Annotated in this window: 53 protein-coding genes, 3 tRNA genes and 2 pseudogenes (2 of these 58 only partly in view); 34 read left to right on the forward strand and 24 right to left on the reverse strand. The window is 39.3% G+C overall.

Features of this window, described 5'->3' with window-relative positions; all coding sequences use genetic code 11:
• On the reverse strand, positions 1-42 hold the 5' portion of the coding sequence (locus J5F42_RS06270; protein ID WP_115018773.1) for a hypothetical protein. Its footprint begins 483 nt before the window's first position; 42 of the gene's 525 nt are visible here — the first part of the coding sequence; it begins with the start codon at positions 40-42; its stop codon lies beyond the left edge, outside the window.
• 172 nt (positions 43-214) lie between these two features.
• Here J5F42_RS06270 and J5F42_RS06275 point away from each other — a divergent pair, with 172 nt between their 5' ends.
• The 3 genes from J5F42_RS06275 (at position 215) to gdhA (ending at position 3678) form a co-directional block, all read left to right on the forward strand.
• The gene (locus J5F42_RS06275; RefSeq protein WP_283491248.1) at positions 215-1438 is read left to right on the forward strand and encodes a M48 family metallopeptidase; all 1224 of its coding nucleotides are present in this window, start codon (positions 215-217) and stop codon (positions 1436-1438) included.
• Positions 1435-2259 carry a peptide chain release factor N(5)-glutamine methyltransferase gene (locus tag J5F42_RS06280; RefSeq protein ID WP_097699397.1) on the forward strand — a complete coding sequence of 275 codons (825 nt, stop codon included), beginning with the start codon at positions 1435-1437 and terminating at the stop codon, positions 2257-2259. The genes J5F42_RS06275 and J5F42_RS06280 overlap by 4 nt, the downstream gene beginning before the upstream one ends.
• 72 nt (positions 2260-2331) lie before the next feature.
• A complete protein-coding gene (gene gdhA / locus J5F42_RS06285) occupies positions 2332-3678 on the forward strand; it encodes an NADP-specific glutamate dehydrogenase (protein ID WP_097699396.1) in 1347 nt (448 codons plus the stop codon).
• Positions 3679-3690: 12 nt separating this feature from the next.
• On the opposite strand, the gene J5F42_RS06290 is transcribed toward gdhA, so the two are convergent.
• From J5F42_RS06290 to hemH, 4 genes are all read right to left on the reverse strand, one after another.
• Positions 3691-4896, reverse strand: coding sequence for a glycosyltransferase family 10 domain-containing protein (locus tag J5F42_RS06290; protein WP_283491249.1), 1206 nt, complete (start codon positions 4894-4896; stop codon positions 3691-3693).
• 97 nt (positions 4897-4993) lie between these two features.
• The gene (ccsA, locus tag J5F42_RS06295; protein WP_283491250.1) at positions 4994-7804 is read right to left on the reverse strand and encodes a cytochrome c biogenesis protein CcsA; all 2811 of its coding nucleotides are present in this window, start codon (positions 7802-7804) and stop codon (positions 4994-4996) included.
• 9 nt (positions 7805-7813) lie between these two features.
• Entirely contained in the window at positions 7814-8485 is a 672-nt protein-coding gene (locus J5F42_RS06300; RefSeq protein ID WP_283491251.1) for a SoxW family protein, read from the reverse strand.
• A 72-nt stretch (positions 8486-8557) separates the two neighbouring features.
• The gene (gene hemH, locus J5F42_RS06305) at positions 8558-9565 is read right to left on the reverse strand and encodes a ferrochelatase (protein WP_097699609.1); all 1008 of its coding nucleotides are present in this window, start codon (positions 9563-9565) and stop codon (positions 8558-8560) included.
• Positions 9566-9620: 55 nt separating this feature from the next.
• Here hemH and J5F42_RS06310 point away from each other — a divergent pair, with 55 nt between their 5' ends.
• Both J5F42_RS06310 and J5F42_RS06315 read left to right on the forward strand, forming a co-directional pair.
• Complete coding sequence (locus tag J5F42_RS06310) at positions 9621-10052, forward strand: hypothetical protein (protein ID WP_000892138.1); 432 nt, start codon at positions 9621-9623, stop codon at positions 10050-10052.
• Positions 10053-10733, forward strand: a complete 681-nt coding sequence (locus J5F42_RS06315) for a 16S rRNA (uracil(1498)-N(3))-methyltransferase (RefSeq protein WP_001213097.1) — start codon at positions 10053-10055, stop codon at positions 10731-10733.
• A gap of 23 nt (positions 10734-10756) precedes the next feature.
• Here the strand turns inward: J5F42_RS06315 and J5F42_RS06320 are convergent.
• Both J5F42_RS06320 and dcd read right to left on the reverse strand, forming a co-directional pair.
• Positions 10757-12909, reverse strand: a pseudogene (locus J5F42_RS06320) (porin family protein).
• Positions 12910-13076: 167 nt separating this feature from the next.
• Complete coding sequence (dcd, locus tag J5F42_RS06325) at positions 13077-13643, reverse strand: dCTP deaminase (protein WP_000523105.1); 567 nt, start codon at positions 13641-13643, stop codon at positions 13077-13079.
• A 129-nt stretch (positions 13644-13772) separates the two neighbouring features.
• On the opposite strand from dcd, the gene accB reads away from it, so the two are divergent.
• The 9 genes and pseudogenes from accB (at position 13773) to pseC (ending at position 20155) form a co-directional block, all read left to right on the forward strand.
• The gene (accB, locus tag J5F42_RS06330) at positions 13773-14255 is read left to right on the forward strand and encodes an acetyl-CoA carboxylase biotin carboxyl carrier protein (protein WP_097699610.1); all 483 of its coding nucleotides are present in this window, start codon (positions 13773-13775) and stop codon (positions 14253-14255) included.
• A 14-nt stretch (positions 14256-14269) separates the two neighbouring features.
• On the forward strand, positions 14270-15637 hold the full coding sequence (locus tag J5F42_RS06335; protein WP_283491618.1) for an acetyl-CoA carboxylase biotin carboxylase subunit: 1368 nt from the start codon (positions 14270-14272) through the stop codon (positions 15635-15637).
• Between the two features lie 22 nt (positions 15638-15659).
• Positions 15660-16142 (forward strand): hypothetical protein, encoded by a 483-nt coding sequence (locus J5F42_RS06340; RefSeq protein WP_079306982.1) that lies wholly within the window; start codon positions 15660-15662, stop codon positions 16140-16142.
• On the forward strand, positions 16109-16642 hold the full coding sequence (locus tag J5F42_RS06345; protein WP_097699070.1) for an FkbM family methyltransferase: 534 nt from the start codon (positions 16109-16111) through the stop codon (positions 16640-16642). Before J5F42_RS06340 ends, J5F42_RS06345 begins: the two co-directional genes overlap by 34 nt.
• A gap of 174 nt (positions 16643-16816) precedes the next feature.
• Positions 16817-17781: pseudogene (locus J5F42_RS06350) on the forward strand (SAM-dependent methyltransferase).
• Positions 17781-18089, forward strand: coding sequence for a hypothetical protein (locus tag J5F42_RS07915; RefSeq protein WP_000362738.1), 309 nt, complete (start codon positions 17781-17783; stop codon positions 18087-18089). Before J5F42_RS06350 ends, J5F42_RS07915 begins: the two are co-directional and overlap by 1 nt.
• 34 nt (positions 18090-18123) lie before the next feature.
• The gene (locus J5F42_RS07920; protein ID WP_000966917.1) at positions 18124-18330 is read left to right on the forward strand and encodes a hypothetical protein; all 207 of its coding nucleotides are present in this window, start codon (positions 18124-18126) and stop codon (positions 18328-18330) included.
• Between the two features lie 92 nt (positions 18331-18422).
• Entirely contained in the window at positions 18423-19022 is a 600-nt protein-coding gene (locus J5F42_RS06360; protein ID WP_097699068.1) for a Laminin subunit alpha-2 precursor, read from the forward strand.
• Positions 19019-20155, forward strand: coding sequence for a UDP-4-amino-4,6-dideoxy-N-acetyl-beta-L-altrosamine transaminase (gene pseC / locus J5F42_RS06365; protein WP_097699067.1), 1137 nt, complete (start codon positions 19019-19021; stop codon positions 20153-20155). Before J5F42_RS06360 ends, pseC begins: the two co-directional genes overlap by 4 nt.
• 25 nt (positions 20156-20180) lie before the next feature.
• Here the strand turns inward: pseC and J5F42_RS06370 are convergent.
• Positions 20181-20265: transfer RNA gene (locus J5F42_RS06370), tRNA-Leu, on the reverse strand.
• Positions 20266-20465: 200 nt separating this feature from the next.
• Here J5F42_RS06370 and J5F42_RS06375 point away from each other — a divergent pair.
• From J5F42_RS06375 to truA, 4 genes are read left to right on the forward strand one after another with little or no spacing between them, the layout of a single operon-like run.
• Complete coding sequence (locus tag J5F42_RS06375) at positions 20466-21491, forward strand: ribonucleotide-diphosphate reductase subunit beta (RefSeq protein WP_000453982.1); 1026 nt, start codon at positions 20466-20468, stop codon at positions 21489-21491.
• A gap of 8 nt (positions 21492-21499) precedes the next feature.
• Complete coding sequence (gene pcm / locus J5F42_RS06380; protein WP_097699066.1) at positions 21500-22129, forward strand: protein-L-isoaspartate O-methyltransferase; 630 nt, start codon at positions 21500-21502, stop codon at positions 22127-22129.
• A gap of 21 nt (positions 22130-22150) precedes the next feature.
• Positions 22151-23188 carry an LptF/LptG family permease gene (locus J5F42_RS06385; protein ID WP_283491252.1) on the forward strand — a complete coding sequence of 346 codons (1038 nt, stop codon included), beginning with the start codon at positions 22151-22153 and terminating at the stop codon, positions 23186-23188.
• Positions 23189-23917, forward strand: a complete 729-nt coding sequence (truA, locus tag J5F42_RS06390; RefSeq protein WP_001203334.1) for a tRNA pseudouridine(38-40) synthase TruA — start codon at positions 23189-23191, stop codon at positions 23915-23917. It begins immediately after the preceding gene.
• Here the strand turns inward: truA and galE are convergent.
• A complete protein-coding gene (gene galE, locus J5F42_RS06395) occupies positions 23911-24945 on the reverse strand; it encodes a UDP-glucose 4-epimerase GalE (RefSeq protein WP_097699064.1) in 1035 nt (344 codons plus the stop codon). The genes truA and galE overlap by 7 nt on opposite strands.
• Positions 24946-25059: 114 nt before the next feature.
• Here galE and J5F42_RS06400 point away from each other — a divergent pair.
• The 4 genes from J5F42_RS06400 to J5F42_RS06415 all read left to right on the forward strand — a co-directional run bounded on the left by J5F42_RS06400 (position 25060) and on the right by J5F42_RS06415 (position 27964).
• Positions 25060-25136: transfer RNA gene (locus J5F42_RS06400), tRNA-Ile, on the forward strand.
• A gap of 16 nt (positions 25137-25152) precedes the next feature.
• A tRNA-Ala gene (locus J5F42_RS06405) sits at positions 25153-25228 on the forward strand.
• 429 nt (positions 25229-25657) lie between these two features.
• A complete protein-coding gene (locus J5F42_RS06410) occupies positions 25658-27193 on the forward strand; it encodes a hypothetical protein (RefSeq protein ID WP_097699063.1) in 1536 nt (511 codons plus the stop codon).
• Between the two features lie 18 nt (positions 27194-27211).
• Positions 27212-27964: an SDR family oxidoreductase gene (locus tag J5F42_RS06415; RefSeq protein WP_097699062.1), complete on the forward strand. Its 753-nt coding sequence runs from the start codon at positions 27212-27214 to the stop codon at positions 27962-27964.
• Between the two features lie 235 nt (positions 27965-28199).
• On the opposite strand, the gene hcpC is transcribed toward J5F42_RS06415, so the two are convergent.
• From hcpC to edd, 3 genes are all read right to left on the reverse strand, one after another.
• Positions 28200-29072 (reverse strand): Sel1-like repeat protein HcpC, encoded by an 873-nt coding sequence (gene hcpC, locus J5F42_RS06420; RefSeq protein WP_000892731.1) that lies wholly within the window; start codon positions 29070-29072, stop codon positions 28200-28202.
• A gap of 69 nt (positions 29073-29141) precedes the next feature.
• Positions 29142-29768, reverse strand: a complete 627-nt coding sequence (locus J5F42_RS06425; RefSeq protein WP_001152744.1) for a bifunctional 4-hydroxy-2-oxoglutarate aldolase/2-dehydro-3-deoxy-phosphogluconate aldolase — start codon at positions 29766-29768, stop codon at positions 29142-29144.
• An 18-nt stretch (positions 29769-29786) separates the two neighbouring features.
• The gene (edd, locus tag J5F42_RS06430) at positions 29787-31613 is read right to left on the reverse strand and encodes a phosphogluconate dehydratase (protein ID WP_097699061.1); all 1827 of its coding nucleotides are present in this window, start codon (positions 31611-31613) and stop codon (positions 29787-29789) included.
• Between the two features lie 65 nt (positions 31614-31678).
• Here edd and J5F42_RS06435 point away from each other — a divergent pair, with 65 nt between their 5' ends.
• The 4 genes from J5F42_RS06435 to J5F42_RS06450 all read left to right on the forward strand — a co-directional run bounded on the left by J5F42_RS06435 (position 31679) and on the right by J5F42_RS06450 (position 35869).
• Positions 31679-32956, forward strand: a complete 1278-nt coding sequence (locus tag J5F42_RS06435; protein ID WP_097699060.1) for a glucose-6-phosphate dehydrogenase — start codon at positions 31679-31681, stop codon at positions 32954-32956.
• A gap of 10 nt (positions 32957-32966) precedes the next feature.
• On the forward strand, positions 32967-33650 hold the full coding sequence (gene pgl, locus J5F42_RS06440; protein WP_097699059.1) for a 6-phosphogluconolactonase: 684 nt from the start codon (positions 32967-32969) through the stop codon (positions 33648-33650).
• Positions 33637-34647, forward strand: coding sequence for a glucokinase (locus J5F42_RS06445; protein WP_097699058.1), 1011 nt, complete (start codon positions 33637-33639; stop codon positions 34645-34647). The genes pgl and J5F42_RS06445 overlap by 14 nt, the downstream gene beginning before the upstream one ends.
• Positions 34648-34816: 169 nt before the next feature.
• Positions 34817-35869, forward strand: coding sequence for an NAD(P)-dependent alcohol dehydrogenase (locus J5F42_RS06450; protein WP_097699057.1), 1053 nt, complete (start codon positions 34817-34819; stop codon positions 35867-35869).
• Positions 35870-35881: 12 nt separating this feature from the next.
• On the opposite strand, the gene J5F42_RS06455 is transcribed toward J5F42_RS06450, so the two are convergent.
• Positions 35882-37192 carry a glycosyltransferase gene (locus J5F42_RS06455; protein ID WP_283491253.1) on the reverse strand — a complete coding sequence of 437 codons (1311 nt, stop codon included), beginning with the start codon at positions 37190-37192 and terminating at the stop codon, positions 35882-35884.
• 187 nt (positions 37193-37379) lie between these two features.
• Between J5F42_RS06455 and J5F42_RS06460 the strand changes: the two genes are divergently transcribed.
• On the forward strand, positions 37380-38687 hold the full coding sequence (locus tag J5F42_RS06460) for a hypothetical protein (RefSeq protein ID WP_097699055.1): 1308 nt from the start codon (positions 37380-37382) through the stop codon (positions 38685-38687).
• A 6-nt stretch (positions 38688-38693) separates the two neighbouring features.
• Here the strand turns inward: J5F42_RS06460 and J5F42_RS06465 are convergent, their stop codons facing one another.
• Positions 38694-39356, reverse strand: a complete 663-nt coding sequence (locus J5F42_RS06465) for an outer membrane protein (protein WP_097558794.1) — start codon at positions 39354-39356, stop codon at positions 38694-38696.
• Positions 39357-39646: 290 nt separating this feature from the next.
• On the opposite strand from J5F42_RS06465, the gene J5F42_RS06470 reads away from it, so the two are divergent.
• The 6 genes from J5F42_RS06470 to J5F42_RS06495 all read left to right on the forward strand — a co-directional run bounded on the left by J5F42_RS06470 (position 39647) and on the right by J5F42_RS06495 (position 45136).
• Positions 39647-40207 (forward strand): pyruvate flavodoxin oxidoreductase subunit gamma, encoded by a 561-nt coding sequence (locus J5F42_RS06470; protein ID WP_000486469.1) that lies wholly within the window; start codon positions 39647-39649, stop codon positions 40205-40207.
• A gap of 15 nt (positions 40208-40222) precedes the next feature.
• The gene (locus tag J5F42_RS06475; protein WP_000656174.1) at positions 40223-40615 is read left to right on the forward strand and encodes a 4Fe-4S dicluster-binding protein; all 393 of its coding nucleotides are present in this window, start codon (positions 40223-40225) and stop codon (positions 40613-40615) included.
• A 9-nt stretch (positions 40616-40624) separates the two neighbouring features.
• Positions 40625-41848, forward strand: coding sequence for a 2-oxoacid:ferredoxin oxidoreductase subunit alpha (locus J5F42_RS06480; RefSeq protein ID WP_097687961.1), 1224 nt, complete (start codon positions 40625-40627; stop codon positions 41846-41848).
• Positions 41849-41860: 12 nt separating this feature from the next.
• The gene (locus tag J5F42_RS06485) at positions 41861-42805 is read left to right on the forward strand and encodes a thiamine pyrophosphate-dependent enzyme (protein WP_000238147.1); all 945 of its coding nucleotides are present in this window, start codon (positions 41861-41863) and stop codon (positions 42803-42805) included.
• Between the two features lie 110 nt (positions 42806-42915).
• Positions 42916-44238: an adenylosuccinate lyase gene (gene purB, locus J5F42_RS06490; protein WP_097699054.1), complete on the forward strand. Its 1323-nt coding sequence runs from the start codon at positions 42916-42918 to the stop codon at positions 44236-44238.
• Positions 44239-44302: 64 nt separating this feature from the next.
• A complete protein-coding gene (locus J5F42_RS06495) occupies positions 44303-45136 on the forward strand; it encodes an outer membrane protein (protein WP_097699053.1) in 834 nt (277 codons plus the stop codon).
• Here J5F42_RS06495 and uvrB read toward each other — a convergent pair.
• The 4 genes from uvrB to J5F42_RS07975 all read right to left on the reverse strand — a co-directional run bounded on the left by uvrB (position 45133) and on the right by J5F42_RS07975 (position 50676).
• On the reverse strand, positions 45133-47109 hold the full coding sequence (gene uvrB / locus J5F42_RS06500) for an excinuclease ABC subunit UvrB (RefSeq protein WP_283491254.1): 1977 nt from the start codon (positions 47107-47109) through the stop codon (positions 45133-45135). The genes J5F42_RS06495 and uvrB overlap by 4 nt on opposite strands.
• Positions 47110-47157: 48 nt before the next feature.
• Positions 47158-47796: an ATP synthase subunit B family protein gene (locus J5F42_RS06505; protein WP_097699051.1), complete on the reverse strand. Its 639-nt coding sequence runs from the start codon at positions 47794-47796 to the stop codon at positions 47158-47160.
• A 112-nt stretch (positions 47797-47908) separates the two neighbouring features.
• Positions 47909-49525: a putative barnase/colicin E5 family endoribonuclease gene (locus tag J5F42_RS07970; RefSeq protein WP_430407956.1), complete on the reverse strand. Its 1617-nt coding sequence runs from the start codon at positions 49523-49525 to the stop codon at positions 47909-47911.
• A 203-nt stretch (positions 49526-49728) separates the two neighbouring features.
• Entirely contained in the window at positions 49729-50676 is a 948-nt protein-coding gene (locus tag J5F42_RS07975) for a DUF3519 domain-containing protein (RefSeq protein WP_430407959.1), read from the reverse strand.
• On the opposite strand from J5F42_RS07975, the gene J5F42_RS06515 reads away from it, so the two are divergent.
• Positions 50645-50845: a hypothetical protein gene (locus tag J5F42_RS06515; RefSeq protein ID WP_097699050.1), complete on the forward strand. Its 201-nt coding sequence runs from the start codon at positions 50645-50647 to the stop codon at positions 50843-50845. The two genes, J5F42_RS07975 and J5F42_RS06515, sit on opposite strands and share 32 nt — an antisense overlap.
• Before the next feature lie 240 nt (positions 50846-51085).
• Here the strand turns inward: J5F42_RS06515 and J5F42_RS06520 are convergent, their stop codons facing one another.
• The 6 genes from J5F42_RS06520 to J5F42_RS06545 form a co-directional block, all read right to left on the reverse strand.
• A complete protein-coding gene (locus J5F42_RS06520) occupies positions 51086-51856 on the reverse strand; it encodes an HP1117 family Sel1-like repeat protein (protein WP_097699049.1) in 771 nt (256 codons plus the stop codon).
• A 240-nt stretch (positions 51857-52096) separates the two neighbouring features.
• The gene (ggt, locus tag J5F42_RS06525) at positions 52097-53800 is read right to left on the reverse strand and encodes a gamma-glutamyltransferase (RefSeq protein WP_097681668.1); all 1704 of its coding nucleotides are present in this window, start codon (positions 53798-53800) and stop codon (positions 52097-52099) included.
• A 187-nt stretch (positions 53801-53987) separates the two neighbouring features.
• A complete protein-coding gene (gene flgK, locus J5F42_RS06530) occupies positions 53988-55808 on the reverse strand; it encodes a flagellar hook-associated protein FlgK (RefSeq protein ID WP_283491255.1) in 1821 nt (606 codons plus the stop codon).
• A gap of 1 nt (position 55809) precedes the next feature.
• Complete coding sequence (locus J5F42_RS06535) at positions 55810-56244, reverse strand: hypothetical protein (RefSeq protein ID WP_000260926.1); 435 nt, start codon at positions 56242-56244, stop codon at positions 55810-55812.
• Between the two features lie 131 nt (positions 56245-56375).
• Positions 56376-57314, reverse strand: coding sequence for a DNA cytosine methyltransferase (locus J5F42_RS06540; protein WP_097699046.1), 939 nt, complete (start codon positions 57312-57314; stop codon positions 56376-56378).
• 161 nt (positions 57315-57475) lie between these two features.
• Positions 57476-57671: the 3' portion of a flagellar biosynthesis anti-sigma factor FlgM gene (locus J5F42_RS06545; protein WP_021172305.1), read on the reverse strand. 8 nt of this gene lie beyond the right edge of the window; only the last 196 of its 204 coding nucleotides appear in the window; the start codon falls outside the window, past its right edge; its stop codon occupies positions 57476-57478.

Consider the following 57671-nt stretch of genomic DNA (forward strand, 5'->3'; position numbering starts at 1 on the left):
AGTATAAACGATTAAAAAACGCTTTTTAAAAGAATAGGGCATGACAAACCTTTTTGTTGGTAGCGGGTTGGATAACACAGCTTTTTATAATTGGATTAAAAACGCTAGCCTCCTTTTTCTACCATACTTATTTAATTTTATGGTAAATTTTTGAAAAATTGTTATAATTCCTACACTTTTATTGGTAAATTTAATGGAGAAAGGAGTTTGGAATATGCTTGACATATGGATAGATATGATAATTTGTATTTTTTATTTGCTCTTTTTTACGACTCCTTACATTGTAGGCGATATTTTGCAATTGAAATTTATCCGTCAAAAGCTCTGCGAGAAGCCTGTTTTACTCCCACAAAAGGATTATGAAGAAGCGGGAAATTATGCCATTAGGAAAATGCAATTATCCATTATTTCTCAAATTTTAGACGGGATAATCTTTGCTGGTTGGGTCTTTTTTGGTTTGACGCATTTAGAAGATTTGATGCATGATTTAAACCTTTCTGAAACGCTAGGTTACTTGGTGTTTGCCTTGTTGTTTTTAGCGATTCAAAGCGTTTTATCCTTACCCATTAGCTACTACACCACCATGCATTTGGATAAGGAATTTGGCTTTTCTAAAGTGAGCTTGTCGTTGTTTTTTAAGGATTTTTTCAAAGGGTTATCGCTCACTTTAAGCGTGGGGTTGTTGTTGATTTACACCCTTATTATGATTATTGAGCATGTGGAACATTGGGAGATTAGCTCGTTTTTTGTCGTGTTTGTTTTTATGATACTGGCTAATCTTTTTTACCCTAAAATCGCCCAGCTTTTCAACCAATTCACCCCCTTGAATAACCGGGATTTGGAAAGTCAAATTGAGAGCATGATGGATAAGGTGGGTTTTAAATCCGAAGGTATCTTTGTGATGGACGCTAGCAAGAGGGATGGGCGTTTGAACGCGTATTTTGGGGGATTGGGTAAAAACAAGCGGGTGGTGTTGTTTGACACTTTGATCTCTAAAGTTGGGACAGAAGGGCTTTTAGCCATTTTAGGGCATGAATTAGGGCATTTTAAAAATAAGGATTTGTTGAAAAGTTTAGGGATTATGGGAGGCTTGCTCGCTCTTGTTTTTGCTTTGATCGCTCATTTGCCACCGTTGGTTTTTGAAGGCTTTAACGTTTCACAAACGCCAGCGAGTTTGATTGCGATTTTACTCTTGTTTTTGCCGGTATTTTCTTTTTACGCTATGCCTTTGATCGGGTTTTTTAGCCGAAAGAATGAATACAATGCGGACAAATTTGGGGCGAGTTTAAGCTCTAAAGAGGTTTTAGCCAAAGCGTTAGTGTCTATTGTGAGCGAAAATAAAGCGTTCCCCCATTCGCACCCTTTTTATGTTTTCTTGCATTTCACGCACCCACCCCTATTAGAGCGCTTGAAAGCTTTGGATTATGAAATTGAATGACTCTTTCACAAGCCCTAAACAAAGCCAAAAAAGAATTATCGCAAAAAGGTTTTAGGGGGGGATTAGAGTCTGAAATTTTATTAGGCTTTGTCTTGCAAAAAGAAAGGGTTTTTTTGCACACGCATGCTTATTTAGAATTAAACCACGAAGAAGAGGCACGCTTTTTTGAACTGGTAGAAAAGCGTTTGAATGACTGCCCCATAGAATATTTATTGGAAAGCTGTGATTTTTATGGGCGCTCTTTTTTCGTGAATGAGCATGTTTTAATCCCACGGCCTGAAACGGAGATTTTAGTCAAAAAAGCCCTTGATATTATTTCTCAATACCATTTAAAAGAAATAGGCGAAATAGGCATAGGGAGTGCTTGCGTGTCTGTTAGTTTGGCTTTAGAAAACCCAAAAATTTCCATTCATGCGAGCGATATTTCATTAAAAGCTTTAGAAGTGGCGTCCAAAAATATTGAACGCTTTAATTTAAAAGAGCGTGTTTTCTTAAAAAAAACGCGCCTTTGGGATCGCATGCCAACGATACAAATGCTTGTCTCTAACCCGCCCTATATCGCTAAAAGTTATCCTTTGGAAAAATCCGTCCTCAAAGAACCGCACGAAGCCCTTTTTGGGGGGGTTAAAGGCGATGAAATCTTAAAAGAAATCGTTTTTTTAGCCGCTGGATTAAAAATCCCTTTTTTGGTTTGTGAAATGGGGTATGACCAGTTAAAAAGCTTGAAAGAATGCTTGGAATTTTGCGGTTATGATGCAGAGTTTTACAAGGATTTGAGCGGCTTTGATAGAGGGTTTGTGGGCGTTTTAAAAAGTTTTTAAGATAAGGTTAAAACTTAATTACCCTTTTAGTGTTACAATAAAAACACTTAAAACAATAAAGGAATGCCGCCCATGTATGTTGAAAAAATCCTCCAATCTTTACAGAAAAAATACCCTTATCAAAAAGAGTTCCATCAAGCCGTTTATGAAGCTATCACTTCGTTAAAACCCCTTTTAGACAGCGATAAAAGCTATGAAAAGCATGCGATTTTAGAGCGTTTGATTGAGCCTGAAAGGGAGATTTTTTTTAGAGTGTGTTGGCTAGATGATAACCATCAAATCCAAGTCAATCGGGGGTGTAGGGTTGAATTCAATTCGGCTATTGGCCCTTATAAGGGGGGTTTGAGATTCCACCCTAGCGTGAATGAAAGCGTGATCAAGTTTTTAGGCTTTGAGCAAGTGTTGAAAAATTCGCTCACCACTTTGGCTATGGGGGGTGCTAAGGGGGGGAGCGATTTTGACCCTAAAGGGAAGAGCGAGCATGAAATCATGCGTTTTTGCCAGGCGTTCATGAACGAATTATACCGCCACATTGGAGCCACGACTGATGTGCCAGCTGGGGATATTGGAGTGGGCGAAAGAGAGATTGGCTATCTGTTTGGGCAATACAAAAAATTAGTCAATCGTTTTGAGGGCGTATTGACCGGTAAAGGACTCACTTATGGGGGGAGCTTGTGCAGAAAAGAAGCCACCGGCTATGGGTGCGTGTATTTTGCTGAAGAAATGTTGCAAGAAAGGAACAGCTCTTTAGAGGGCAAGGTTTGCAGCGTTTCTGGGAGCGGTAATGTCGCTATTTATACCATTGAAAAATTGCTTCAAATAGGAGCCAAACCGGTAACGGCAAGCGATTCTAATGGCATGATTTATGATAAAGACGGCATTGATTTAGAGCTTTTGAAAGAGATTAAAGAAGCGCGTCGTGGGAGGATCAAGGAATACGTTTTAGAAAAAAAGAGCGCGAAATACACCCCAACAGAAAATTACCCCAAAGGGGGGAATGCAGTGTGGCATGTGCCTTGTTTTGCGGCTTTTCCTAGTGCGACTGAGAATGAATTGAGCGTTTTAGACGCTAAAACCCTCCTTTCTAATGGGTGTAAATGCGTGGCTGAAGGAGCGAACATGCCCTCAAGCAATGAAGCGATTGAATTGTTTTTGCAGGCTAAGATTTCTTATGGTATAGGCAAGGCGGCTAATGCTGGAGGGGTGAGCGTGAGCGGCTTGGAAATGGCGCAAAATGCGAGCATGCACCCTTGGAGTTTTGAAGTGGTGGATGCGAAATTGCACCACATCATGAAAGAGATTTATAAGAATGTTTCTCAAACCGCTAAAGAGTTTAAAGATCCTACTAATTTCGTTTTAGGGGCTAATATCGCTGGTTTTAGAAAAGTGGCGTCTGCGATGATAGCGCAAGGGGTTTGATTACCCCCAATTTTACAAACCCATTTTTTTAATCAACTTTCTCGCAGCGCGCAACAAAGGTAAGGATTTTTGATAGGCTTTGCGATAGATTTTAAAAGTGGTGTTCTGGGATAGTTCCAAAAGAGGGGTAGCCTTTGATAAGAGGCGTTCATGTTCCCTTCTCAAATCATCATAATTAACCCTCAAATCATCATAATTAACCCTCAAATTATCAATGGAAACTAACGGCTCATTCAAATCACGATGCAAAGCAGAATAAGAAGAGCCATCGCAATGATAAATCGTATCGTTCTCTAAAATCGTTTTAAAAAAATCCAAGATCTTTTCAAAACTCAAATTTTGGTAAAAACTAGCTTTCCCATCAATGGTGTTTAAAGGGTTTTCATAGAGCATGTCTAAATAAGCGTTTTGGTGCGCGTGCAAGTATTTGATATAATCTATCGCTTCATCAAAATTGTTGAAATCATGGACATTCACAAAACTTTTAGGGTTAAAATCTTTCGCCACGCTGGGACTCCCCCAATAAATAGGGATAGTATGGCTAAAATACGCATCAAGGATTTTTTCGGTTACATAGCCATAGCCTTGTGAATTTTCAAAACAGAGGTTGAACTTGTATTGGCTTAAAAATTCGTTTTTGTTTTTGACGTTATAGCCTAAAGTGTTTTTCACGCTCCCTCCCCCAGTAACTGGATCAATAGAATTTAAAGCGTCATAGAAAGCGTTCCTAACAGGAGCGTTAGCGTTGCTCGCCACAAAACTGGCAAACCCTCTTTTCAAAGGATCGCTCTTATTATGGATTAGCGCGCATAAATGTGGGTGGTTTTCTTTAAAATTATGGGAGGGTTTTTTTAAAGTATAGAGGCTGTCAGCTTTGAGTTTATAGGGTGAAGTGGTGTCATTAACAATCTCGGCTTTATAATGCAAATTGGCATGATACAAAGGCATTCTCAAATAACGATCTCTAAAGTCCAATTCATCAAAGCCTATGGCGTAATCAAAGAGGTTGAAATTAGGGACTTCGTTTTCACCGGTGTAAAACACTCGTTTAGCGTTTTGGTAGGATAGGATTTTTCTGGCCGATCCAATAGGACTGCCAAAGACGATGTCCGCAGGTTTATCAGGGTTTCGGTGTAAAGTGATTTTATAGCGTTGGCTTAGGATAAAATAAAGAACGCTCTTTTTAAATTCTTTAGCGCCTCCCCACCAATTCGCCACAGCGATTTTTAGGGGGGGGGGGGTAACTCAGAGGTATTTTTTTAATTGGAGTGCTTTCTATAAAGGCGTCTAGTAAGGGTTGGAACATTTTTATCTTTTAAACTAATTTAGGCAAACTCAAATGGCGTTTGAAATACGCCAAGATCACAAGGATAAAAGGTATCGCTACCAAAAAGTATAAAAAAGTAGGGATCGGCAAGGGATCGCCTGCGGCATAGCTGTGCAAGCCAGAAAGGTAGTAATTCACGCCAAAATAAGTCATTAAAACCGAATAAAACCCTAGCACGCTGCTGCTCGCTAAAATAAAGGGCCAATTTTGAGAGCCTAAAAAACGCAAATGCAAGATTAAAGCATAGACGCAAATAGAAATCAACGCCCAAGTTTCTTTAGGGTCCCACCCCCAATAGCGCCCCCAAGATTCATTCGCCCACACCCCGCCTAAGAAATTCCCGGCTGTGAGCATGAACAGGCCTAAAATCATGCTCATTTCATTGATAGCGCTAATGGAGAGAATGGTTTTGTCTAAATTGAAACGCCCTTGTTTGCGCAAAATAAACAAAACCAAACTTAAAATCCCTAGCACAAAACACAAGCCCAAAAAGCCATAACTGGCGGTGATGACAGAGACATGGATATTGAGCCAATAGGATTTTAACACCGGCACTAAATGGCCGATTTGAGGGTCCATAAAGCCTAAATGAGCCACGAAGAGCGCGATACCGGCTAAAAAGCTAGAAGCCGATAGCGCGAGTTTGGATCGTAAAATAAACCCTGCGATAACAGAAGCCCATGCGATATAAAGCATGGACTCATAAGCGTTACTCCAAGGCGAATGCCCGCTCACATACCAGCGCAAGATTAGCCCCATAGAATGAGCGATCGCGCAAAGCAAGATAGCCATATAAAGGGTTTTAGTGAGCCAAATATTAGGGGGGGTGTTTTTAACCAAAGAGCTGATCACAACGATAAAAAGCAATAGCCCAAGAAAGATATAAGGCAAGGTCAGGCTGTTAAAAAAATTGGTGTGGTTTAAAAAAATTTCAGAATCCACTTTTGAAGAGGGTAAATAGAGGTTTTTGGCATGCTCTTTTTGGTAAATGCTTAAATCTTTTAGGGTTTTTTCCACTTTATCCCATTGATTGGTTTTCAAAGCGTCATCAAACCCGCTAAAAATATTTTTTAAAAACTCCGTTGCCACGCTTGAAATTTCTTTATTGGGGCTGTTGATCGCTTCAATGGGCGAGAGCCAAGCGGTGGTTTTATCGCTAGGGAAAATGCGTAAAAATTGAGCACTAAAAAGCGTATAAACTAAGTTGATGCGTTCATCCACTTTTAACACATCTTTATCCAACTCGTTGCGCGCGTTAGGGGATTTTTGATTGACTTCTTCAACCAGATTTTTTAATTTATACCCACGGCTATCAAACGCATCTCTAAAAGCGATACGGCTTTCATCTAAAGGCGTGCCGATAAGCTTTCTTAAGGCTTTATTAGAAGTGTGAATCATCTTAATACTGCGCCAATCATTGGGGAAAAACATGATCCCTAAAAGCACTTGCATAGCGTTTAACCCTTGAAAATCATCTTTCCTTAAAATCTTATGGATATATTCAATGCTAATAGTATCAAGAGGTTTGATACGCCCGTCAAAATCCTGGACTTGAAGCCTTTGAAAGGCTTTTAAGTGATCTTTAGAATATTCTCTTAAATGCTTCAAACGCTCTAAAATCGCGCTTTTAGAATCCTCTTTATTAGCAGAATTTTCTACGCTTTGTCGTTCTATTTGAGCGCTTTTGCCCCCATGCATGTCAATTGGAGTCTCAGTGGCGAACGAAGAAGTAAAAGGGCTGATTAAAATTAAAGCGAGCAAGAAACTAGCGGCTTGTTGGGATTTTAAAAAGCGTGAAAGCTTTAAAAAACGCCCGTTCTTATCCAAAAGCAACCACAAAGCCCCCAAAATAAGCATCGCATACCCTAAATAAGTGGGGATTTTACCCGGATCTTTATTGACAGAAAGGATCGTGCCTTTTTCATCCATGTCATAAGAAGATTGGAAAAAGCGATAACCTTCATAATCTAAAACATGGTTCATAAAAATCCTATAAGGTTTGATTAAAGTGTTATCCAATTTCAAAACTTCCACTTCTGAAGCGTAAGATGAAGGGCTCATAGAGCCGGCGTAACGCTCTAATTCAAAACGCTTCAGTTTGATTTGGAAAGGCAATTCAATATAAGCCGATCCAAAACTTAAAGAGAGCTTGTCGTCTTTAAACACCTCGCTTTCTTCTATGCCTTCATTCCTGTTGGTTTTGATGAGGTTGAATTTGTGGCTCACGCCGTTATAAGTCGCTTTCAACACTAAAATAGTAGCGTCATCTTTTTTAATGGCGTTTTGCTTGTAAATCTCTAAGGGTTCTAAAATCAAAGGCTTGTGATTTAAAGTGGCATGAATGGGTCTTAATCGTTTGGAATGATAAAAGGTTAAAGGCGTTTTTAAAGAAAGTTTGGTGGTGTCATTAAGAGTGATATTAAGGTAAGTGTCCGCGCTTTCAAAAGAGCTTTGCGCGCTATTTTCTCGCACATGCATAAGCCCTTCTACGCCAAAAAAGCGCGTGATGGCTGCCCCCAAAATGATTAAAATCAAGGAGCTGTGGAAAAAAAGGCTGGCGTATCTTTTTCGCTCCAAAGCTTTAGATTTAATGAATGTGCCTATTAAAACCACCAACAAATACGCATGCAAGAAATTAAACCAAGGGGTGTTATACACAATCGCCTTACTCGCGCTCGTGCCGTAATCGTTTTCTATAAAAGTGGCTATCGCGCACGCTAAGGCATAGAGTGCGATTAAAGGGATAGCGACCCAAAAAGAAGCCAGCAAAAAAGAAAGCAGGCTTTTGAGATTCTTCATTAGACTTTCCTAGTTGGACTTGCTTTTAGAAAGGTTGGTTTTATACTTGATGTAAGCCTTTAATTTTTTAGTGAGATCCCCATCGTTTTTCGTGTCTTGATACTTCCCATCGCCGATAAATTCTAACACGGCTAAAAATTGCGTAGAGGGCATATAGCCGGGCAATTCATAGATGGTTTTGCCGGTTTTATCGGATAAAACAATCGTAGGGGTGGATTGGACGGCATAAATTTGTTCTAATTCTTCGGTAGACATTTTGATTTCTTTTTCATCATTTTTATCCTTATCGCCGACTTTAAAATTATGCTCTTTAGAATAGCTGATATTGACATAGTAAGCGCTAAAATGCTCTTTAATGTAGTCGCGCAATTCTTTGACATTCTTGAGATCTTTTTTAAACCTTTCGCAATAGGAGCAACCATTACGGCCAAAAACTAAAAGCATGTATTTGTTATTAGGGCTAATGGATTTATTGTCTAAAAAAACATCTTCTAAACCGGCGTAACTCTTTTTGTCTATGTTGTCTCGCTCATCGTTCAATTCTTTGGAGCTTTGAGAGCCAGAGCTTAAAAGATTTTCGTCTAATTTGTCTTTATTATTGGATTTGCAAGCGCTTAAAAACAGCGAAATCAATAGTAACACGCTTAAAAATTTCTTAGAAACATAAGAAAGTGAAAACATGGAATAACCTTTATTTTTTAATAGATTTGAAAACTCGGTATTTTACTATAATAATCGTTTTTTATGCAAATTTCACTCACTTTTAAGGTTTTTTACTAATCCAATGATAAATTTTGCAAACTCTATGGAATCGTTTAAGCATGGGCAAACCAAATATTCTTTAACCGCTAAGCGCTCTGCCATCAAGCGGTATTGCATGTCTAATTCATAGAGCGTTTCAGAATTGTCAATCGTGAAAGCCAAAGGATAAATGACAATATGAGATTTGCGGTGCTTTTCTATCAATTCTTCAGTGCTTGGCTCTAGCCATTTCATAGGCCCTAGCTTGGATTGGTAAGAGAGTAAAACTTCTTTAAAAGGGATATTTTTTTGTTGTATCAATTCTTTTAGCAAACTCACATGGTGTTCGCATTCTTGCTGGTAAGTATCGCCGGCATCAACAATGCTTTTAGGCAAGCCATGGACGGAAAAGATTAAGACAAAATCCTGGCTTTTGCGGTTGTTTAGGGCGCTTAAAATCGTGTTCAAAATGATTTCATTAAGCTTTTTGTCAGCATAAAAGCGTTCTATCACTCGCACTTTGGGGCGGAAAGTTTCTAAGGATTTTAGGGCGTTAAAAGCGTCATTGAAGCTAGAAAGGGTGGTCGTGCTAGAATATTGCGGATACATGGAAAAAAATACCAGGCTTTCTATTTCTTTTAAGGCTAAATCTTGCAAAACCATAGACGCATAAGGGGGGGTATAACGCATCGCATAAGTGTAAAAACGAGAAGGATCCAATTCGTTCAAACGCTCTGTAAGGGCGAATGTGATAGGCGTTAAAGGGGATTTGCCTCCTAATTTTTCATAGATTTTTTTGGATTTTTCTATGCGGCTATTGACGATCATTTTACCCACCATTTTACGCATGAAATTATTTTTAATGGTAAGGATAAAGGGGTCATCAAACATGTTTTTTAAAAACACCCCCACTTCATAAAGGCTGTTAGGCCCTCCCATATTCAAAAGAACAACCGCTTCTTTGGGGGATTTTGTGGCGTTATTTTCTAAATTATTAAGCTTTTCATTGATCAAATTCATTAGCACATGCTAAAATAAAACGATTAATAAAAAATAAATCGTTAGAAAGAAGTTAATGTTAGAGATGAGTTTGCAAGCATTAAATACACAAGATTCTTCTGTGATGGCTCAATCCTTGCTTGTCCATGCCTTTTTTGCCGCTTTGCTTGCCCTAGCTTTTATGATCAATCTTTACACCCTTTTTAAAGAAAAGAATTTTATCCAATTGAACAAAAAAATCTATCTTGTCATGCCAGCGATTTACATTCTTTTAAGCATCGCTCTTTTGAGCGGGATTTTTATTTGGGCGATGCAACAATTTGAATTTTCTTTTAGCGCTGTTGTTATGCTTTTAGGGCTGTTGTTGATGCTGATAGCAGAGATCAAACGCCATAAAAGCGTGAAATTCGCTATCACTAAAAAAGAAAGGATGGAGACGTATATCAAAAAGGCTAAAATCCTGTATTGTTTAGAAACGATTCTTATTGTTGTGTTAATGGGCCTTTGAATGCGTTTTGTCTACCACCCTTTAGCCAAAGAGCCTATTTTAAAAATAGAAGGCGAGAGTTATATCCATTTATACCGCTCAAGGCGTATCAAAAGCGCGAGTCGTTTGGATTTAAGAAATTTAAAAGACGGCTTTTTATACACCTATGAACATGCAGAAATCACTAAAAAACATGCCCTTTTAAGGCTAGTGGGCGAACAACCATTAGAGGTTATGGCCAGTAAAAAAACGCATTTGATTTTAAGCGTGATTGAAATCAAAAGCGTTGAAAAAATCCTACCCTTTTTAAATCAGTTAGGCGTGAGCAAGTTGAGTTTATTCTATGCGGATTTTAGCCAACGCAATGAAAAAATAGACAGCGCCAAATTAGAGCGCTTCCAAAAGATTCTGATCCACTCTTGCGAGCAATGCGGCCGCAGCGCTTTAATGGAATTGGAAGCGTTTTCAAACACCAAAGAGGTGTTAAAAGCCTACCCTAAGGCGAGCGTTTTGGATTTTAAGGGCGAAACCTTACCCGCAAGCATGGGTTTTGAAAAGGGCGTTATCATAGGGCCTGAAGGGGGCTTTAGCGAACCAGAAAGGGAGTGTTTTAAAGAGCGTGAAATTTATCGCATCCCGTTAGATATGGTGCTAAAATCTGAGAGCGCGTGCGTGTTTGTGGCGAGTATCGCGCAAGTTTAGGGGATTATTGGGGATTTTAGATCCTAGAAAATCCACCCGTAATTAAAAAACACTTTAAAATGACTGCCCCCTCATTCAAAACAACAGAGTTCGCATAGATGCCATTATTAGAAGCGATCTTAATATCGTTTTGGATTAAAGGAACGCTAATGCCTACAGAATATTTAGAATGCTTGTAGCGGTAATTAAACCCGGTTACTATATCTAAATTACCGCTTCCTTTGACTTGATTGAAAACATAGTAGCTATTGTATAAGCCCCTTAATCCCCCAAACACCCCAAAAGAGGAAGCAAAAACTTTTTTAGTGGGATTGCCTTGCTTTTTATTAGCATAAGTGGTGATGAAATCAAACAACACATCCATTCCCCCACCATAGCTTAATTGTTGGATTTTTTCATCGTTAGCTTTGGCGTAATTGTATTTGATGATGCCGTAATAGGCTAACCCTATATAGTCGTTGAAATAATGTTGGTAGCCTATTTTAACATTGGCCCCCAAAATAGGGCTTCTAAAATTTTTACTTGAAGAGCGGTAAGTGGTGGTGGAAGTGGTGGAAAAATTTTGCACGATCGCGCTGACCATAGAGGTTGCAAAATTTTGTGCATTCAACCCGGCGTTTAAATGGTTGGTTTGGCTGTTTAGATTAGCGAAATTGATGGGGAGGGCGTTTTGATTGATGAGCTGTTGCCAAACAGCGGTAGTAACCCCTATAAGCCCAGCGGGGACTTGAGTGCAATTGGTGTAGATGGAATTGGGGTAATTGCTAGGGAAAGCGGGCTGATTTTTGCCGCCAAAACGAGAACACACATCATAGTCGTAACCATCATGGTCTCGCACTTCATGCCCGTTACTAAATTCTAGCTCTTCTTTGCCGTTTTTCTCCACTTCATGCCCGCCCTCACAGCGCACCTCTGGCCCATCTCCTTCTTGGCATAAACGCACCCTTTGATAAGTCATGTTCCCATTATGCGTATAGCCTTTAGTGTGGCTAAATTCATGGATAATGTCTCTTAATTCCACAATATCAACTTTGTTCAAAGTTTTACCAAACAATTTTTCAGGATCTAAGGCAGAAGCTTCTATCCCCAGATTACCATCATTATCATCAAGTTCATACCCTAGCCCTACAAACCCTGATTTTAGGATATTCACTTCAAGATTGATCGCTCTTCTAAACGCATCTATAACGGATTGTGGGGTTAGCACATATTTTTCATAGATGGGAGCGACACGCCCGTTATTGAAAGGATTCACGCACTTAGGAAAGTCAGAGCCGCACTCTGATGAGCTGTTAGAAAATTGGAAAGGAGCGTTTAAAACGGCTTCTTCCCACGATTTAGAGTCAAACACCGCAATCATATCCAACATTAAATTGGTCAATTCTTCTGCGGTTTGTGGGGTGAAATCTGACACACAATCATGGCAATTACCTTTAAAATTGTTAGTATCGGCGTTTTCATAACTCATCGTTACATTGGTCGTGATTTGGCTGAGCTTTTGAAACAAACTTTGCGTGTTAGCGTCAGAAAATTGTGTGGCAGTGGCTTGAAGTTGTTGGTAATTAAAGCTATCAGCTTGTTCAAATTCTGAATCATTAAACAAGCTTGCAGGCAGAATGATTTGAGAATCTTTAGGGATGGTCTCTATCACGCCCAAATTGACTGCCTTGCCTTGAGCGTCTGTATAACTCAGCTCAATATTGTTTAAATTGTAGGGCAGGAAGTTTTGTATCACAACCACGCTGTTATTGCCATAGCCTTCAAACTCGGCATTTTCTTGATTGTATGCCATCACATACACAGGGCTTTGAGAATAAAAAGTTAAGCCATTTTCTATATTGTCCGTGGTGAATAGTTCGGTCGCTTTTTCTAAAATGGTGTTTTGGAGGATGTAGTATCTCCCATAGACGCTTTGTGGGGTGGCTGTATCGCCTTTGTTTTGTTCTTTAGGTTGTTCTTTAGTTTGGGGGTGGGTTAGGGGGTTTTCATAGATTTTCTGTGTGTTTTGGGTGTTTTGGGTTATTGTTTCTTCTTTAGTTTGTGTGCCTTCTAATAACCCGGTTTCAAACCCGGCTTCTATAAAAAAGCCGTCTTTTTGGTTTTTTTGAAAGGCTTCTAAAGGGTTGAACAAGCCGATTAAGGACAAACAAATCGTTCTGCTAACGAGTTTTAGCATGGTATTTTCCTAAATTTCCTAAATGGTTTAGCGTTTTGTTCTCAAAGAGTTTGTAACTCAATAAAACTGAAGTTTCGTATTATAATACATTTTTGAGAAATTGCGGTATTGTTTGTATTAAAAAATAAACAACGCTCTAGGGATAAATGCTTTTATCTTTCTTCAAATCATTTCAAAATTTTAGGCAAAGTGATGCCCACTTGCCCTTGATACTTACCGCCTCTGTCTTTATAGCTTTGCTCGCACACTTCATCGCCTTGTAAAAACACCACTTGTGCGATCCCCTCATTGGCATAGACTTTAGCCGGTAAATTAGTGGTGTTAGAAATTTCAATGGTGATATAGCCTTCAAATTCCGGCTCAAAAGGCGTAACATTCACGATAATCCCGCACCTGGCGTAAGTGCTTTTGCCTAAACAAATCGCTAAGGTATCTTTAGGCATTTTAAAATACTCTATCGTATGAGCTAGAGCGAACGCGTTAGCGGGCAAAATAAAAAAGCCCTCTTTACTCGCATCAATTTTGGTTGCGTTGTTAGGATCAAAGTTTTTAGGGTCAATTAAAGCGTTTTTGTTATCAAAGAGCATGAACTCACTCCCCACCCTAATATCATACCCGTAACTGCTCAAACCATAGCTGATCACGTTCTTACCGACTTGCTTTTCGCAAAAAGGGCTAATCATGCCATGCTCTAAACTCATTTTTTTAATCCAAGAATCCGCTTTTAATCCCATACGCACAAAGCCTTTAAAGTTTGTTAATAATTATGTTATTATAACAATAATTTTTTGCTAAAAACGCTTATAGCTAGTAAGATTATGTGTTTGTGGCATATTTTAAAATAATATAAGGAATAGATCGTTATGAACCTTTCTGAAATTGAAGAGTTGATCAAAGAATTTAAAGCTTCTGATTTGGGGCATTTGAAATTAAAACATGAGCATTTTGAGTTGGTTTTGGATAAAGAATCCGCTTATGCGAAAAAAAATGCGTTAAATCCCGCTCATTCTCAAGCCTCCATCCAAGCCCCCATCATGGTAGAAGCGAGCATGCCAAGCACTCAAACCCCTGTGCCTATGGTATGCACCCCTATTGTGGATAAAAAAGAAGATTTCGTGCTTTCGCCTATGGTAGGCACTTTTTATCATGCACCCTCCCCTGGGGCTGAGCCTTATGTCAAAGCGGGCGATACGCTTAAAAAAGGGCAAATCGTGGGCATTGTAGAAGCGATGAAAATCATGAATGAAATTGAAGTGGAATACCCTTGCAAGGTGGTTTCTGTTGAAGTGGGAGACGCTCAACCGGTAGAATACGGCACGAAACTCATCAAAGTTGAAAAGCTTTAAAATCCATGAATAAAGTGAATAAAGAAAATAAAAAGGTAGAAAAAAAAGAACTCTCGCGCATTTTGATCGCTAATAGAGGCGAGATCGCTTTAAGAGCGATCCAAACCATTCAAGAAATGGGTAAAGAATCCATAGCCATTTATTCTATCGCTGACAAGGACGCCCACTACCTCAATACGGCTAGCGCAAAAGTGTGTATAGGGGGGGCCAAATCTAGCGAGAGTTACTTGAATATCCCTGCGATCATTAGCGCAGCGGAATTGTTTGAAGCGGATGCGATTTTCCCCGGGTATGGGTTTTTGAGCGAGAATCAGAATTTTGTAGAGATTTGCTCGCACCATTCTTTAGAATTTATTGGCCCAAGCGCGAAAGTCATGGCTTTAATGAGCGACAAATCCAAAGCCAAAAGCGTGATGAAAGAAGCCGGCATGCCTGTGATTGAGGGCAGTGAAGGGTTGCTTAAAAGCTATCAAGAAGCTGAAGAAATCGCTGATAAAATCGGCTACCCTGTCATCATTAAAGCGGCCGCTGGTGGGGGCGGGAGAGGCATGCGCGTCGTAGAAGATAAATCCAGGCTCAAAAACCTTTATCTAGCCGCAGAAACGGAAGCTTTGAGCGCGTTTGGCGATGGGAGCGTGTATTTAGAAAAATTCATCAACAAGCCCAAGCACATTGAAGTCCAAATTCTAGCCGATAAGCATGGCAATGTCATTCATGTGGGCGAAAGGGATTGCTCGGTGCAAAGACGCCAGCAAAAACTCATTGAAGAAACCCCAGCGGTGGTTTTAGAAGAGGGCGTGCGTGAGCGTTTGCTAGAAACAGCGATCAAGGCCGCTAAATATATCGGCTATGTGGGGGCGGGGACTTTTGAATTTTTGCTTGATTCTAACATGAAAGATTTTTATTTCATGGAGATGAACACTCGTTTGCAAGTGGAACACACCATTAGCGAAATGGTGAGCGGGTTAAACCTCATTGAATGGATGGTTAAAATCGCTCAAGGCGAAGAACTGCCCAAGCAAGAAAGTTTTTCCCTCAAAGGGCATGCGATAGAATGCCGAATCACAGCAGAAGATCCTAAAAAATTCTACCCAAGCCCGGGCAAAATTACCGAATGGATCGCTCCTGGTGGGGTGAATGTGCGCCTTGATTCGCATGCGCATGCCCATTATGTCGTGCCTACGCACTATGATTCTATGATTGGCAAGCTCATTGTGTGGGGTGAAAACAGAGAAAGAGCGATCGCTAAGATGAAAAGAGCTTTAAAGGAATTTAAAGTAGAAGGCATTAAAACGACCATTCCTTTCCACCTTGAAATGCTTGAAAATGCGGATTTCAGGCAAGCAAAAATCCACACGAAATATTTAGAGGAAAATTTTTAAACTTAATTGCAAGGAGATTTTAATGAAACAAGTGATTAAAAGGGTTCTTAAGGGTTTGTTACCCAATCGGTTTTTAAACGCGTATCGTCATGTTGAAAACTTGGGAGCGATTAAAGAGCAAGTTCGTTCTAATATTGAAACTTTAGGAGCGATTAAAGAGCAAATCAACTCTATAGCCAATTATGTCAATTCCATTCTTTGGCGAGCCGAAAGGGTAATGTCTATCAATGAATTGTTTGTTGAAACCCCTAAAGAGAAGGTTGAAGGGCTCATCAAGAGCTTGCATCCCATTAAGACCGAGCATGAGCTAGTGCGCTGGGGGAGCCAGCATGATGGAGGCTATTTGATACCTAAGGATTTTAAGGGGATTAGAGCACTCTTTTCTCCAGGTGTGGGTAATGAAAGTGCGTTTGAAGAAGATTTTTATCGTCAATGCAAACTTGCAAACCATAACGATATATATATATATATATGGCAGACAAGTCGGTCAATGAACCGATACTGAATATCCCTAAAGAAAACTACTCCTTTATCAAAAAATTCATCGGTTGCACTGACAATGAAGATTTTATTACACTAGACACTTGGGTTAATAACTCTCAAGTGGGCGAAGGGGATTTAATGTTACAAATGGATATTGAAGGGGGTGAATATCTCGCTCTCATCAGTGCGAGCGATACGCTATTGAATCGTTTCAGAATCATTGCTTTAGAAATCCATTTGCTGAAATATTTGTGGGATAACAACTATTTTGAAATGGTTCAAAGCGCTTTAAATAAAATTCTAAAAACGCATTATTGCGTGCATTTGCACCCCAATAATTGTTGTGCCCCTCACCATCACAGGGGTGTGAGTATCGTTGAAGTCATAGAGTGCACTTTCATCAGAAAGGATCGGGTGAAACATATCTTGGGCTATTGCGATGAGTTCCCACATCCATTAGACGCTGACAATGTGATTGAAAACCCCACGCTTATTTTACCCAGAAACTGGTATGGAGACTGAAGTTTTTCTGTTTTGAAATGCTTGAAAATGCGGATTTCAGGCAAGCAAAAATCCACACGAAGTATTTAGAAGAAAATTTTTAAGTTTTAAGGATTTTTTAAGCATAGTTTAAGGGTTTTAAGCGATCAGAAAAAATCAGCATTAAGTTTTATGATTTTATAGTAAAGTTTTTTCATGCAAACCTTGTTTAAAGAAATTACCCCTAAACGCTATGTCAATGGCAATGAGATGAAAGAAAATTCTAGCAATGTTCTAGATCAGTATTTCACTAAGCCTAGTGTGGCTTTATAAAGTGCTTCCAAAAAGCTTGTGAAGTGATTAAAAAATACGAAAATCTGGATGACTTTATTTTTTTAGAGCCAAGTGCAGGCGATGGGGTATTTTATGACTTGTTTCCTAAAAATAGACGCATTGGTATAGACATTGAACCTAAAAGAGATGGATTTATTCAATGCGATTTTTTAAATTATAAATTGCCCACGCATCAAAAAGTGATTTGCTTGGGAAACCCTCCTTTTGGGCATCGTGGGGTTATGGCGTTAGAATTTATCAACCATGCTAGAAATTGTGATTTTGTGTGTTTTATCCTACCCATGTTCTTTGAAAGTCAAGGAAAAGGCTCTATTAAATATCGTGTGAAAGGTTTGAATCTGCTTTATAGCGAACGCTTAGAAAAAAATGCGTTTATAGACTTTAAAAATAAAGAAGTGGATGTGCATTGCGTGTTTCAAATTTGGAGCAAAAAGCATCAAAATAAAAAAAGTGAATTTTCTTGGTATAAGAATCGCCATAAAGAACCCTTTGGCGAGTATATCAAGGTTTTCACGGTTTCATTAGCTAAAAACAGAGAATGCGGTAAAGAGTGGATTTTTAATCAAAAAGCGTCTTTTTACATTTCATCAACTTTTTATAAAAGCACACAAATTGTAGAGAACTTTGAGGAAGTTAAGTATCAATCTGGTATTGCTGTGGTATTTACTAGCACTGACAAGGTTTTAAACGCTAAATTAAAAAAACTATTCAAAGAAATTGATTGGACAAAATACGCAAGTTTAGCGACTAATTCTTGCTATCATTTAGGCAAAAGCCATATTTTTCAAGCCTTATATGATCATTTGGATAGCTTAAAGGATAATTGATGGACTTAGAACAAACTTTTTTAAAAATTATTGAAAAAAAACATGAAGAATTGAATTTAGGACAAGATTACAACGCTATTTTTTCAAAAATTAGAGATTTTGAAGCCAACGCTATAGGGCAGATTGGTGAAGAGTTTTTAAAAAGCGTGCTTAACGCTATAGATGGAGTGATCAATGATGGCATTATTCATGATGAATACGATATTATGACAAAAAGCGGTGTGTCCTTTGAAGTTAAAACAGCGCAAAAAGGCAGAACTAACAACACTTTTTTAGTTCAATGGTATAAACCCACGATACAACTATGATTTTTTGATTTGCTTAGGAGTGTGCGAAGACCAATTGCTTTATAGAGTTTTTAAAAAAGATGAAATCCATTACATTCATAAAGAAAGAAAATACTTTATGAAACAAAATGAATTTAAAAAGCAATTGGTGCCAATGAATCCTGATAATCAAGTCAATTATAAGCTCACTCTCAATATTAAAGAATTGAAAGAAATTACAAACCTCATCAAAGAGTTAGAAAGGGTTTTAGGATTAGATTAATATTTTTAGATAGAATTAAGTGGATTAAAATGTTTTTAGGAATAGAGTTTGCTTATCTTATCTTTAAGAAATAAAATGAAGTGGAGGATAGGATGTCTAAGATTTCAAACAATTATAACCCGTCTTTAACGATGAGGGATTACCATAGTCAAAGGGTTAGTCCGCACGCAAGAAAAGAAGAAAATAAGGAAATTCAAAATCTTTCAGAGAATGATGAAAAAATCAAATTAGCCAAACAAGCTAAGCAGGATAACCTAGCCATAGGGGATTTAGAAAGCCGTCTTAAAAGCTTAAAAGGCATGGATAAAGACGCTAAGGAATTGGTGGGCATTTCTAAATCTTACGCTCATAATAATGAAAAAGATCGAAGCGATTTTGAGCGTTTTAAAAGCCGTTTGGACAAAGCGATTGATTCTTTCAATCAAAAATCAGGCAATGATAGCTTGAAACTCCCTGGCAATATTGACATTGACGACACGAAAGCTTTGGAGAAATTTTCAAAATCATTAGAAAGTGAGAAAGAAAACATTCAAAACTCTTTGCACCAGTGGAAAAAACAGCTCGCTGAAACGAATCATTTGAACAAGGAATATAACACCTTAGATAAAACGAGACTGAACGCTCAAAAATTCCAAGATGTCCATGACACAAGCAAGATCACCCCATCTCGCTTGCAAGACTTGCTCGCTTGAAAGAGTTTGCTTATAGCGAGCCTTGTTTAGATGAAGAAGATAAAAAGGCTGTTTTAGAGGTTTTAAATTCCAAACAGCTCACGCAAGGCAAACGCTCTCTGTTATTTGAAGAAGCTTTATGCGAGTTTTTGGGCGTTAAGCATGCGTTAGCGTTTAATAGCGCGACTTCAGCCCTTTTAACGCTCTATAGGAATTTTAGCGATTTTAGTGCTGATTGTAATGAAATAATCACCACCCCTATGAGCTTTGTAGCGACGGCTAACATGCTTTTAGAAAGCGGTTATACACCCGTGTTTGCTGGAATTAAAAACGATGGTAATATAGATGAATTGGCCCTAGAAAAGCTCATTACTAAAAAAACCAAAGCCATAGTGAGCGTGGATTATGCCGGTAAAAGCGTGGAAATAGAAAGCATTCAAAAGCTTTGCAAAAAGCATTCTTTGAGTTTTCTTTCTGACAGCTCGCATGCTTTAGGGAGCGAGTATCAAAACAAAAAAGTAGGAGGCTTTGCGTTAGCGAGCGTGTTCAGTTTCCATGCCATTAAGCCTATCACTACGGCTGAGGGGGGAGCGGTCGTTACTAACGATAGCGAATTGTATGAAAAAATGAAATTGTTTCGCTCTCATGGCATGCTCAAAAAAGATTTTTTTGAAGGCGAAGTCAAAAGCATAGGGCATAACTTCCGCTTGAATGAAATCCAAAGCGCTTTGGGTTTGAGCCAGCTCAAAAAAGCCCCCTTTTTAATGCAAAGAAGAGAAGAAGTCGCTCTAGTTTATGACAGGATTTTTAAAGATAACCCTTATTTCACCCCTTTACACCCCTTGTTAAAACATCAAAGCTCTAACCACCTTTACCCTATTTTAATGCACCAAAAATTTTTTATATTTAAAAAACTCATTTTAGAAAATTTGCACAAGCTTGGCATTTTAGCCCAAGTGCATTACAAGCCCATTTACCAATACCAATTGTACCAACAGCTCTTCAATACAGCCCCATTAAAAAGCGCAGAAGATTTTTATAACGCTGAAATTTCCTTGCCTTGTCATGCGAATTTAAATTTAGAGAGCGTTCAAAACATCGCTCATAGCGTTTTAAAAACTTTTGAAAGTTTTAATAGAATAAGTTCCATTTAGGGCTTCAAATCTTAATCATTAAGAATGGTGCGGAAGAAAGGAATCGAACCTTCATGCCTTGCGGCGCTAGATCCTAAGTCTAGTGCGTCTACCAATTTCGCCACTTCCGCACACCGCACGCCATCGCATGCACATAAGAGTAGAAAATAAAGAAGCAGCATTTTAGCTGTTTAATCCTTTAAAAATACTGAAAAATTGAAGTTTTTTATAAATTTGGAGTTTTTTCTGGTTTTTAGGGGGTTTTAAATTCTTTTAAGGTATTCTAACGAGACTATATTGTTAGATAGTTTTAAGGAAATTAAGGAACACAATGGAAGTTTCACGCAAAAAAATTTACAACCCCGATTCTACAGAAAGTGTGAATGAAAGAAAGATTTTTGGGGGTAATCCTACAAGCATGTTTGATTTGAATAAAATCAAGTATCAATGGGCGGATCATTTGTGGAAAACGATGCTCGCTAACACTTGGTTTGCTGAAGAAGTGAGCATGAACGATGACAAAAGAGATTATTTGAAATTAAGTGCAGAAGAAAAGATCGGCTATGACAGAGCTTTAGCGCAACTCATTTTTATGGACAGCTTGCAAACCAATAATTTAATTGACAATGTCAATCCCTTTATCACCAGTCCCGAAATCAATTTGTGTTTGGTGCGTCAAGCTTATGAGGAAGCCCTACACAGCCATGCGTATGCGGTGATGGTAGAAAGCATTAGCGCGAATACTGAAGAAATTTATGACATGTGGCGTAACGATATGCAATTAAAAAGCAAGAACGACTATATCGCGCAAGTGTATATGGAATTAGCCAAAAACCCCACAGAAGAAAACATCCTCAAAGCGCTTTTTGCTAACCAGATTTTAGAGGGGATTTATTTTTATAGCGGGTTTAGCTATTTTTACACTTTGGCTAGGAGCGGAAAAATGCTAGGATCAGCACAAATGATTCGTTTTATCCAAAGAGATGAGGTAACGCATTTGATTTTATTCCAAAACATGATCAACGCTTTAAGGAATGAAAGAGCGGATCTATTCACGCCAAAATTGATTAACGAAGTCATAGGAATGTTTAAAAAAGCGGTAGAAATTGAAGCCTTGTGGGGGGATTATATCACGCAAGGCAAGATTTTAGGGCTCACTTCAAGTTTGATTGAGCAATACATCCAGTTTTTAGCAGATAGCCGTTTGAGTAAGGTGGGTATCGCTAAAGTTTATGGCGTCCAACACCCCATTAAATGGGTAGAGAGCTTTTCAAGTTTCAATGAGCAACGCTCTAATTTCTTTGAGGCTAGGGTGAGCAATTACGCTAAAGGGAGCGTGAGTTTTGATGATTTTTAAGGGCTTGTTTGAATAGTATCAAAAACCATTTGATGTGTGAAGAAATCAATAAGCGTTTCAATTTGCACCCCAAAGTGAGAGAGGCTATGGAAAGCATTGAAAGGGAGGTTTTTGTGCCAGCCCCCTTTAAACACTTTGCCTACACTTTAAACGCGCTTTCTATGCAAGCGCAACAATACATTTCTTCGCCCTTAACCGTGGCCAAAATGACGCAATATTTAGAAATCGATCATGTGGATAGCGTGCTAGAAATTGGCTGCGGGAGCGGCTATCAAGCGGCGGTGCTGTCTCAAATTTTCAGGCGCGTTTTTAGCGTTGAAAGGATTGAAAGCCTGTATTTAGAAGCGCGTTTGCGCCTTAAAAATCTCGGTTTAGACAACGTTCATGTTAAATTCGCTGATGGGAATAAGGGTTGGGATCAATACGCCCCCTATGATAGGATTTTGTTCTCTGCTTGCGCTAAAAATATCCCCCAAGCGCTTATTGATCAGCTTGAAGAAGGCGGGATATTAGTCGCGCCCATTCAAGAAAACAACGAGCAAGTGATCAAACGCTTTGTGAAGCAAAATAACGCTTTGCACGTCCAAAAAGTGCTAGAAAAATGCTCGTTTGTGCCTGTTGTAGATGGGGTGCAATAAAGAATGAAAAAAGATTAAAGCATGGTTAAACACTATCTTTTTATGGCGGTTTCGCAGGTCTTTTTCTCCTTCTTTTTAGTGCTGTTTTTTATCTCTTCCATTGTGTTATTAATCAGTATTGCAAGCGTAACGCTCGTGATTAAAGTGAGCTTTTTGGACTTAGTGCAACTCTTTTTGTATTCCTTGCCAGGAACCATTTTTTTTATTTTGCCGATCACTTTTTTTGCAGCTTGCGCTTTGGGGCTTTCAAGGCTTAGCTATGACCATGAATTGTTGGTGTTTTTCTCTTTAGGGGTTTCGCCTAAAAAAATGACTAAAGCGTTTGTGCCTTTAAGTTTGTTAGTGAGTGCGATTTTATTAGTGTTTTCGCTTATTTTAATCCCCACCTCTAAGAGCGCTTATTACGGGTTTTTGCGTCAAAAAAAAGACAAGATTGATATTAACATCAGAGCGGGTGAATTCGGGCAAAAATTAGGCGATTGGCTCGTGTATGTGGATAAAGCTGAAAACAATTCCTATGATAATTTAGTGCTTTTTTCCAATAAAAGCCTCTCTCAAGAAAGCTTTATTCTGGCTCAAAAAGGCAATATCAACAATCAAAACGGCGTGTTTGAATTGAATTTATACAACGGTCATGCGTATTTCACTCAAGGCGATAAAATGCGTAAAGTTGATTTTGAAGAATTGCATTTGCGCAACAAGCTCAAGTCTTTCAATTCTAATGATGCGGCTTATTTGCAGGGCACGGATTATTTAGGTTATTGGAAAAAAGCCTTTGGTAAAAACGCTAATAAAAATCAAAAACGCCGTTTTTCTCAAGCGATTTTAGTTTCCTTGTTCCCTTTAGCGAGCATGTTTTTAATCCCTTTATTTGGCATCGCCAACCCACGATTCAAAACGAATTGGAGTTATTTTTATGTCCTTGGAGCGGTTGGGGTTTATTTTTTAATGGTGCATGTGATTTCTACGGATTTGTTTTTGATGACTTTTTTCTTCCCCTTTATTTGGGCGTTTGGCTCTTATTTGTTGTTTAGAAAATTCATTTTAAAGCGTTATTAAATGCGGTGTTTTAAGGCTACTATCGCTTATGATGGGGCGTATTTTTTAGGCTATGCCAAACAGCCCAACAAACTCGGCGTTCAAGATAAAATAGAAAGCACTTTAAACGCGCTAGGGATTAAAAGCGTTGTGGTTGCGGCTGGGCGCACGGATAAAGGCGTGCATGCCAACAACCAGGTTTTGTCTTTTCACGCTCCAAAACACTGGAGCGCTGATAAATTATTTTATTATCTAGCCCCTAAACTCGCTCCGCATATTGTCTTAAAAAAGCTAGAAGAAAAAAACTTCCATGCGCGTTTTGACGCTCAAAAAAGAGCGTATCGTTACCTTTTGACGAAGAATTTAAAAACGCCTTTTTTAGCGCCTTATATCGCTTGTGGGGATTATGGCTCACTAGATGCGTTAAACACCGCTTTAAAGCAATTCACAGGCAAGCATGATTTTTCCATGTTTAAGAAAGAAGGCGGGGCTACAACCAATCCTAATCGCATCATTTTTAACGCTTTTGCTTATACAGCCTTTATCATGGGGCATGAGTGCGTGGTGTTTAAAATCATTGGCGATGCGTTTTTACGCTCCAGCGTGCGTTTGATCATTCAAGCATGCGTTCAATATTCACTAGAAAAAATCACGCTCGCTGAAATTGAAATGCAAATCCACAACATCAAAGCCACTATAAGAACGCCCATAATGGCTAATGGTTTGTATTTGCACAGGGTGTATTATTGAAAACTCAAAAGGTGTTCTTCCCAATCTAGAGCGCTTTTGATAATGGTGTCTAGGTTGTTATAAAGGGGTTTGAAAGGGGTGTTTTGTAAGATTTTAGCGTTATTGGCAATAAGGCTTGCTGGATCGCCCTGTCGCTTGTCTAAAATTTCCACTAAAAAATCGTTGCTTGAGATTTCTTTGACCTTTTCTATCACTTCTTTCACGCTATGGCCTTGATTGTAGCCGACATTATAGATCTCGCTCTTATTTTTTTCTAAAAGGGTTTGATAGCTCGCTAAATGCGCGTTAGCCAAATCATCTACATGGATATAATCCCTAATGCAAGTGCCATCTCTTGTGGGGTAGTTAGTGCCAAAAATCCCCATTTTTTTCCTTTTCCCCACCGCGCATTCGCATGCGATTTTGATTAAATGCGTGGCGTTGAGCGTGCGTTGTCCTAGCGTGTAAGGCGTGGTATAATCATTGCGCATGCATGCCCCAGCCACATTGAAATAGCGCAAAATAACGCATTTAAAATCCGCTATTTTAGAAGTGTCCAACAAAATCCTTTCGCTCATCATTTTAGACGCTCCATAAGGATTAATGGGGTTTAAGGGGCTTTCTTCATTCAAGCTAAAATCAGATTCGCCATAAACCACGGCCGTGGAAGAAAAAATAAAACGCTTGATCGCATGTTTTAAACAAAGTTTGACAAGCTCTAAAGTGTTGAGCGTGTTATTGGTGTAGTATTCTAAAGGCAAGCGTGTGGATTCTTCTACTGAGATTTTAGCCCCAAAATGCAAAATGGCTTCAATGGGGTCTTTTAGCTGTTGCTTATTCAAAAAGGCGTCTAATTTGTGGGTTTCATTCAAATTCGCTTGAATAAAAGTAACCCTATTAGGGTAGTAACGCTCTAACGCTTTGATATGCTCTAAAAAACCGGTGCTTAAGTCATCTACAATAATGATGTTTTCTTTGGTTTTTTCTAAAAACGCCCTTGCGGTATGCGAGCCTATATACCCGCACGCCCCTGTGAATAATAATGCCATAAAACCCCTTTTGAAATGAAAAAATAACAACTATTATAACATCTTAATCCCATTTATTGTTTAAGGATTTTTTAAGAAAGTTTAACCTATAATTTCATCTTTATTGGCTTTTAAGGGCTTATAGCTCAGGTGGTTAGAGCGCACCCCTGATAAGGGTGAGGTCGGAGGTTCAACTCCTCCTAAGCCCACCATTTTTTTACAATCCTTGGGGAATTAGCTCAGCTGGGAGAGCGCCTGCTTTGCACGCAGGAGGTCAGCGGTTCGATCCCGCTATTCTCCACCATTGTTTTCTCCTTAAATTTTTTCTTTTTATCAGTCGTGTCTTGGTTGAGAAATCCTAAACGATTGGATCGTCCTTGTTTAACGCCGCAAGTCTTTTAACTCAAAGCTCCTTGATAAAAGATTGGGTTGGATTGGGATTTTTTATTTGCTTTGTTCTTTAAATGGTGCAAAATCTCTTTTGCTTTATAACTTTTCGCTTTCTAATTTCGCAAGCTTTTCAGCGTTCGCTTGTTTAGGGGGCTTAAAATTTTAGGGTTTTGGGTTTTTCAATGGTTGTAAGCGTGTTGTTACTAAATTGTGGGTTTTGAGCGCTTGATTCTTTCTTTATTGGCTCAATTCAAGCCTTTCGTTAGAGCGTGGAAAAAATGTTAGAAACCCTTACAAAACAAGCTAATATATTCTATTCAATTTATTTCAAGGACAAACAAACATGAAAAAATTTCTTTATACCCTACTTGTGCTTCTTTTAATCGGCCTTTTAACGGCCTATCTTATCCTTTTTACAGAATGGGGGAATAAGATCATCGCTTCGTATATAGAGAAAAAAATCAACCCGAACGAGCACTACTTGAGCGTTAAAACCTTTAAATTGAGATTCAACTCTTTAGACTTTGAAGCTCAAGCCAACGATGATTCCACGCTCATTCTTAAGGGGGATTTCTCGCTTTTAAAGCAAAGCGTAAATTTGAATTACCATATAGACATTAAAAATTTACACTCTTTCAAAGAATGGATACCCTACCCTTTAAGGGGGGCTATTGTTACTTCTGGGAATATTAAAGGGCATAGAAAAGCCCTTATAGTTCAAGGCGTCTCTAATGTCGCTCAATCCCACACTGCCTACAACGCCCTTTTAGATGATTTCAAACTTTCTCATTTAAGCTTGAACGCAAAAGACGCCAATTTAGAAGATTTGCTTTATTTACTCAACCGCCCCGCTTATGCGAGTGCAAGAGTGTCCTTACAGGCGGATTTTAACTCTCTAAAGCCTTTAGAAGGGCATTTGATCCTAACAGCTAATAACGCTTTAATCAATAACGCCCTAATCAATCAAATTTTTCATTTAAACCTTAAAGACACGCTCGTTTTCAACCTCTCGCACTCAAGCGATTTTAAAGAAAACAAAGCCATCAGCGATACCACCCTAACTAGCCCTTTAGTTAATTTCAAAGCCCTAAAAAGCGAATATCTTTTCTCTGTTTTAAAACTCAACGCCCCCTACACTTTAGAAATACCCAACCTAGCCAAACTCCAAAACATTACCAACCACCCCTTAAAAGGGAGCTTGACTTTAAAAGGCGCTATAGAGCAAAGCCCCAAACTTTTAAAAGTCAGCGGCCATTCAAATTTACTAGACGGCGCTCTGGATTTCACGCTTTTAAATAAAAATTTGAAAGCCCATTTTTCCAATATTTCCACTTTAAAAGTCCTAGATTTATTCCATTACCCTAAATTTTTCCAATCCATTGCAGACGCTAACTTGGATTATGATTTTATCGCTAAGCAAGGCGTATTGAAAGCCCGCCTAAAAAATGCAAGATTCCTCAAAAATGCATTCAGCGACTTCCTCTACTCCATTTCCAAATTTGATATTACTAAAGAAATTTATAACGATGCCAATCTGGTAAGCCAAATCAACCAGCAACGCCTGCTCTCTGATTTGAGTTTAAAAAGCCCTAAAACCCAATTGAAAATCCATAACGGCTTATTGGATTTAAACACCAAGCAAATGGACATGCTCATGGATGCAGAAATTTTAAAATTCGTTTTTAAAATGAAACTTCAAGGCAACATGCACCAGCCAAAATTTTCCCTCATTTTAAATGAGAAAGCCATTCAGCAAAACTTGCAACAAGGCTTGAAAGAAATCTTAAAAAACGACACCCTTAAAAAAGGTTTAGACCATTTGCTTAAAGATGATAAGCTCAAAGAAAAGCTTGAAAAAGGGCTTAAGGGGCTTTTTTAAAATTTTAAAGGATAGAAAATGGCGCACATTTTAGTTAGCGGGGCGACTTCAGGGTTTGGGTTAGAAATCGCTAAGGCGTTTTTACAAAAAAACCATGTGGTTTTTGGCACAGGGAGGCGGCAAGAGAATTTACAAAAATTGCAGCTCGCTTATCCCAAGCGTTTCATTCCCCTGTGTTTTGATCTTAAGAACAAGCTTGAAACTAAGCGAGCGCTAGAAACTATTTTCTCCATGACGGATCGCATTGACGCTTTAATCAATAACGCCGGCTTAGCGCTAGGCTTGAACAAGGCTTATGAATGCGAGTTAGACGACTGGGAAATCATGATAGACACGAATATCAAGGGGTTGTTGCATCTCACCCGTTTGATCTTGCCCTCTATGATAGAGCATGACCAAGGGACTATCATCAATCTTGGCTCTATCGCTGGCACTTACCCCTATCCTGGTGGGAATGTCTATGGAGCGAGCAAGGCGTTTGTGAAGCAATTTTCTTTAAATTTGCGAGCGGATTTAGCTGGCACTAACATTAGAGTGAGCAATGTTGAACCCGGTTTGTGCGGCGAAACCGAATTCAGCATGGTACGCTTTAAGGGCGATAAAATCAAAGCCCAATCCGTCTATGAAAACACCCTTTACCTCAAACCACAAGATATTGCTAACATCGTGCTATGGATTTACGAACAACCCCTACATGTCAATATCAACCGCATAGAAATCATGCCCATAAGCCAAACTTTCGCTCCCCTACCCACCCATAAAAGCCCTTAAGGGGTTTTAAATAAAGGCTTTGTTTTAGTTAAATACTTAAGGTTTTTTAAAACTTTAACGACTCTTTAAGTTTTAAAAAAAAAGAATTTTGGTTGCTTTATTTTAAGCTCATTATCTTAAGGGGATAGGAAGTATTTTGAAATTATTCTCCCCTACTCCCCTAAAACCTCCTTTTAAAATCCCCTAACCCCCTAAAATTTCGCTTTTTAAAGCCGTTTGATCAAGCCTTATTAAACTAAACTTTGATCTTAAGCTGCTTGAGGATATCGCACGCCCCTTTAGCACCTAATTTACAGCCTTTTTTAAAGTTTTCTATGGCTTGCTTTTCATTCCTTGTTACGCCCTCGCCATTGTATTGCATAGCCCCTAAATTGAAACACCCTCCGCCATTTTCCAATTCGCATGCCTTAGAATAACGAGCGAGAGCCTCTTTAAAATTCTTTACCACGCCTTCGCCATGATGATACATGTTCCCTGCGTTAAAGCACCCTGGGCTGTCTTTTAAATCGCAAGCTTTGTCATACGAAGCGAGCGCCTTTTTCAAATCTTTAGGCGTGCCTCTGCCTGCATCATACAAGCTCCCTAATATCGTGCAGCCATCGCCATCGTTTAAATCGCACGCTTTAGTGAAATATTCCACCGCTTTTTTAAAATCCCTAGTTACCACTTTACCATCATGATAAATCCCCCCCAAGCTCGCGCACCCTTCAGCGTATTTCAAATCGCACGCTTTAGAGTAGTATTGTAGGGCTTTATTGGTGTTTTGGGACACGCCTTGCCCACTGTAATATAAATTCCCCAATAGATGACACCCATTGCTGTAATTCAAATCGCAAGCTTTAGCGTAAAAAGAGGCGGCTTTTTTCAAGTTCTTTTCCACCCCTTGCCCTTGATAATAAAGCACCCCTAAATTAAAACACCCGCTATTTTCTTTCAGATCGCAAGCTTTTTCAAAATATTTCTTCGCTTGAGAAAAATCTCGCTCTTTGTAGCTCTTTGCCCCCAAACCCACAAGCTCTTTAGGGTCTTGCTCTGCCATTAACCCCCCTAAACACAACGCACCCAAACACAAAACCCTAAAAAAGGACTTTTTGACATTTTCTAACATGATGTATCTCCTTATTAAAAATTTTATTATAGTATTATTAAGCAAATACAAAACGCCATGATCTCTTTGTTATCTTAAAGCTAACGCCCGCTTGCAAATTTCTGTGATTTTATCCCACTCTTTGTTTTGAATTAAATCTTTAGGAGTAAGCCAGCTCCCCCCCACGCACAAAACATTTTCTAAATTCAAATAAGAACGCATGTTATCTGCGCTAATCCCCCCAGTAGGGCAAAATTTCACCCCTTTAAAAGGGCCATTAAAAGCGTTTAAAAGTTTAACGCCTCCGCAATACTCTGCCGGGAAAAATTTCAAAGCGCTATAGCCCCATTCTAAGGCTTGCATGACTTCACTGCTACTAGAAACCCCAGGTATTAAAGGCATGCCTTTTTTCTTTGCGTGTTCTAAAAGCTCTATCGTAAGGCCCGGGCTAATCAAAAACTCTGCCCCCCTATTTTGCGCTTGCTCTAATTGAGTAAGATTTAAGATCGTGCCAGCGCCCACGCGCATTTTTGGCACATTCTTAGCAATAAGCTCTATGGCCTCTAAAGCGCAACTGGATCGCAAAGTTACTTCTATGATTGGAATACCCCCCTCTATCAGGCTTTGCGCTAAAGGCACAGCGTCTTTTATATTCTCAATCACCACCACAGGGACAATGGGGCTGATTTGTAAAATTTCTATTATTTTATCTTGCATTTTATCTCCTTTATATTTTTATACCTTTATGCCAAAACTCATGCCACCCTCTTCAGCGGTATTGGCATTCAATCTCAAACTCGTAAATAATTCCCTACCCAGCCCAAAAGTAGGCTTTTCTAAATTTTCTAAGGTTTCTAAAAACAAGGGGTTGATGCCCCTATTTTCAAAATCCTTTTCAAGCACATTCAAGGCGTTATTAGGAGCGTCTAATTCTATCAAATCGCCATCTTTAATCTTAATGATCGCCCCATTTAACGCTCCCTCAGGGCTTAAATGGATCGCGCTAGGCACTTTCCCGCTCGCCCCGCTCATGCGCCCATCCGTAACCAGCGCGACCTTATAGCCCATATCTTGCAAAGCCCCTAAATTCGTGGTGAGTTTGTGCAATTCTGGCATGCCATTAGACTTAGGCCCTTGGAAAGGCAAGACGGCCACAAAATCCCTTTCTAATTCTTTATTTTTAAAGCGTTCTAAAAATTCGCTTTGGGTTTTAAAAACAATCGCTTTGGCCTTGACTTTCCTATGCTCATCTTTAATGGCTGAAATTTTAATCACGGCCCGCCCCAAATTACCCTTTAAGATTTTAAGCCCCCCATTAGCGGCGAAAGGCTCACTCACAGGGCGTAAAATGTCCGCATTCAGGCTATGATTGATGGCGTCTTTATACACCAATTGGTCGTTTTCTAAAAAGGGGGTTTTGGTGTAATTTTGCATGCCTTTTTGCGTTTCTGTATCCATGATGGTATGAGTGTCTTCAAATAAAAGCCCCTCTTTTAACAATTCCTTGATCACAAACGCTAATCCCCCACACGCTTCAAAAGCGTTCACATCCGCTGATCCGTTAGGATAGACTTTAGCTAAAAGAGGTATGAGATTAGAAACGGCGTCAAAATCGTCCCAATTGAGAATGACCCCACAAGATCTAGCGATAGCGATCAAATGCAAAGTGTGGTTGGTAGAACCTCCGGTTGCCATTAAGCCTATAAGAGCGTTAAGAATGCTTTTTTCATCAATGAGTTTGGCTAAAGGCAGAACTTTCCCGCTCGCTAATCTTTTCGTGCTCTCTTCTACTAAAACCTTTCGTAAGGGGTTGTTAGGGTTGATAAAACTAGAATTAGCCACATGCAACCCCATAAATTCCATCATCATTTGATTGGAATTAGCCGTGCCATAAAAAGTGCAAGTGCCCACATCATGATAGCTTTGCATTTCCACTTTTAAAAGCTCTTCTCTGTTGATCTTTCCCATTGCAAAATCTTGGCGCGCTTTGGCTTTTTTATAATTTTCTATCCCGCTCACCATAGGCCCGCTTGGCACAAACACGCTCGCTAAATTCCCAAAGCTTAACGCTCCTATGAGCAAGCCTGGCACGATTTTATCGCACACGCCTAAAAAAAACGCCCCGTCAAAAACATTATGGCTTAACCCCACGGCGGTGCTTAGCGCGATCACATCTCTACTGAATAAGCTCAATTCCATGCCATCATAACCCTGCGTGATACCATCACACATCGCTGGCACCCCACTAGCGACGCTCGCATAAGCGTTATGCTCTTGCAACTCTTTTTTAATCCAGTCAGGGTAATTTTTAAAAGGTTGGTGGGCTGAAAGCATGTCGTTATAAGCGGTGATGATCGCAAAATGCTTTCTTTTATGCGAACCTAAAGGCATTTTTAAATGCTCTGGCATGCTCGCTGTAACATGCGCAATATTCGCACAACCCAAGCTCTCAATCTTGGGCTGGTTTTTAGGGTTAAAGATATTTTCTAAATAAAGCTCTCTGGTTTTTTTGCTACGCTCTGTAATTTTTTCTTTGATTTGTTCTAAAGAATGCTTAGGCATGAACACCCCTTCAATTAAGATTTAATATATAATAATAACTTAAAAACACTCCAAAAGGGTTATTGATGTTGGATTTTGATTTGGTTCTTTTTGGCGCGACTGGGGATTTAGCCATGCGAAAGCTCTTTGTTTCGCTCTATGAAATTTATACCCATTATGGTTTTAAAAAAGATTCTAGAATTATCGCATCGGGGCGTAAGGAACTATCCAATGAAGAATTTTTAACGCTTCTTTGTGAAAAGACACAACTGCATTCAAGAGAAAAGGGTGAGGAATTTTTAGCCCATATCAGTTATTTGCGCGTCCGTTTGGATAACCCTAAAGACTTTGAAGAATTGAGTAAAATCGCTACAAAAAATAAGCCCTTGATCTTCTACTTTTCTATCTCCCCTAGTTTTTTTGCAACGACCGCTCAAAATTTAGCCCAAAACGCACTCAATCACGCCAACACTCGTTTGATTTTAGAAAAACCCTTAGGGCATGATTTAAAGACTTGTAAAGAGATTTTCCAAAGCATTAGCGCTTTTTTTAAAGAAGAGCAAATTTTTAGAATCGATCATTATTTAGGGAAAAAGGGCGTTCAAAATATCCTTGAATTGCGCTTAAATAACCCTATCTTAAACATTTTATGGGATCAAATCAGCGCGGTTGAAATCTGCGTGTATGAGACTTTAGGGGTGGAAGAAAGAGGCGAATTTTACGATAAAATTGGGGCTTTAAGGGATATGGTTCAAAACCATCTCTTGCAAGTTTTATCCCTTATCGCTACAGATTTACCCAACGATTTAAAAGATTTAAGGAAAGAAAAAATCAAAGTTTTAAAAACCTTACAACCCCCTAAAGATTTTAAAAAACAGGTTATTCGGGCCCAATATCAAGGCTATAGAGATGAAAATAAGGTTAATAAAGAAAGCCAGACAGAGACTTTTGTCGCTATTAAAGCCTTTTTGGATACGCCTAAATTTAAAGGCGTGCCTTTCTACCTTAAGCACGCTAAAAAAATGCCCCATAATCAAGCGAGCGTGAAAATCCATTTTAATGCAATCAATACGCTAGAATTTTTCCTCTCTCAAGATAAAATCACCCTCACCCTAAAAGATCATCAAAACCCCCTTATTTTAGAAACCCATAACCAACAAGAATTTTTACAGCCCTACGCTAAATTGCTCTATGATGCGATACAAAATAACCACAATAATTTCGCCCACCAATTGGAATTAGAAGCGTCATGGGTGTTTATTGACACGCTCATAGAGGGTTTTATCAATAACGCCACGCCCTTATACTCCTATGAAAGCCATAATTTAAACGAATTAGAATTTTTAAAACCACTCTATCAATGAAAGGGATTTCATGGGTTATCAATTGTTTGAATTTGAAAATTTGAAAGATTGCCACAAGGCTTTAATAGAGCGTTTTAAAGAGTTTTTTAACGCCGCTTTAAAAAAGCATCATCAAGTTTCTATCGCTTTTTCTGGGGGCCGTTCGCCCATTAGCTTGTTGCAAAAATTAAGCGTTTTAGATCTCAAATGGCATGAGTGTTTAATCAGTTTGGTAGATGAACGCATTATAGACACAAGCCACAAGGATAGCAACACCAAATTATTGCACGACTACTTGTTGCAAAATAACGCCTTAAAAGCTTCTTTCACCCCGCTTTTGCCCAAAAAGATTTCTAGCGATACAAACGCGCTTTTTCATTTTGCTAACCAGCATTTCAAACAGCCCCATTTAGCCATTTTGGGCATGGGGACTGACGGGCATACGGCTAGCCTTTTTCCCGAAACGAGCGCTTTTTTAAACGAAGAAAAAGAAAATATCGTTTTGACTAAGCCCGCTAACGCTCCTTATGAGCGCCTGAGCATGTCTGTTCACGCCTTAGAAAATTGCGAAAAACTTTTCTTAAACATTAGCGGGGTAGAAAAAAGGGAGGTTTTAGAAAAAGCTTTAAAAGAAAACGCCCCCTATTCTCTGCCGATTGCTCGGATTTTACATTCTAAAAAAGTTACCACGGAGGTGTTTTATGCCAAAAACTGAAACTTACCCAAGACTCTTAGCCGATATTGGCGGCACGAACGCGCGCTTTGGTTTGGAAGTCGCCCCACAACAGATTGAATGCATTGAAGTCTTGAGGTGCGAAGATTTTGAGAGCTTGAGCGATGCGGTGCGGTTTTACCTTTCTAAATGCAAAGAAAGCCTTAAACTGCACCCTATTTATGGCTCTTTTGCTGTGGCTACGCCCATTATGGGGGATTTTGTCCAAATGACGAACAACCATTGGACTTTTTCTATTGAAACGACACGGCAATGTTTGACTTTAAAAAAACTGCTTGTCATCAATGATTTTGTCGCGCAAGCCTATGCCATTAGCGCGATGCAAGAAAACGATCTGGCTCAAATAGGTGGGATTAAGTGCGAAATCAACGCTCCTAAAGCGATTTTAGGGCCAGGAACCGGGCTTGGGGTAAGCACTCTTATCCAAAACAGCGATGGCTCTTTGAAAGTCTTGCCCGGTGAAGGAGGGCATGTGAGTTTTGCCCCTTTTGATGATTTGGAAATTTTAGTGTGGCAATACGCCCGCTCTAAATTCAACCATGTGAGCGCGGAAAGGTTTTTGAGCGGTAGCGGCTTGGTGCTGATTTATGAAGCTTTATCCAAACGAAAAGGCTTAGAAAAAGTGGCGAAATTGAGCAAGGCTGAATTGACCCCACAAATCATTAGCGAACGCGCTTTGAATGGGGATTACCCTATATGCCGATTGACCTTGGACACTTTTTGCTCCATGCTTGGCACGCTCGCTGCTGATGTGGCTCTCACTTTGGGGGCTAGAGGGGGGGTGTATTTGTGTGGGGGGATTATCCCACGATTCATTGATTATTTTAAAACTTCGCCCTTTAGAGCGCGTTTTGAAACGAAAGGGCGCATGGGGGCGTTTCTCGCTTCCATCCCAGTGCATGTCGTGATGAAAAAAACTCCCGGACTTGATGGGGCAGGCATTGCGTTAGAAAATTATTTACTGCATGATAGAATTTAGCAAATAGTAACGCTTTAAGATAAAAGCGATTAGCGCAAGGGGTGCGTTTAAGCGCGCCAAGCAACGATACCATATAACCAACAGCTACAAAATTAGTTAAACCTATAGAAACATAAGCAAACCACAAAAACGATACAATAGCGGTATTTTAATGAAACAAGGAGTTTTAATGAGAGTTCCATCTAAAGGTTTTGCTATTTTTTCTAAAGACGGGCATTTCAAACCCCATGACTTTAGCCGTCATGCTGTAGGCCCTAAAGATGTGCTGATTGACATCCTTTATGCAGGGATTTGCCATAGCGATATTCATAGCGCTTATAGCGAATGGAAAGAAGGCATTTATCCCATGGTTCCTGGGCATGAAATTGCTGGGGTGATCAAGGAAGTGGGTAAGGAAGTTAAGAAATTTAAGGTTGGCGATGTGGTGGGCGTGGGCTGTTTTGTCAATTCATGCAAAACATGTAAGCCCTGTAAAGAACACCAAGAGCAATTTTGTGCCAACCATAAAACGGTATTCACTTACGATTGTTTGGATTATTTCCATGACAACGAACCCCACATGGGCGGTTACTCTAATAATATTGTCGTGGATGAAAACTATGTGATTAGCGTGGATAAAAACGCTCCTTTAGAAAAAGTAGCCCCCTTGCTTTGTGCGGGCATCACCACTTATTCGCCCTTAAAATTTTCTAAGGTTACTAAAGGCACAAAAGTTGGCGTCGCTGGGTTTGGCGGGCTAGGAGGCATGGCGGTTAAATACGCTGTGGCTATGGGGGCTGAAGTGAGCGTTTTTGCAAGAAACGAACACAAAAAGCAAGACGCTTTGAGCATGGGGGTTAAACATTTCTACACTGACCCCAAACAATGCAAAGAGGAATTGGACTTTATCATTTCAACCATTCCTACCCATTATGATTTAAAAGACTACCTCAAGCTCTTAGCTTATAATGGCGATCTAGCCCTTGTGGGACTCCCCCCTGTAGAAGTCGCTCCAGTGCTTAGCGTTTTTGATTTTACCCATTTAGGCAATCGCAAGGTTTATGGCTCATTGATTGGGGGCATTAAAGAAACCCAAGAGATGATGGACTTTTCTATCAAACACAATATTTACCCTGAAGTGGATTTGATTTTAGGCAAGGATATTGACACGGCTTATCACAACCTAACCCATGGGAAAGCGAAATTCCGCTATGTGATTGACATGAAAAAATCGTTTGATTAAAGGCTTTTTACTCTAGCTCTTTTTCAAGAGCTTGAGTTGGATTAGGATTTTTTTCACCAGTGCATGGAGTTTTAAGAATCGCAGAGTCTTACCCACAAGGCTCTTGAGTGGTATGAGGATGCAGTGTTTGATAAACACCCTAAAGAGTTTCTTTTGCGCGTTTTTAGGGAGCCTATAAACATGCGAGAAGTAGTGGTTCAAGAACGCTTCAAGGGAGTTTTCTTTGATCTCTGCATGGGCATGCGAGAAGTAGTGGTTCAAGAACATTCCGAGATTTTCTTGCTTGATTGTGGCATGGATGCACGAAAAATAATGGTCTAAAAAGGTCTTGAGCGCGTCGTGGGCAATCTGTTCTTCTGCTTTCCATAAAGGAAAGTAGTAGTGATAGGCAACGATGCTGTGGTAGCGATGCCATTTTTCACTGCCTATTTCCACCCTAGCAATCGAATCAATCCAGTCGCTCATAAATGGGGTTTTAGCCAAAGCGTTCAGCCATAAATCCGCTTTTAAACCAAAAGGATAATCCCAAGGCTTCACCGCCCCCCACCAAACATCATAATGGATGATTATAGGGTTTTTGAGCGCGTTTGAGATGGTTTTCTTATAAATCTCATGCAAAAAATAATTCTCAGGCAAGGATGCAGAAAAATCTTTGACAGTGTAATAATAAGGGAAAACGCAATATTCAATCCCTAAAGCTTTCATGTTAGGCCAACACCATTGGGTGAAATCCAATTCTTCTGTAGCCTTGTTTTCTTCCAAAAGTGCATGGGTTTTTGAGACAAAATGGTTCTTGCGCTGGTAATCTAAATTACAAAACAAAAACCCTTCCAACACATGGTGCTCTCCACCTCCTAAAACCCCATAAAAATAATTCTCATCATCTTCTTTAATGTTTAAGAAATCAGCGCTAAATTCATTGCAAAAGATGACATCCACATCGCTCCACACCATTTTGGAATATTTGGGGAACAAATCCGCCAAAAAATACTTCACTAACACCATTTTAGAAAAACGCTTGGTGAAATCCTCATCAAAAGGGTTAGGGATAGTGTCTAAAAAAGGTTCAATATCTTTTACTTCTAAAACAGCAAATTCTTTAAAAGGCTCTGCGATTTGATTAAGCTTTGCTTTATCTTCTTCATTCAAGCCTACCACTAAAGCGTGTAGGGTGTAACGGATTTTTTTATTGGCTTTAGCAATGCTTTCTAGCAAGGAATAAAGACACGCGCCCGCAGGAATGAGGTAATTCTTATCAAAAGCAAAAGCGATAGGGATATGAAAATCTTGTTCTTTAAAAGAATGATTTGAAGCTGAATCCATGAAAAATTAAACACCCTTTTTTAATGGCTATTTTATCCAAAAAAAAAAAAACCGAACTTGAAGAGTTCTGTTTTTGGTTTTTATGTTGTTTTTAATGAAAATTAATTTAAAATCGTATCTTGTCTTTAAGTGCCGCCATTTTAAATGTTGCAATTTTAAAAGATGATGAAAGGGGCTGAATTTTAGTTTGATTTTCTTAAAAAAATCTCTTTATGCGTTGTTAATTTCAAGTTTTTTAATACCACCCTTAATGAAAGCGGCTAGTTTTGTCTATGACTTGAAGTTTATGAGCTTTAACTTCAATTTAGTGGCCCCAAATAACAACCCCTATTGGAATAGCCTAACCAAAATGCAAGGTCGTCTCATGCCTCAAATTGGCGTTCAATTGGACAAAAGACAGGCCTTGATGTTTGGAGCGTGGTTCATTCAAAATTTACACACGCATTATAGCTATTTCCCTTATTCATGGGGGGTTACCATGTATTACCAATACATAGGGAAAAATTTGAGATTTTTTTTAGGCATTGTGCCACGAAGCTATCAAATAGGGCATTACCCTTTAAGCGCTTTTAAAAAACTTTTTTGGTTTATAGACCCTACTTTTAGGGGAGGAGCGTTCCAATTCAAACCGGCTTATGATCCTAACCGCTGGTGGAATGGGTGGTTTGAGGGCGTTGTGGATTGGTATGGGGGGCGCAATTGGAACAACCAACCCAAAAAGAAAAATTACGATTTTAACCAATTCTTGTATTTTGTTTCTTCAGAATTTCAGTTTCTTAAAGGGTATTTAGGTTTGGGGGGACAGCTTGTGATTTTTCATAACGCCAGCTCTCATAGCATGGGGGATAACTACCCTTACGGCGGTAATTCTTACTTAAAACCAGGCGATGTAACCCCACAATGGCCTAATGGCTACCCCTATTTCAGTCAAAAAAATAACCCACAAGGCGGAGAAATAGGGAAATACTCTAACCCTACCATTTTAGACAGGGTCTATTACCACGCTTATTTAAAAGCAGATTTTAAGAATCTCATGCCCTATATGGACAATATTTTTATGACCTTTGGCACGCAGTCGTCTCAAACCCATTATTGCGTGCGTTATGCTAGCGAGTGTAAAAACGCCCGATTTTATAACAGCTTTGGGGGGGAATTTTACGCTCAAGCGCAATACAAAGGCTTTGGGATTTTTAACAGATACTATTTTTCCAACAAACCCCAAATGCATTTTTACGCCACTTATGGCCAATCCCTTTATACCGGCTTGCCATGGTATAGAGCCCCTAATTTTGACATGATAGGGCTTTATTATGTTTATAAAAATAAATGGATAAGCGTGCGAGCGGATGCGTTTTTTAACTTTTTAGGTGGGGGCGATGGGTATCATTTGTATGGGAAAGGGGGCAAGTGGATCACTACCTATCAGCAATTCTTAACCCTAACCATAGACACACGAGAGTTAATTGATTTTGTCAAATCTAAAACCTCTAAATAACCATATCTAAAAATTATAGATATAATTGAAATAAGCTACCGGTAAGCGGTGCCATAAAGTGGTCGCGCTCAAGCCATCAATAATCTCCGTTCTTTTGTTAGGAATGACAGGGAATTTCAACCCGAAAGTGATTTCATTGTGGAAAAAGCCAAAACGAAAACCCACTTTCACAAGCAATTGGAAAAGCGAATTTTCTTTGCCTAAATTTTGAGCGATAATCCCATGCATAGCCCCTCCTGGCATGTAAGTCGCCCCAGCGATGCCTAAGCCAAACTCCAACCCTAAAAACATCTTTGGCGAATTGAAAGCGTCCCATAAACCGCTAAATTCCAAACCATAGGTAGAAATATAGGATTTGTGAGAAGAAAAGGTCTGATCATAAAACAACCCGTAACGAAAACCCACATGCTCTACAGCTTGCGTTTTAGCCACAAATTTCCCCCCTAACACCACACCAAAGCCATTGCCGGTCATGAAATACGATTTATCTACAGACTCGGTGCTAAAAGATGTGTTGATCGCGCTAAGCTGATACCCAACCCCTAAATAAAAGGTATTCCTGTCCGCAAATTTAGGTTTTTTTGATTTTTCATCAAGCTCTGCCTCTGCGGCTTGAAGCGATGATAATAACGCCATGCCCATCAATATTTTAACCATTGTTTTATCCATAACCCAATTCCTTTTGTTATCCTGCCCCACACTTGCCCTATTATAGACTAAGATCAAATCACGCCCTAATAATAACAAAGTTTAAAATAAATATTAGTGGTTTTGATTAAGAACGCCTATCTTTTTAGAATAAATAGCCATAAAATAGCCATAATTCTTGTAAGTATGCCCCCATTTTCCTATAAAAATTCCTAAAAAGATATTGTTATAAGACACATTAATAGTTTTTCTTGTATAATATTTGGGCTAAATTCAATTTATTTTATACGATATTAAGGAGACATATTACCATGTTTCAAATTAGATGGCATGCACGAGCTGGTCAAGGTGCTATCACCGGCGCTAAAGGGTTGGCTGATGTGATTTCAAAAACAGGCAAAGAAGTGCAAGCGTTCGCTTCTTATGGTTCAGCTAAAAGGGGGGCTGCTATGATGGCTTATAACCGCGTTGATGATGAGCCTATTTTAAACCATGAACGCTTCATGCAACCGGACTATGTACTGGTGATTGACCCTGGTTTGGTTTTCATTGAAAATATTTTCGCTAATGAAAAAGAAGACACGACTTATATCATCACTAGCTATCTCAGTAAAGAAGAATTGTTTGAAAAGAAACCTGAATTAAAAACCCGTAAGGTGTTTTTAGTGGATTGTTTAAAAATCTCTATGGAAACCTTAAAACGCCCCATCCCCAACACGCCCATGCTAGGAGCGTTAATGAAAGTGTCTGGCATGCTTGAAATTGAGGCTTTTAAAGAAGCTTTTAAGAAAGTTTTAGGCAAAAAACTCACGCAAGAAGTCATTGACGCTAACATGCTCGCTATCCAAAGAGCTTATGAAGAAGTTCAATAACATTAAGGATTAAAGATGAAAGATTGGAATGAATTTGAAATGGGAGCGGTGCTCTTCCCTTTTGAAAAAAACGCGCAAAGCGAAATGGAAAAACACAATGATGAGCGCCATTACACCGAACAAAGCTACTTCACCACTTCAGTGGCTCATTGGCGCGTGGCTAAGCCTGTGCATAACAATAATATTTGCATCAATTGCTTTAATTGTTGGGTTTATTGCCCAGACGCTGCCATTCTTTCAAGAGAGGGTAAGTTAAAAGGCGTGGATTATTCTCATTGTAAAGGCTGTGGCGTGTGCGTGGATGTCTGCCCCACTAACCCTAAATCGCTATGGATGTTTGAAGAGCAAATTGAGCCTGCTACCGCTCTCACTCAATGGCCGCAAAAACAAGAAAAGAAAAAATCATAAGGAAAAAATATGGCAAAAAGTATTGAATTGCAAGAGATAGAAGTGTGGGATGGCAACACCGCTAGCTCTAACGCTTTAAGACAGGCTCAAATTGATGTCATTGCAGCCTATCCTATCACCCCATCAACGCCCATTGTGCAAAATTATGGCTCATTTAAGGACAATGGCTATGTTGATGGCGAATTCGTTTTAGTGGAATCTGAGCATGCCGCCATGAGTGCATGCGTGGGAGCTGCTGCAGCTGGAGGGAGAGTCAGCACTGCGACCAGCTCTCAAGGTTTGGCGCTAATGGTAGAGGTTTTATACCAGGCTTCTGGCATGCGTTTGCCTATCGTTTTGAATTTAGTCAATCGCGCTCTAGCAGCCCCTTTGAATATCCATGGCGATCATTCTGATATGTATTTAAGCAGGGATTCTGGTTGGATCAGTTTATGCACATGCAACCCTCAAGAAGCTTACGATTTCACTTTAATGGCGTTTAAAATCGCAGAGCACCAAAAGGTGCGCGTGCCTACTATTGTCAATCAAGACGGGTTTTTATGCTCGCACACCGTGCAAAATGTCCGCCCTTTGAGCGATGCAGTGGCTTATCAATTCGTAGGCGAATACCAAACCAAGCATTCCCTTTTGGATTTTGACAAACCGGTAAGCTATGGTGCGCAAGCTGAAGAAGAATGGCATTATGAGCATAAAGCCCAACTCCACCATGCGATCATGAGCGCATCTTCTGTGATTGAAGAAGTGTTTAATGATTTCGCTAAACTCACAGGCAGGCAATACCATTTGACTAAAACTTTCCAGCTAGAAGACGCTGAAATCGCTATTTTTGCGTTAGGCACTACTTATGAATCCGCGATCGTAGCGGCTAAAGAAATGCGTAAAAAAGGCATTAAGGCCGGCGTAGCCACTATCCATTCCTTACGCCCCTTCCCTTATGAAAGATTAGGGCAGGATTTGAAAAATCTTAAAGCTTTAGCGATTTTAGATAAAAGCTCTCCAGCAGGTGCTATGGGAGCGATGTTTAATGAAGTAACGAGCGCGGTGTATCAAACGCAAGGGACTAAACACCCCGTGGTGTCTAACTACATTTATGGTTTAGGCGAAAGGGATATGACGATCGTGCATTTATGCGAAATTTTTGAAGAAATCAATGAAGACGCTCTTAAAGGCACGCTCACGCACCCTACCCAACAATTCGTAGGTTTGCACGGCCCTAAAATGAGCTTTTTTTAAAAAGGAAATATCATGGTAAAAGAAGTCAAAACACTCAAAGGTTTTAGCCAAAGCGCTGAAAAATTTCAAGGCTCGCACTTGCTTTGCCCGGGTTGTGGGCATGGCATTATTGTGCGCGAAGTTTTAAACGCTGTAGATGGGCCTATCGTTTTAGGCAATTCTACCGGTTGTTTAGAGGTATGCTCGGCTGTGTATCCGCACACTTCATGGGATGTGCCTTGGATCCATATTGGTTTTGAAAATGGCTCTACAGCGATTTCAGGGGTGGAGGCGATGTATAAAGCGCTAGTGAATAAGGGCCGCTATCAAGGTCAAAAGCCAAAATTTGTGGCGTTTGGAGGCGATGGGGCCAGTTATGATATTGGTTTTCAATTCATCAGCGGTTGCATGGAAAGAGGGCATGACATGACTTACATTTGCTTGGATAATGAAAACTACGCCAATACCGGCGGTCAAAGAAGCGGCTCTACGCCATTAGGGGCTAGCACTTCTACCACGCCAGCGGGATCGGTGAGCTTTGGTAAAAAAGAAAAGAAAAAAGACATCGTCAATATCATGGCAAGCCATGGAGTCCCTTATGTGGCGCAACTCTCGCCTAACAAATGGAAAGACATGAACAAAAAGATTAAAACCGCTCTAGACACTGAAGGGCCTTGCTTTATTAACGCTCTTAGCCCATGCACGACTGAATGGAAATTTGAATCCAATAAAACCATTGAATTAGCGGATATGGCTGTGGATAGCTTGATGTTCCCCCTATTTGAAATCTTTAATGGCAGGGAATTGAAAATCACTTACCGCCCCAGAAATATCATTCCTGTAAGGGATTATTTAGCGGCTCAAAAGCGCTTCAAACACCTTTTCAAAAAAGAAAACGAACACATCATTGAAGAATTGCAAAAAGATGTGAATGAGCGTTGGGAATACTTGCAACGCAGAGAAGAAGCTAAAGTATAACCCTTAATTTGAAATCAAGGGGCTTTCTTGTGCCTTGTGCGATTTTCCCCCTTGATTCTTTAAACCCCTTTAAAGTAACATAAATCCCATTTTGATTTTAAGGATTGTCGGTGTTAGAACGCTATGCGAATGAAGAAATGAAAGCCCTATGGAATGAGCAAACCAAGTTTGAAACCTATTTAGAAGTGGAAAAAGCTGTCGTTAGGGCGTGGAATAAGCTTGGGCAAATCCAAGATAGCGATTGTGAAAAAATCTGCTCAAAGGCGGCATTCAATCTTGAGTGCATCAAAGAAATTGAAAAAACCACCAAGCATGATTTAATCGCTTTCACCACTTGCGTGGCTGAAAGCCTGGGCGAAGAATCCCGCTTCTTTCATTATGGGATCACTTCTAGCGATTGCATTGATACGGCTATGGCGTTATTGATGACAAAAAGCTTAAAACTCATTCAAAAAGGCGTTAAAAACCTCTATGAAACCCTTAAAAACAGGGCTTTAGAGCATAAAGAAACGCTAATGGTGGGCAGAAGCCATGGGGTGTTTGGCGAACCCATTACTTTTGGTTTAGTGTTAGCCCTTTTTGCTGATGAAATCAAACGGCATTTAAAAGCCTTGGATTTAACGATGGAATTTATCAGCGTGGGAGCGATCAGTGGGGCTATGGGGAATTTCGCGCACGCCCCTTTAGAATTAGAAGAATTAGCGTGCGAATTTTTAGGCTTAAAAACCGCCAATATCAATAATCAAGTCATTCAAAGAGACCGCTACGCTAGGCTTGCATGTGATCTGGCTCTTTTAGCGAGCAGTTGTGAAAAAATCGCTGTCAATATCCGCCATTTGCAACGCAGTGAAGTCTATGAAGTGGAAGAAGCTTTTTCAACAGGGCAAAAAGGAAGCTCTGCGATGCCTCACAAAAGAAACCCCATATTGAGCGAGAATATCACCGGGCTTTGCAGGGTGATTCGCTCTTTTACGACCCCCATGCTAGAAAATGTCGCCTTATGGCATGAAAGGGACATGAGCCATAGCTCTGTGGAGCGTTTTGCCTTGCCCGATCTGTTTATCACGAGCGATTTTATGCTCAGCCGCCTAAATAGCGTGATTGAAAATTTGGTGGTTTATCCTAAAAACATGCTTAAAAATTTAGCTTTGAGTGGGGGGCTAGTCTTTTCGCAACGGGTGTTATTGGAATTGCCTAAAAAAGGTTTGAGCAGAGAAGAAAGCTATTCTATCGTGCAAGAAAATGCGATGAAAATATGGGAGGTTTTGCAACAAGGCGCTTTTAAAAACGCTGATGAAAATTTGTTTTTAAACGCCCTACTCAACGATGAACGCTTGAAAAAATATTTGAGCGAGGACGAAATCAAAGCATGTTTTGATTACAGCTATTACACTAAAAATGTGGGAGCGATTTTTAAAAGGGTGTTTGAATAAGGCGCGTTTTTACAAAAACAAAATTATAAAATAAGCGGTAAAAATTGAGGTTTTAAGGGGTTTTTTGAAACGGGCGTTATACTTAATTTTAGGGCTTTCTTATGCCTTGCATGCGGATAGTTTTAAAGATGTTTTGACTAAAGGGGATTACACTTTTTTTAATCAAAAGGTGGTTTCGCCCATCAAACGCTATGCGGATAGATCGGCGTTTTATTTGGGGTTTGGGTATCAGTTAGGGAGCATTCAGCACAACTACAGCAACTTGAATTTATCCCAGCAATTCAATAAAAGCCAAATCATTTTCAGCGATAGTTTAAGCCCTGTTTTTAAAAATTCGTATGTGTCTAACGGCCTTGGCGTGCAAGCGGGCTATAAATGGGTGGGTAAGCATGAAGAAACGAAGTGGTTTGGATTTAGGTGGGGACTATTTTATGATTTGAGCGCTTCTCTTTATGGCCCAAAAGAATCGCAATCTATCATCATTTCCACTTACGGCACTTATATGGATTTATTGTTTAACGCTTATAATGGGGATAAGTTTTTTGCCGGGTTCAATCTGGGGATTGCTTTTGCTGGAGTGCATGACAAATTGAGCGATGCGTTATTGTATCAAGCCCTTCTTTTAGACACTTTTGGCGGGAAAGTGGATCCAAATGGTTTCCAATTTTTGGTAAATTTAGGGGTTCGTTTAGGGAATAAGCGCAACCAATTTGGCTTTGGGATTAAAGTCCCTACTTATTATTTTAACCATTATTATTCCATGAATAACATTAGCAATAATAGTGGAGATGTCCTAAAGGTTTTACGATTTTTAGAATACGGGATCAACAGCTTGTTATACCAAGTTGATTTCAGGCGCAATTACTCGGTTTATTTCAACTACACTTATAGTTTTTAAAGCGTTCTTAATTGAGCGATTTCGTCTCTCAAACGCATCGCTTCTTCAAAATCCAAATTTTTCGCGCATTCTCGCATTTTTTTATCCAATTCTTTAATGATTTTTTCCCTTTCACTTTTAGGCATTTTGTCCTTTTTTAAGGCTTTAGCGATTCTAATCTCATCGTCTCTTAATTTCAATTCCTCTTCTAAAGCGCGAGTAACGGTTTTAGGGGTGATGTTATGGATTTTATTGAACTCTTCTTGCTTAGCACGCCTGTAACTCGTGATCTCAAAGGCTTTTTGCATGCTTTGAGTGATCTTTTTAGCGTATAATAAAACCTTGCCATTAGCGTTTCTAGCGGCTCGCCCCATGGTTTGAATGAGGCTTGTTTCGCTCCTTAAAAACCCTTCTTTATCCGCATCCATGATCGCTACTAAAGAGACTTCAGGCAAATCCAGCCCTTCTCTCAAAAGATTGATCCCTATTAAAATGTCAAATTCTTTAAGCCTTAAAGAGCGGATGATGTGATTCCTTTCAATCGCATCAATTTCGCTATGCATGTAACGCACCTTCAAGCCCCATTCAGCATAATATTTACACAATTCTTCTGCCATTTTTTTAGTGAGCGTGGTGATTAGCACCCTTTCATCTCTGGCCACCACCAACTTGATTTCATCAAATAAATCCTGGACTTGCTTATCGCTGTCTCGCACTTCAAATTTGGGGTCTAAAAGCCCTGTAGGGCGAATGATTTGCTCAGCGACATTCTTTTGAGAAAGTTCTAATTCTAGCTTATTGGGCGTAGCAGACACAAAAAGGAATTGGCAATTTTTATGGATAAATTCATCAAACTTTAAAGGGCGGTTGTCTAAAGCGCTGGGCAATCTAAAACCATATTCCACTAAAACGCTTTTCCTGCTCATATCCCCTGCATACATCCCCCCAAATTGCGGCAAACTCACATGGCTTTCATCTACAATGACTAAAAACTCCCGCTCAAATATCCCTAAATAATCAAACAAGCAAAAAGGCGTTTCATTAGGGGCTTTACCGGTGAAATGGCGCGCGTAATTTTCAATGCCCTTACACACACCGGTCGCGCTAATCATTTCTAAATCATGCTCGGTGCGTTGTTTGAGGCGGTTGTATTCAAGCATTTTATCCTGCTCTTTAAAAAATTTCAACCTTAAAGCGAGTTCATCTTCAATGCTTTTAATGGCTAAATTCAACCTCTCGCTCCCTACGGCAAACTGACTGGCTGCATAAAGCATGACAGAATCCAAGCGCTTGATCTCATTTCTTTCTAAAGCGTCAAAGACAGCAATCCTTTCTATCTCATCGCCAAAAAATTCAATCCTGATAAATTCAGCGTCATTATAAGCGGGGAAAATATCCACGCATTCTCCGGTCGCTCTAAAACTCCCCCTATCAAACACCACTTCATTACGGCTATAACCCATTTCCACTAGCTTTAATAAAAAGCTCTTATAAGCGTGCTTCTCGCCCACTTTGATTTTTTCCATGACTTTTAGATATTCTTCAGGGTTACCCAAACCATAATTAGCCGAAACGCTCGCTATCACGATCACATCATCATAACCTAAAAGCGAGGTGGTTGCGCTCAATCTCAAACGCTCTAAATCATCGTTAATAGAGCTGTCTTTTTCAATGAACAAATCCCTTCTAGGGATATAGCTCTCAGGCTGGTAGTAATCAAAGTGGGAGATAAAATACTCCACCCTATTATGCGGGAAAAACGCCTTAAACTCGCTATAAAGCTGCGCGCATAAGGTCTTATTATGGCTCATGATCAAAGCGGGTTTATTGGTTTGAGCGATGACATTAGCCATCGTGTAAGTCTTACCGCTTCCTGTAACCCCCACTAGAGTTTGATAATGGTTGTTATTTTTCAAGCTTTTTGTTAAGGCTTCTATGGCTTGGGGCTGATCGCCTGCTGGTGGATAAGGGCTTTTTAAATCAAATAAAGGCATCTTTAAACTCGCATTTTTTAGGGGTATTATAGTGGTTTTTAACACGCCTTATTCAAACTCAAAAAAATCAATGTTTTGATAATGATCGGTTTTTTTCGCTTCGTTAATGTTAGCTATCGCTTGGGTTTGTTTTTCGCTTATTTCATTGTTAGCGTTGTTTTTAGCTTGCGTTATCGCTTCAAGGCTTGCGGTCTTATTCGTGTTAATTTGATTATTAGCGTTCTCTCGCGCTTGGTTTAAAAAGATTTGATAGCTCGTTAAAAGCTTTGTCGTGGTTTCTATCAATTGATTTTCTAGCTTTTTAATCTCGCTTTTGATGTTTTCGGTGTTAGCGTTTAAGGTGTTTGTGACTTCTTGCTCGTTAGCATGCATGCTCGTATTGAAATCATTGAAAAAGCGCTCGTATTCTTTCATTTTATTTTTTAAGCTCTCGCCGGCGTTAGATAGCCATTCAATAGAATTTCTTAAACTGCTATCAATTTCATTCGCATTCTTGAAAAAATCCAAACTCAAAAGCACTTCTAAAATCCTAACAATCCCTTTAAGGCTTAGCTGTATTTGATCCGTAAAAAGCGCGTTACTATGTAAAGCGTTCTGTAATTGCTTTAATAATTCGTTAGTGATTTCTTTCACTTCTGGCTGTTCGCTTATCTCTAAAGCGCTGTTAGGTAGATTTGGGTAATTCATTTTTTAATCCTTATTTAATTTTTTTGTGGTAGGATTAGGTTCTGTGAGTTTAGGGGTTCCCAAACCTACCCCTTGTAATTGAGTCATAAGGAGGACCGGTGACTCACTCTCGCTATTCTTCATAACTGCTTACTACCCAGTGATTTTCTAAATCTTTGTTATTCCATGTGTTATTTAAACCTACTCTCTTATTATCATAATCTACAAACACACGCCCTAAATGATCCGTTCCTTTAGTGCCTTTCTCTAACACTTCAGGGATAGATTTAACGATATTTAGGGCGTATTCTTTGGCTTGTTGTTCGTTTAATCCTTGGTTTTTGGCTTGCTTCTCTCGGCGCTTCAAAATGTGTTCTAACCCGTAATCTTTATTACCCCAAACTAAATCAATATCCCCTAAACCTTCCTTATGAAATGCTCCCGCTACAAAACCTTTTTTAGTTTCTAATAGCTTGTTAATCGCTCCTAAGCCATCATTTTTAAACTCGCTGTAATTAGGTCCCCATTCGCTAGGCGCTTCAAGCTTTGGTTTTTTACTCCCTTTCTCGCTCTCTTTTTGCATGTCCTTAACGGCTTCTATCAAGCGCTTTAAGGTAGGGTTATTTTCATTCGGCTCTCTATTCACCATTAAAAGGTAATGCGTGAAATCGTAAATATCAATGTCCTTAAACTCTTTACTATCAGGGTTAAACATATCCTTAGTAACATCTGCGATCTTAAATTCTTTCAAACCTTTTTTAATGTTATCGCTCTTTAACGCTTCAAATAACGCCTTAGAAGGATCATCAAACCTCGCAAACCTGGCGATCGCACCTCCTAAAATCTCGCTGATATCGCTCACGCTTTGATCGCTCTTTTCAAACATCTCTAAAGAACTCGTTTTATAAAATTTTTCGCTCAAATCTTTTAAGCTCTCGCTCGTGGTTTGATAATTCTTTAAGTTAGCAAAACTGCGATCCATAATATCGCTTAAATAAGCGTTTAAACTCACCTTAGGAAAATTCATATCATGGATTAGATTGTGAAAGCTTCCGGCGTTATCTACAAACATTTTTTTTACTTTTTCATAGCTTTTAATGTCGTTAGAAAATTCTTTCTGCCATCGGTTGAGTAACTCTATCCCTTGCGTTTTCGTTCGTGGCATGTTAAACATTAAAAGCGCTAAATTACTATCGCCCACATTAGGATGAGTAGCCTTATCAAAATTCAAATTTTTAGCTACGATATTTTTAAGTGAGTAGATGCTATCGGCGTCTAATTTTTTCTCTAATTCTTTCAATTTCGCTTCATAGTGGCTTAAAACCGCTATTGCATGATCGCTCTCGCTGTTAAATCTTCCTTGATTGCTTGAAGCCGCTAAATTGTTGATCTCGGTATTGTTTAGGCGGTTGTGTGGCACTCGCACTAACAACTCGTCCGGTTTTAAGTCTATGTGATAGTATTCCTTGATCGCTTTATTATAAATGTATCTGCTTTTAGGCGTGAAATTCAGCATGCCTTGGATGCGGTGGTTCCCTGCGATCACTTGCCCGTCATGTAGAATGATCGGTAAATCTTCAAACCCTCCGCTCCCAAATATCTTTTTAGGATCAAAATTCTGCGCAATGCTTTTAATCTGTTCTTCGTTCATGTCCGTTCTCTTTTGCGTCCCGCCTGTGGTAAAACTTGGCTTTAGATCTTTAGCTTTCACGATCGCATAATCCAAATCGTAAATCTCTCGTTCGTTCAACCGAACTCTACTCTTTGGGATCTGCACTTGGATCTCTGCGGGTATATCCTCTCCTACTTCTATTTTAGTCTGGCTTTCAATGTTGCCTGCATTCCCTCGCTCGTGTTCTAATTTCTTTTTTAACGCTTCCTTGCGTTGTTTTTCTTGCTCTTTAGCTTTTAAAAATTCTTGTTCGCTTTGTAATTGTTCGCTTTCTAATTTCGCTAACTTTTCGGCGTTGGCAAGTTCAAGGGGGGATAAATTTGTAGCTTCTTGGGTGGTTCGTTATTTAATTCTGTATTTTTTAATAAATCCTCTTGACTATTTAGCGGTTTTTGGGTAGTATTCCCTGTAGCACCACTATAGGAACTCAACCTATGGCGCACCTTCGCATCAGCGTCGAGTGAGGTGCTTGAAAATGCTTTATAAACTTCATTATTTTTATAGCTCCCATTGTTCTTATACATTGTTTTTAAAGCTAATTCATTTTTCTTATTGATCGCTTGTTCTACCACTACCGCATAGCCGTTTATTTGTTTAAACGCCGTTATAGCTTCTTTATCGTATTTGTCTAAAGTCCTAATAATTGCATCAGCGTTATTAATGATATATCTATAATTCGCTATGTCTTCGTTCGTAACAGGGATTTCACCATTTTTAACATTAACAGAATTAACGCCATGCCTTTTAAGTATATGAGCGATAGCATCATGATCTAAACTCGCTCTTATGTTTTCAGGGTGCTTAAAGTTAGCGTCTTTTAAAAGCTCTAATTCTTTGTTAGAGGCTTTTTCTATAATCATTTTTTTGTTGTTTTTGTGTAAAAATTCAACGATTTCAGGGTTTAGGTTATTCACTCCAAAAGTGATAGCGTCTCTCCCGCTTGTAGGGATTTCTGCGTTATTTAATAGCTCTTTAATTTGCTCGTTAGTGAGTTTTTGATTAGAAAAATCAAACGCTTTTTCTTTGATTTCTTCGCTCGCTTGTTTGATTCCGTTAGTAAGCTCTTCAATGATTTTAAGCGTGTTGTTGCTAAATTTAGCGTTTTGTGCGCTTAATTCTAAATTCTTACTAAATTCGCTTATAGAGTGGCTTCGTTCTAACGCTCTTTTTAGGTGATACTTCAAGGCTGCGCCTGCGGTGGCTTCGTTTAAAGCTTTGGGTAATTTAATCCCTAAAATGCGATCGGGCGCGTTTCTGTATAAAGTCCCTAAAGTGAATTTAGTCCATTGGTATTTTAACGCTCCGCCTAACGAGGTCGCTAAACCTTGGCTTAAGTTCTTAGTGATAGCGGGTTTTAGGCTTTCTGCGATCTTAGCGTCATTTTTAAAAAGCTTGTGAAAACCGCTCGCTATTGTTTGGAGTTTGTAAATTTAGGGGTTTGTTAAGAGAATATTTAGGCGAGACCAACAAAGCAAAGTTATAGCAAGCAATGCTTTCTGGCTAAAGTTTTTAATATAAAGCCGCTTAGCCATGAAAAATACAACATCTTTAATCTAATTGCTTCAAATCAATTGTTCAAAAAACATGCCACCTAGCATAAAAAAACAAAAATCCTTGAATCAAGCCCAAGCTTAAGAGTTATCGGCTTGAAGTGTTCTTTTTCTTACAATTTTTATCAATGTCAAAATCGCATGCTTTTTGCATGTATTCTTCAGCCTTTTTTTTATCTTTTTCTACGCCTAACCCATACTGATAAGATTCTGCTAACCCTTCATAAGCTCTAGAAGAACTTATATCAGCCGCCATTTTATAATAGACAATCGCCTTATCTTTGTCTGGCTCAATACCCAATTGATCATTCCCACTATAATAAATATCCCCTAAAAGGATATAAGCTTCTACATTACCCTTATGCATCGCTTTTCTAAAGCACTCTGTCGCTTTCACATAGTTGCTTGGAACGCCCCTACCCTCCATATACATGATGCCTAAGTTGATATAAGCGTTAGTATAGCCTTTCTCTGTAGCTATTCTAAAATATTCCACGGCTTTCTTTTCATCTTTAGGCACGCCCCTACCCTCTTTATACATCACGCCTAAATTGTTATACCCTCTAGGTATATCGTTATCAACCGCTTTTTGAAAATATTCAGCCGCTTTCTTGTAATCTTTAGGCACACCCCTACCATTTTCATACATGATCCCTAAAAGAACATAAGCAAGCGGTTCACCATTTTTAATAGCGCTCTTATAAAAAGAAGCCGCTCGCTCATATTCCTTATTATTATAAGCTTCCTCTCCCTTATAAATATAATTCCTTTTTTGTTCAAGGTGTTCTGCACCAAGAGCGCTAAATAAACATAAACTTGCCAAACAAATCTTCAAAGCTAATTTGCTTACGTATCCCATCGTTACTCCTCTGCTTTAATAAGATCAAACATAATGCTAATGGCTACCAATCTTAAAAAAGAAACTGCATGCGTCCTAGAACCAGCAAACATTCTCAAACTCCATTCTGCATACACCATTTTAGATCTAATATCGTCTCTTGTAATGAGAAATTTTACACTATTTTTATAAATCTTAAAACTAATTCAAGACTTTCTCGCTAAAAAAGTCCCCCTCCCAAAAAATAAGGCTAAATTAGGATTAAAATTCTTTCCTTGGATCCGTTGATCCATAGAAAACGCTCCCTTTAGTTTTAGGCAAAACTTGGATCGCATTCACATCACCCATAACCGGCTTAGTAACAATCTGATAGCCCATTTTAGTGAGGTTATCTTTCACATCAGCGGGCATGCCAAACTTTTCAATCCTTAATTCATCAGGCAACCATTGCATGTGAAATCTTGGGGCTGAGACCGCTTCAGAAATATTCATATTATAATCAATGACATTAGAAATCACTTGCAACACCGTAGTGATAATCCTAGACCCTCCAGGGCTTCCCACCACCAAAAAAACCTTATTGTTTTTCAACACGATCGTAGGCGACATGGAGCTTAAAGGGCGCTTATTGGCTTCAATCGCATTCGCATCGCCCCCCACTAAACCATAGAGATTAGGATTCCCAGGCTTTATGGAAAAATCATCCATTTCATTGTTCAATAAAAATCCTGCCCCATCAATACTAGCAGCGCTCCCATAAGAGGCGTTAATGGTGTAAGTAACGCTGACTGCATTCCCCCACCTGTCCGCTACAGAATAATGCGTGGTGTTGCTCCCCTCATGCAACTGCCCCATTCCTGGTTTGATTTGAGAGCTTGGCGTAACCGTATCTGGCTGGATAGTGTCAAAAATTTTTTTGGCATACGCTTTATTAATCAATTTATCCACCGGCACTGAAACAAAATCAGCATCTCCCATATAAACCGATCGGTCCGCATAAGCCTGACGCATCGCTTCTGCAGCGATATGGATATTCTTAGAAGCCCCATACCCAAGAGCACTCAAATCCGCATTCTCCATGACATTGAGAATCTGGATCAAATGCGTGCCTCCTGAACTTGGTGGCGACATAGAAATGATCTTATACCCACGATAACTCCCCACTACCGGTTTGCGCCATTTCACATTGTAACTGGCTAAATCTTCTTTAGTGATAATCCCTCCATTCTTTTTCATGTCTTTCTCAATAAGCTCAGCGACTTGCCCTTGATAAAAACCTTTAGCACCTAGCGTTTTGATTTGATTCAAAGTCTTGGCTAGATCTTTTTGGACAAATAAATCCCCTTCTTGATAATCAAGATGCCCTTTTTTAAAAAAATACTTTTTGCTAGAACTGTATTTTAAAAACCGCTCCCTTGCTTCCTTTAGGGTTTCTGCTTGTCTTTGTGAAATCGCATAACCATTTTCAGCCAATTTAATGGCAGGATCAATGAGTTGCGATAGTTTTTTGGTGCCGTATTTTTTCAACATCGCTTCCATGCCCGCCACCGTTCCAGGAACCCCGGCCGCCAAATAGCCATCTTCACTGAGTTTAGGGACTACATTGCCTTGCTTGTCTAAAAACATGTTCTTAGTGGCTTTTAATGGTGCTTTTTCTCTAAAATCTAAGGCAACATTTTCACCATTAGCCAAATGGATAACCGCAAAACCTCCCCCACCAATATTGCCTGCTGCCGGATGGACGACTGCTAGAGCAAATCCCATCGCTACGGCCGCATCAATCGCATTACCCCCATCTTCTAAAACCTTTTGCCCAATTTCAGTGGCTAGCGGGTGGCTAGAAAGGGCTAATCCCACTTTAGTGTTTTTAATGGGAGGGTAACTCGCCGCACTCAAAGGGTTTAACAAGCCCAAAGAGAGCGCTATCACACCCAAGCCAATCGTTTTTAAAAAACTCCGTCTCATCTGTTTTCCTTTCAATCAGTTACGCTTAAAATTTCGTTGTTATTATAACACAAGATTTACAAAACACCCTCTCGTTTATAGCTTATATAATACTATTAACCATTATCGTTAATGAGTTTTAAAACAAATAAAGCTTAAAAATAAGTTAAATAAGGCTTATTTGATAAAAACGCTACTGATAGAAATCTTATTGTTTAATCCCCAATAAAGTGTCTATCATCCGATCAATAGCGGTAATGACTTTAGCGTTAGCGGCATAACCGCTTTGAAACTTGATCAAATTCACCATTTCTTCATCCACGCTCACTTGCGAAATAGAGAGTTGCTCTTTTTTAATGGTCTCTAACATGCTCTTTTTAGTGTCCAAAATACGCCCTGATTTTTCAGCGTCCGTGTTGATTTTACCGGTTAAAAATTGATAAAACTCGCTGATTTTCATTGGTTTAATGTCAAACTTGTCGTTATAAAAATCCACACTGTCGTATTGCAATTGCTGCATCATGTTCGCCACATCAAAATTCCCGTTAATGGGGGCAAGCCATGGGCGGATAGTGGTAGGCTCTTTTTTGTATTCTTTATTCAAGCTGATGTTAGAAGCGTCATCGCCTTGAAAAAAAGGGTTGAGCTTTAACGCTCCCATAAAATTCGTGCCGTTATCTTTCATAGAAACAAACAACCCTTGCGAAGCGTTTTTAGGCTGGATAACAAACTTTTTAGTCTCATTGTTAAAGCCCGCTGTGAAATAATCATCAAAATCGTTTTCGGTGTTATTATCTTGATTGTCATCGGTGTTAGCGTTAATGGCTTGGATAATATCGTTCATGGTTGTAATGGGCGTGATAGCAATGGTTTTTCTGGCGATTTCTTTACCATCGGTGTTGTAAGCAATAAGATCAAACGAGCCGTTTTTGATATTGTAATTAGTGTCTTTAAAGGCTTCATCGCTATTAAACTCCACAGGCTCGCCTTCAATATGATGGCTCGCGCTTTGAGCGTAAATCGCGTTAGTGGATTCTATCAAGCCCCTAGCAAAAGAATCCAACAAATCAATATAATCTTGCAACTTGCCCTTTAAAGTCCCATTAGAGCCGTCATTATACACATTCAATAACGCCCCCACTTTCCCTTGATTGAGCTTGTCAGTAATATTAGTGAGCTTAAAATCATCGCTTTGAAAATAGATTTGGTTCAAACCCCCTTTATTTTCGGATTCTTTAACCACTAAAGGATGGAAAATAGAACCATCAATGATATTGAACCCATGCCCAATGTTAAGGTTATAGCTCTCATCAAAATCCGCTGAATCTTTATCTGTGAGCGAATGAGTTTTAATGCTGCTTTTAAAAACATTCCCCCCTAAAAGCTCTCGCAAATGAAACTCTAATTCATCTCGCTTATCCCTTAATTCATTGGCATGCTTTAAACTCTTGTTATTCTCCACTTCTTTAATGCGTTTATTGATTTGAGCGATTTGAGAACCCAAGCTATTGACTTCTTTAATCACGCTTTTTAATTCTTCACTCGCCTTGTGCTGTAAGGTCGTTAATCTTTCTCTGGTGTCTTTAATGTTGTGCGTTAAAGCTTCTGTTTTTTGAGCGAGAGCCTGTTTTTGAGCGGAGTCTTTGGCGTTTTTAGACAATTCTTTCCATGAGTTAAAATAATCTTGCAAATCCGTAAAAAGGCTCGCTTCATCAATGTCCGGAAAATACGCGCTCGCTTCTTTTAAGTGTGAAAATTCTGTATCGTAATAAGTGTTTTCGTAATTAGCTTTCGTGTAACGAGCAAAAACAAACTCATCATGCACCCTTTCAATGGCTTCCACATCCACGCCCATATTCACGTTTTTAGTGCCATACATGTAGGCCGCTTGGGGCTTTGCAATCACGCGCTGACGGCTATAAAATTCATCGCTAGCGTTAGAAATGTTATTCCCGGTAACATCCACCATGCTCTGATGGGCTTGTAGGCCCGTGTAAGAAGTGTTGAGTGAAGATAAGATTCCGCCCATTTTACGCCTGCACTCTTAAAAAATGACTCCCCACATGCCTAGAGCCTTTATAGTCGCAAGTGTCATGGGGAATGATTTGTTGGATGAGCGAAGAATAAAACTCAGAAACCGCAAACGCCATGCGCGAATAAATCAAGTTTTTTTCTTTCAAAACAAGCAAGGACTCTCGCATTTGGTTTAAAAAATCGCTCGTTTTTTCGTCTAATAATTCACTCATTTCTTTATTAGGGAATTGATTTTTTAAAGACAACATTTGTGCATCTATATTCGCTTTTTCTTTCTCAAAAGCTTGAATCGCTAGCTGTTTTTGATGGTTTCTTTCAAAAATTTCGGTGTGTTTAGCGAGCTTAATGTCTCTTATATCGCGCTCGGTTAAATCAATCAATTCTTTCAATTGGTTTAGCGCGTTTTCTAAATGAGAATGTAAAACGACCATAACAAATCCTTTAGCTCTTGTTTCAGCCGTATTCAAGCAAATACTATGCCATTTTTAGTTTTATTATAAAATTCAATTTCTTAAGGGGATAGGGGGTATTTTGAAATCATTTTCCCCTTAAAGCTCCCTTATTAAATCGCCTTTAACATTTGCTTAGTGATAGCAGCAATCACATTCACGCTCATCGCATTCCCTGCTTGGGATAATAAATGGCTTTCTTTAAAATTAGGACTATCTTTAATCTTAGCGATCAAATCCCTAGGAAATCCTTGTAAAAGCAGGCTTTCAACAGCGTTTAATCTTTTGATTTTACCTTTTTGGGTATAAAACAAACCATGCCGAGAAGTCCTTAAAGTAGGAAAAACATTAAAATACAACCTTAAATCAGATTGTCTTGTGTCTAAAACGGCGTTTTCTAAAGTTAAAATATTCTCTAAAAAAACCCGGTTATGGTTGTATGGGTTGTGCAAGTATCTTTGAAATGCAGCGTTACTCACATCCAAATAGCATTCATTATCAGCGTCTAAAAAATCGTTAAAACAATAATCATTGGCTAAACCTAAAGGGAAATTAAATGGGTGTTTCAAATCCTTCCTAAACCCTACGATATAAAGGCGTTCTCTCTTTTGGGCTAATTGGAAATCAGCGCTGTTTAAAATTTGATAATGAGTTGTATAGCCCGCTTCTTGCAAAGCTTTGATAATGGTTTTAAAAGTTTCTTGTTGCTTATGATTGATTAAGCCCTTAACGTTTTCAAGCAAGAAACATTTGGGCTGTTTAACTTTTAAGATACGAATAAGCCCATAAATAATAGTCCCTCTTTCATCTTCAAGCCCCTTCCTTTTGCCATTGATAGAAAAAGCCTGACAAGGAAACCCACTAATGAGCGCATCAAAATCGGGTAAGTCATTAGGGTTGATTCGCATCAAATCCCCAAAATTATGGGTATCTTTAAAAAATAATTCATAAGTTCTAAGGGCTTCATGATTGATTTCGGCATGCCCTACGCATTTTAAATGGTATTGCTCCAAGCCCAAACGGCCTCCACCAATACCAGAGCAAAAATCCATAAAAGTTAAAATTCCCAATCAATCATTCCTGACACACGACTAAAAACACGCCCTATTTAAGAGAGCGACAAATCCATTCAAAAACATAAAGAAACTAAAATTTAATGAAAAGCAAAATCACAGCAAGAATAAACCCCCTAGAAATGAAGCCCTTAAACCCCCTAGCTTATCCCCAATAAATCCTGTGCCATTTTGTGAGAAGTCTCATGCAAGTTGATTTTATACTGGTTATTTTCAATCGCTTTCTTGATCTCAGCTACCCTATCAAGAGCAACCTCATTGTTTTCAACTTTTTCATTCTTTTCCACACGCTTGTAATTCCCCAAAGACTGCACCGGAGCAAGAGAAGAAATGGCA

The sequence above is a fragment of the Helicobacter pylori genome (assembly GCF_030062585.1).
Lineage (GTDB): Bacteria > Campylobacterota > Campylobacteria > Campylobacterales > Helicobacteraceae > Helicobacter > Helicobacter pylori_CN.

What these genes read in the sequence shown, in the direction of transcription:
- J5F42_RS06275 (WP_283491248.1), top strand. Translation starts at nt 215, where the DNA reads ATGCTTGACATATGGATAGATATGATAATTTGTATTTTTTATTTGCTC.
- J5F42_RS06280 (WP_097699397.1), top strand. Translation starts at nt 1,435, where the DNA reads ATGACTCTTTCACAAGCCCTAAACAAAGCCAAAAAAGAATTATCGCAA.
- gdhA (WP_097699396.1), top strand. Translation starts at nt 2,332, where the DNA reads ATGTATGTTGAAAAAATCCTCCAATCTTTACAGAAAAAATACCCTTAT.
- ccsA (WP_283491250.1), bottom strand. Translation starts at nt 7,804, where the DNA reads ATGAAGAATCTCAAAAGCCTGCTTTCTTTTTTGCTGGCTTCTTTTTGG.
- J5F42_RS06300 (WP_283491251.1), bottom strand. Translation starts at nt 8,485, where the DNA reads ATGTTTTCACTTTCTTATGTTTCTAAGAAATTTTTAAGCGTGTTACTA.
- hemH (WP_097699609.1), bottom strand. Translation starts at nt 9,565, where the DNA reads ATGAATTTGATCAATGAAAAGCTTAATAATTTAGAAAATAACGCCACA.
- J5F42_RS06310 (WP_000892138.1), top strand. Translation starts at nt 9,621, where the DNA reads ATGTTAGAGATGAGTTTGCAAGCATTAAATACACAAGATTCTTCTGTG.
- J5F42_RS06315 (WP_001213097.1), top strand. Translation starts at nt 10,053, where the DNA reads ATGCGTTTTGTCTACCACCCTTTAGCCAAAGAGCCTATTTTAAAAATA.
- dcd (WP_000523105.1), bottom strand. Translation starts at nt 13,643, where the DNA reads ATGGGATTAAAAGCGGATTCTTGGATTAAAAAAATGAGTTTAGAGCAT.
- accB (WP_097699610.1), top strand. Translation starts at nt 13,773, where the DNA reads ATGAACCTTTCTGAAATTGAAGAGTTGATCAAAGAATTTAAAGCTTCT.
- J5F42_RS06340 (WP_079306982.1), top strand. Translation starts at nt 15,660, where the DNA reads ATGAAACAAGTGATTAAAAGGGTTCTTAAGGGTTTGTTACCCAATCGG.
- J5F42_RS06345 (WP_097699070.1), top strand. Translation starts at nt 16,109, where the DNA reads ATGGCAGACAAGTCGGTCAATGAACCGATACTGAATATCCCTAAAGAA.
- J5F42_RS07915 (WP_000362738.1), top strand. Translation starts at nt 17,781, where the DNA reads ATGGACTTAGAACAAACTTTTTTAAAAATTATTGAAAAAAAACATGAA.
- J5F42_RS06360 (WP_097699068.1), top strand. Translation starts at nt 18,423, where the DNA reads ATGTCTAAGATTTCAAACAATTATAACCCGTCTTTAACGATGAGGGAT.
- J5F42_RS06375 (WP_000453982.1), top strand. Translation starts at nt 20,466, where the DNA reads ATGGAAGTTTCACGCAAAAAAATTTACAACCCCGATTCTACAGAAAGT.
- J5F42_RS06385 (WP_283491252.1), top strand. Translation starts at nt 22,151, where the DNA reads ATGGTTAAACACTATCTTTTTATGGCGGTTTCGCAGGTCTTTTTCTCC.
- truA (WP_001203334.1), top strand. Translation starts at nt 23,189, where the DNA reads ATGCGGTGTTTTAAGGCTACTATCGCTTATGATGGGGCGTATTTTTTA.
- galE (WP_097699064.1), bottom strand. Translation starts at nt 24,945, where the DNA reads ATGGCATTATTATTCACAGGGGCGTGCGGGTATATAGGCTCGCATACC.
- J5F42_RS06410 (WP_097699063.1), top strand. Translation starts at nt 25,658, where the DNA reads ATGAAAAAATTTCTTTATACCCTACTTGTGCTTCTTTTAATCGGCCTT.
- J5F42_RS06415 (WP_097699062.1), top strand. Translation starts at nt 27,212, where the DNA reads ATGGCGCACATTTTAGTTAGCGGGGCGACTTCAGGGTTTGGGTTAGAA.
- hcpC (WP_000892731.1), bottom strand. Translation starts at nt 29,072, where the DNA reads ATGTTAGAAAATGTCAAAAAGTCCTTTTTTAGGGTTTTGTGTTTGGGT.
- J5F42_RS06425 (WP_001152744.1), bottom strand. Translation starts at nt 29,768, where the DNA reads ATGCAAGATAAAATAATAGAAATTTTACAAATCAGCCCCATTGTCCCT.
- edd (WP_097699061.1), bottom strand. Translation starts at nt 31,613, where the DNA reads ATGCCTAAGCATTCTTTAGAACAAATCAAAGAAAAAATTACAGAGCGT.
- J5F42_RS06435 (WP_097699060.1), top strand. Translation starts at nt 31,679, where the DNA reads ATGTTGGATTTTGATTTGGTTCTTTTTGGCGCGACTGGGGATTTAGCC.
- pgl (WP_097699059.1), top strand. Translation starts at nt 32,967, where the DNA reads ATGGGTTATCAATTGTTTGAATTTGAAAATTTGAAAGATTGCCACAAG.
- J5F42_RS06445 (WP_097699058.1), top strand. Translation starts at nt 33,637, where the DNA reads ATGCCAAAAACTGAAACTTACCCAAGACTCTTAGCCGATATTGGCGGC.
- J5F42_RS06450 (WP_097699057.1), top strand. Translation starts at nt 34,817, where the DNA reads ATGAGAGTTCCATCTAAAGGTTTTGCTATTTTTTCTAAAGACGGGCAT.
- J5F42_RS06455 (WP_283491253.1), bottom strand. Translation starts at nt 37,192, where the DNA reads ATGGATTCAGCTTCAAATCATTCTTTTAAAGAACAAGATTTTCATATC.
- J5F42_RS06465 (WP_097558794.1), bottom strand. Translation starts at nt 39,356, where the DNA reads ATGGATAAAACAATGGTTAAAATATTGATGGGCATGGCGTTATTATCA.
- J5F42_RS06470 (WP_000486469.1), top strand. Translation starts at nt 39,647, where the DNA reads ATGTTTCAAATTAGATGGCATGCACGAGCTGGTCAAGGTGCTATCACC.
- J5F42_RS06475 (WP_000656174.1), top strand. Translation starts at nt 40,223, where the DNA reads ATGAAAGATTGGAATGAATTTGAAATGGGAGCGGTGCTCTTCCCTTTT.
- J5F42_RS06480 (WP_097687961.1), top strand. Translation starts at nt 40,625, where the DNA reads ATGGCAAAAAGTATTGAATTGCAAGAGATAGAAGTGTGGGATGGCAAC.
- J5F42_RS06485 (WP_000238147.1), top strand. Translation starts at nt 41,861, where the DNA reads ATGGTAAAAGAAGTCAAAACACTCAAAGGTTTTAGCCAAAGCGCTGAA.
- uvrB (WP_283491254.1), bottom strand. Translation starts at nt 47,109, where the DNA reads ATGCCTTTATTTGATTTAAAAAGCCCTTATCCACCAGCAGGCGATCAG.
- J5F42_RS06505 (WP_097699051.1), bottom strand. Translation starts at nt 47,796, where the DNA reads ATGAATTACCCAAATCTACCTAACAGCGCTTTAGAGATAAGCGAACAG.
- J5F42_RS06520 (WP_097699049.1), bottom strand. Translation starts at nt 51,856, where the DNA reads ATGGGATACGTAAGCAAATTAGCTTTGAAGATTTGTTTGGCAAGTTTA.
- ggt (WP_097681668.1), bottom strand. Translation starts at nt 53,800, where the DNA reads ATGAGACGGAGTTTTTTAAAAACGATTGGCTTGGGTGTGATAGCGCTC.
- flgK (WP_283491255.1), bottom strand. Translation starts at nt 55,808, where the DNA reads ATGGGCGGAATCTTATCTTCACTCAACACTTCTTACACGGGCCTACAA.
- J5F42_RS06535 (WP_000260926.1), bottom strand. Translation starts at nt 56,244, where the DNA reads ATGGTCGTTTTACATTCTCATTTAGAAAACGCGCTAAACCAATTGAAA.
- J5F42_RS06540 (WP_097699046.1), bottom strand. Translation starts at nt 57,314, where the DNA reads ATGGATTTTTGCTCTGGTATTGGTGGAGGCCGTTTGGGCTTGGAGCAA.